Here is a 40,393-nt window from a genome sequence, read left to right as displayed (position 1 = left end):
GTGCGCACGTTCGAGCGCATTCAATTGCTCGCTGTGCCGGTTCTGCATGGCCTGGAGCTGCTCGGTGTGCTGGCGCGCGAGCTCCTGTTGCTGTTCGAGACGCTGCCGTTCAAGCGCTTGAATTTCCTGATTGTGCTGACGTGATAGGCTACGCTGCTCGACCTCGTGTTGCGGGCCCAGCCCAGCCTGCACCTGCGAAAGCCAATCGGGATGCTTCTCCCGGATGAAGTTGGGGTCTTTGGCCGTCCACCAGTTCACGTCGCGCCATTGGTGCTTGTCGTCGTAATCGCCAATCCATTCGGGATGATGTTGGTGGGCCCAAGCAGCATTGTGCTCCATCCACCATGCATCGTTGCGCCAGACGTGGTGATCGTCGAAATCGCCCCACCAGTTCGGATGATTCTCGCGGACCCAGTTCGGATTGTTCTGCCACCACCACGAGGCGGGTCGCCAGTAGTGAGCGTCATCGAAGTCGCCCCACCAATCAGGATGATCGACTCGACAGATATCGGGATGAAACTGCCACCACCATCCGGCTGGATACCATACGCCCTCGTATGGCGCGCCCCACCAGTCTGGGTTCTGACTGCAGACCTCGGGATGGAAAGTGCACCACCAGGACGCGGGATACCACAGGCCCTGATAAGAATTGCCCCACCATTCGGGGTGATGCTCGCGGGCCCATAGAGCCTGCAGCATCTCCCACCATATCGCCGGATACCACGCGCCCTGGAAGGAATCGCCCCACCACTCGGGATGATGCAGGCGCACCCAGCTCGGGTTGTACTGTTCCCACCATTGAGCGGGGTACCAGTTGTCCTGATACACATCGCCCCACCATTCCGGATGGTGTGCACGGAACCATGCTTCCTTCTTTTCTTTCCACCACCACCAGGCGGGCTGCCAATGATGCTGGTCGTCGAAGTCACCCCACCAGTCAGGATGATGAGCGCGGACCCACTCAGGTCGGTTCTCCCACCACCACGCGGCATCGCGCCAAGTGTGGGTGTCATCGTAGTCACCCCACCGGGGGAGTGGTGGCGCGGCAGGCCATTGAGCACGCGCGGGCAATGCGAGCAGGGTTGAAACGAGCAGAAGAGCAAAGAGAACAGAAGAAATTTTGCGCATGACGCCAGCTCCCGTCAGATTGCGAAGGCGGGAACTTCAGTCCGCCAGCCCTGGCTCACCATCTATCGAATTGCCGCGCCATCATTTCACGGGGCGCAACGGAGCGCTGCGCAGCGGTAGTCGTTCCCCCAGCCCGGGACACGGCACTCGGAGATGGGCGTGCTTGTCAGCTCTACTAGTCCTCAGAGCTGGCCAGAGATGTCAAAAGTGCGCCTGTCGTCGAAGTGCGTCGGGCATCCCGTCGTGCGCTCCCAGCGCGCTTTCCGGTACGTCTTCCACCATTCGCTCGGTGGCAGGTCGTTGCGGCGCTGAGGATGGAGTGGATAGTAAATCCGGTTGTCCGGTCTCGAGGCCTCGCCTCCCACCATTAGCAAGGCTTCGCGCGCGCCGTTGTTTATGAAGCAGTGGCAAATGCCGGTCCCGGCGGGAAAGGCCGCAAAGTCTCCGGGCCCTATCGGGTGAACAAAGCCATCTATCCAAGCCTCGACCTCGCCCTCAAGAACGTATACAAACTCCTCCTCTTTCTCCTCGGCATGCGGCCACGAACTCCGATTTCCTGAGGGCAATCGAATCAGGTTTACGCCGATCTTGTGAAGACCAGCAGCTTTGCCGATCGCCCGCTTGTGGCCGGTGTATTCCTCGCTATTCGGGTATTGATGACAGGTCTCGGGAACGGATGCGCTAGCAATTATGAACGGTGGTCTTGGGGGTTGATTACTCATGCCCCCGTCTAACACGGCTAGCGAAACCGAGTACAGCGAGGCCCCCCAGGCGAGCCAGCGTTAGGAAGCAAACACTGATTTCTCCGACATTCGCCCGGCGCTCGACCGGACGCGAAGATCTCCGTTCGTGGCCAGAACCATCCAAGAGCGCGCGTCCTTCCCGCAGCGAATCTCACAAGATGACGGCAGAGGAGACTACCGGTACCGTGGCAACAACTCGCTACCGAAAATCTCGAGCTGCCGCTTGATCTCGTTGACCGGCAGCAAGCCCTGGTCGCCCTGCCACACGAACCATTCCGGATGGACATTCTCGACCAACGCGTCCATCTCCTCGCGTACTTCGGAAACGTTTCCGGCGAACGCAAACTTGACCCGGGCGAGGCGCTCAATCGTAACTTCCGAGGCCGGCAACATCACCTTGCCAGTGGGGTAACGGGCTTCATCAGCGGGCTCACGCCAGGCTTCGGAAAAGCCGAAATGATGGAAGAACCTGGCGAAGCCGGTGCCGCAAACGCCCTGATTGCCAAGTTCCAGAGCGCGACGACGATCGTCGGCAAGGTAGACGCAGTGGACCACGCCAACGTTCTCGCCGAGTTTCAGCTCACGGCCGCTCTTGCGAGACTCCTCTTGATAAGCCTCGACGAATTTTCGCACCACTTCGGGCTGCGGCAGGAGAATCGTCGGGATTATTCCCTCGCGCGCGCACCAGCGCACGGTCTCTTCACTGACCGAAAAAGCTTGAAACAGCTGGGGATGCGGCTTCTGGTACGGCTTCGGTACAACATTGATCTTCTGAATAAGTCCGAGCTCATCGACCTCGCCATACGCCCCATACTCGCGGGTCCATTCGTGTGCCGGCCAGGGAGTCCCTTCTTGCGGAGAGGGGTATTCGTAGTACTTGCCCTTGAAGCGGAACGGCTCGTCGCCCCACGCCAATTTGAGAAAGCGGAAGACTTCTTCGAAGGCCTCGCGATTGATCCGATCGGTCTCGCTCCGGTCGCTGACCGTGGCACTAACGTGAATCTTCTGCGCCATCTGATTGAGCCAACGAGCCTGATAGCCCCGTGCGAATCCGACAAATGTGCGACCTTTGGTCAGCTGATCCAACCAGCTGATCTCGAGGGCCAGGCGCAGTGGATTCCACCCCGGCAGAACATAGCCGATGGGACCAACCTTGATGCGTTTAGTATGGTGGATGACGTGCTGATAGAGAGTTGGTAACCCGCCGATTTCGAGCCCTTCGCTGTGCAGATGATGCTCGGGAAAGCAGACCGCATCGAAGCCCAGATCCTCGGCTTTCTGGGCCAGTTCGACCACTTCGCTGATCATCCGCTGCCAACGCTCAGTATGATTGGCAATCGGCCGCAACTGGCGGCGCTCTTCCAGCGTCGCGGGAAGGGTGGGCAAAAAAAAGTACATGAATTTCATAGCGCCTACCTCGACGGCAGTCCTTTTCTCTGGGTGAATTTCGATTCTACGTTTCAGCGCTCTGGCTGAGCGGGGTGGACTTCTTCCTTGCCCTTTGGAATGCCTCGCGGTCACGGAGGCGCTCAAGGTACGATTTCACGACTGGGCTGTACTCCTCGCAAGCGCCCAAGGCGGAACCCAGCTCAAGGGCGTAACACACCGATATGTCGGCAGCGGTGAAAGCTTTGCCCGCAAGATAAGGAACCTCGTCCAAGCGCCGCGACACGAGCGTCATGCGATTGAGGAACATCTGGATAGCTTGACGGGCGCCCCAGTTATCTCTCTCCGCACCCGGCGCGAAATATCTGCTGGCAACCACAATGTTGAGGCATGCTGACATGCCCGCCTCGCCAAGGTGGAGGAATTGTTGGTAAAGCGGGAACGCTGCATCGCTTCCGATTGGTGCCAAATCCGTCGGTCCGTACCGGGCAACCATATATTCCATGATCGCGATCGACTCGACCATCACTACCCCGCCATCCTGGATGGCAGGCAAGAACCCGGCAGGGTTGATTTTCAGGAATTCGGCATCGTCGCCCCGGTGTCGCAGATCGACCGTCCGCAGCGCGTACGGGAGGCCCATCTCCTCCAGCAGCCAAAGCACGCGAAACGATCGCGTGGTCGATCCACCGTACACAGTGATCATAGCGAAGCTAATCGGCGCTGGATCTCGTTTCTCAAAAAGCCCACCCTCTAGTCAAGGCGGTGAACGTCGTATGCACGAACTCGATTCATCTCCACGATGTCCAAACGGCTTGAGCTTGGATGTGACCTCGGAGTGATCCAAGCCTTATCTCCGCGGCGGTTTGACAGGAGATAAGGCTCAAAGACTCTCGCCAGGGGTTCTCCCTGGGTGTCTTGGTTTTATGGATGCACTTTTAGTTCGATCGCTATCACGCCCTGATGCCCGCGCGACAATGTAAATTGAGTCGCATAATAGAGTGCGAGTTTAGGTTCGGTGTGCTGGGAAGATTATCGCGCTAGTGTTTCTCCCCAGGGGGCTGGGTTCGGGCGGTGTCTCTAATCTCAGTAAACACGATCTCATGTTACGGATTGAGGCAATCGACTGGTATCTCTTCTACTTTTCCCGTCGTCAGGAGCCTCTCGGGATCCAAATCGAATCTTAATTTCCCGCCCTTACATGCACTCTGCAAAATATTCGCCGCCTGGATCGTGTTCTGAGCGATCAACTCAGTGTAGTCATCGTTAAGATAAAACGTGTTCCCTAGATAGTTATACAACGGTCCCTTGGCCTGAAAATCCTTTGACAGGTGAATCAGCTGTCGATAGGTGATGGCTTTCATATGTTCTAGCTTTTCCAACAAGTCAAATTTCTTGGTGAAATTAGTATATCTCCTGCCGCCAGCATCATTATCGTTAATGTGCGTCTTTTGAATCAGGTAAACCTTCGTGCTTCCGTTAAGATCGTCAGGCATCTTGATCGAGCCGATTCCCGCATGACCCATCTTCGAATCGACGCGTTTTGATTTCAACTTCCCCTGCTGGTCAACGTAATATCGGACCCAGCGGTAGTCTATGTTTCCAGGACGATCTTGCTGATTGAAGATGTAGTCCAAGAGGCAGATTTCCGACAATTCGGTCATCCAGAACATCATCTGCTCTCTCGAGACATTCGGACCTAGCGCTCTGGCGACGATCGGGTCCTTGCGGCTCTCATTGAGTCCCGAGCTCATCGCATCAACCAGGTTTTCGGGCGACGCGAGCGCGAGAAATGCGGGCGTCTTTTGCAGGAATTCGTACTGTTGGGAATAACCCTTGCCCGAGATGTTTCCATTAAATTCAGGACCATATCTGGTGCCCTGAGCTTTCAGCATGGTCCCATAGATCAGGTGGTCCTTGGGATCGCCGTAGTAGAACTCGTTCACTGGTGAATAGGCGGTGGGGTTCTGCTCGGCTGAGGTGACGACGTTCCATCCGGCGAGGATCATGCCGCGCGGAGCAATTGCGCGGCCTCTCACCGCCACCCGCGCAAAGTGTCTGTGCGCGTCCGTAGTCCTGACCGTCGCAACCGGAACATCTACGGTCGTGTTGAAATATCGGGCAAAATGGTAGTAAAGAGGCGAGGCCTGAGAGAAGGTGGCACTAGTGTGCTGGCCGAACTGCCCATTTATAGATTGCTTGTAAGCGGCCAATCTATCCACGCCGGCAACCTTATGCCTTAACTGCCTTTGCTTCGCGCAATATTCATTTTCGAAGGTCTCCGGGTGTCCGCTGTACTGAGAGCCAGTGATGTCGTACACGATCGTACCGGGACTAGTGCTCCAGATCTTGGGACACAGCCCGATGGTTTTGCTGTCGAACCCAATCCCGCATAGCTTCGCTTCTTGAGCCGAATCTTTTTCCAGGTACTGTGCACCAGATTCCTTGCTGAAATGGTCTAGTGTAATACACTCCTCGCGGCCATAGTTGGTCGCCGTTCCTTCAAACTGGGCGCCGCTGCCAGTTCCAGGGAGGAGCGCCCAGCATAAAGCAAATCCCAGAAGCGCGATGTTCTTGCCGGTCGGGCGGCTTCGGCATTGTAGACTGGGCATTTCGTGTGCTCGCAGCTCGATATGAACGATCGGCAGCGGCATTGCGCTGCGCGAAAAGCTTACCGGGGTGGGAGAACTCCTATTTTCGAGACTGCATGCCTGGGAACTGAGGACAATACTGCTTTTGTTGCTCAGGGGTCAGTTCAAGCTCTGGGTTCTTCTGAAAGCTCTCGATACTGCGGATCACGGACGGATATTGCACCCGGGGAGCGATCCCCACTTTCCAGTACGCAACAGCCTCCTGCGATGAAGTATTACAAAACTGCATAAGCGCAGTCGCCGCGACGGCTCCGGTTGCATGAATGCCATTCCAGCAATGAATGAAAATCGGCTTGTCTTTGCTCTTGATGACATCGTAAATCTGCTGGTTAACTGCGGCCCGCCCCTTGCCTTCCCATCCTTCCGTGATATAGCGAAGCGACCCCTTTGAGCATTGGACAGTCGAGGGACCGGAAAAACCCGCTCGATAGAGATAAACCGCGGTGCCGAAGCCGGCTTCGCACAGGGCTTTTAGCTGGTCGTCTCTCAGGGGAGCGCGTCCATTGTTCGCTCCGCCCCGATAGAGAACGCCTGGCATTACCTCACGGTAGTCACGGATGCCATGGAAGCTACTTCCGGATTGCATGATGTTGGTTTCCTGCGCATGCAGCCGCGCTGATACCGCAAGAGACGCGAGACTTAGAGTAAATAGTAGCCAACCAAATCTACTTAACATCGGGAGAATCCTTAGGTAGCCTCCACCGTTGTAAAACATCGTCCGGAAGCAGCTAGCGACTCTAGCATCGGGAAATCTCTCAGGTCCCGGACGCTCCGAGGCAGTCAGGACAGCAAAAAAAGAGTCGTAGATCTAAAAATATTGATTGTCTGGTACCCATGCAGGAATAAAAGCATTCCCTTGTTCGGGCGCATCTCAGTTCGTCTCTGCTCGATCTCGCTCTTGCGAACTTAGCACCAGACTCTTTGCACCTTCTTCGCTGCGCTGTTCCAAGTCACTTAGCAATCCCTCGTCGGTGAGATCGAGCGGGTGCGAGTGTTCCCAGTCGTGGTGAGCTGCTTTGTGCAGCCTGTCGACGACCTCGTCGTCGCGCGTCTCAATAGCCAGTTCGCGACGATCGTCGAAACTGCCCGGAGCCAGATTTATTGAGCCGTTGATGGCGCGGATCCCATCCGCCAGAAGCATCATACCGTGAAGTTTGAGGTTCTTCAGTTTGTGAACCTTTATCCCAATGTCGTCCATGATGCGCAATCCCCCCACGCCCTCCATAAGCTTGTCCTTCTTTAATGTGTGCGGAGGACGCGCCAAAACGTGAACTTTGACTCCACGTTCCTTGGCCCTAACCAGACGTTCGATGACAATCGGGTCTTGATAGCGCTGGTTTTGTACAAATAGGGTGTGATTGGCGTCATCGATAAATCGCGCGATTCGTTCGCGTCCATTGATCGGGCACCAGACCAGATGTGTGTGCTTCCCGGGCGCGAAAGGCATGCGATGCCAGTCGGCGTCGAAGCAGCTGATCATCTCACCGACCTCGTGTGGACGAGAGGTGCAAATGACGTAATCACGAGTCTCCGTCAGGTTCTCCGTCTCCCAGTTCAAGGAACCTATAAAAGCCAATTCATCATCGATAGCCAGCGACTTCTCATGGGTCATGCCGAAGGCGGGATTAGTGTCTTTGACTTCAATACCGGCTTCTATGAGCGTTTCCCGGGTGGACCCATTGTCGTCTTCACCATCCCGGCGCGCTGGATTCAGCATTACCTGAACTTTGATGTTCCGATAGCGGGCGGCCGTTACTGCCCTGAGCAGGGCCGGGTCGGTGAAGACGAACATCTTTATCCGTAGCGACTTGGTCGCAGAATCGATCGCGCTGATTAGCGGGCCGGCGGAGTCATCAGGAAAAATGATTGCTGAATGGGAAGACATAGTCCTATTCCCTCCTTTAAAACCTGCTACTTCCCTCCCAAAAAATCCTGCTAGTCCCTTCTCAAAAACCGCCGTCGGCTACCCTGCCGATCGGCAGGTGGCAATGGCCACCCCATCGGGATACCTGTTCGGGCACAAACCCTGGTGCTGACTGGACGCGGCAAAGCTGGGCGTAGATCTCACCACGGTTTAGCAATTCATGGTGAGTGCCTTCCTCTGCCACAACACCAGCGCTGAGCACAATAATTTTGTCCACCAGGCGAATCGTGTTAAGCCGGTGAGTAATAGTGATGACGGTGCGCCCCTTCGTAAGTCGTTCCAGAGCCTCCATCACGAGTGCTTCTGAATCGGCGTCGAGCGCCGCGGTTGGCTCGTCGAGAATAAGAATACGCGAATTTCTGACGACCGCGCGGGCAATACCTATCCGCTGCCTCTGCCCTCCAGAGAGCGTACACCCTCGCTCACCCACCATCGTCTCATAGCCGTGAGGCATCCGCTCGATAAACTCGTCCGCGTTAGCCAGCTTGGCGGCGTCGATGATCTGATTTCGGGTGGCGCCGGCGCGGCCATAGGCGATGTTGTCGCGAATCGTGCCACGGAACAAAACCGTGTCCTGCAGAACGAAGCCGATCTGCTGGCGGAGAGCCTGAAGTGTGAAATCGCGCACGTCCACCCCATCGATTTGCACCTGGCCGGTGGTCGGATCATAGAAACGCGGGATCAGGCTCACCAAGGTCGTCTTGCCTCCCCCGGTCGGGCCTGTGATAGCTACATGTTGCCCGGGTTGAACATGAAGGTTGACCTCGCGGAGTATGGGAGAGTTCGCATCATATGCGAAAGTCACATGATCGAAGACGACTTCACCGCGAAGACTGGCCGGCTCAAGCGCATTCGGACGTTCGGGGATAATACTGTCTGCCTCGAGGATAGTTGCTATCCGCTCTAGGCCCACTCCGGCTTGCGCAACCGTATTTGCCATCTTCGCTAGATCCTGGAGGGGCTTGAAGAACTTATTCAAGTAAGCCAGAAACACCGTCAATGTGCCCAGGGTCATCGTACGAGCGAGGATGAGTGATGTCCCGCGCCACATCAGGAAGGCCGTCCACAAGGAAGCCGTGATTCCCACCATGGGTGAGATGAGCGACTTGACTCGCCGTGCTTTCAGCGCGGCATTGACGGTCGCGCGGCTCACTTCGCTCAGACGGCTCTCCTCGGCCGCCTCGCGACCGAAGGCCTGAACCGCTCGGATCGATTCGAGCCCTTGCTGTATCACACCCATTAGCTCGCTCTGGCGGAGTCGGACTTCGCGAGCCGCCTTCTTCGCTGCGCGCCGAAAGCGAGCGATGAACCACAACAGCAACGGCGTCACCGCGGCCGCCATAATCGCAAAATCCCACTTGAACCAGAACATCATTGCAAGAATCCCAATGATGGTCAGGAGATCGACGAACATTGACAAGGTCGCCGAAGAGGCAAAGTCCTGAACCGTACTCACGTCGTCCGTGATAGTGCTCAGGATCGTCGAGGTTTGATTGCGATCGTAGTAGGTAAGCGAGAGTCGATGGAGATGCGAATAGAGCTTCATGCGCAGATCGTTTGCGACCTGCTGACCGATGCTTTCCGTGTAGTAGTTGTTAATGTAGCTCGCCAACGCCGCTAACGCTGATATTGCCACCGTGCTTAGCGCTGCCAACGCGGCTAGATGCATCTTGTCATGATGGTGAGCAAAGGACGCCATCCACGAGATCCGGCTACGCGAATGATGAACGCCGACAACATCATCAATGATGATCTTCAGTGGCCATGGTGCCGCGAGGCTCATCGAGGCCTCAACCAACATGGCCGCAAAGACGATCACAAGCCGTTTCCAATATGGCTTCAGGAGCTCCACGACCAGACCGGTCGGTCCACGTGCAGGTCGGAGCTGCGTCGCCGTCTGTGAACCCGAGGACTCGCTACCGGCTTTAGCGACGAGCTGGGCACCGACAGCACCAGGAGGGTCGAGGCCCTGCGGCACAACCGGTGCCAACAGGCCTATGCAACGTGGAAACCTCATCTCCCTTCTCTTCGCGATACTGACTGACCTCTGGATCCCCTTTCGTGGCGTTCCGCTCACGAAACGGAACGAGCAATCATGGTGCCGGGGAAGAACGACCGAGCGGAGCTATAAAATTCCGCCTTCGTTAACTGTCATCGTTAACCTCGGGAAACGGTGTAAAGCGAAATTAACTCCTCGAGGGCGTTTCCTCTTCGACACGAGTCGGGTAGTAAGCGGGTCAGACCGCTGACGAGAAAAACAGAAATGGAAACAAGTGGTTTTTCGTAGAAACAAGCGGTTTTTTTTGAAGTCGAACAAACAACTTTCCAGTGAACCTTGCGGTTAGGCCTCCCGGCAGCAACCAGCAACGACTTGGTTAGCTCAAGGGGGACCTAAAATAGACTACGTCACCAAACCCTCCATCGGTTTGACATTCACCGTGTTCGAAGCTATGAGTCTACATTCAGAAACTGAATGCTGATTCAGCGTTAGAGGTTAATGAGCGTTCGAGAGCGACATAAGCGTGAGCGACAGGCTCGTAGCGAGGCGATTCTCGCCGCGGCGTTGCGCGTGTTTGGCGAGCACGGGCTCGAGCACTCGACCATTGAGATGATCGCGCGCGAGGCTGAAGTCGCGGTCGGGACTATCTACCTCTACTTTTGTTCGCGCGACGATCTGTTCCTCAACCTGCTGGTGGAGAGGGTCGAGCAACTGCGCGAGCGCTATGTGGAAATCCAGGCGAGTAAACTTGCCCCTCTTGAGGAATTGCGCGAGGTGGCTGCCGCCTATCTCGATCACATCCGTGAGTCGCGCGAGATGTTTCTCTCCCAGCAATCCGCTGGATGGACCAAACTTACCGAGCGCATCAGGCGTGCGTCTGAAATTCGCAACCATAAACGCGTGCTCGCGCTCAGCCAAGAAGTATTCGGCTTATGGGAACGCACGGTTGCACGTGTGATCAATGCTGGACTGATCGCGAATGCGATGGGGTCGACCAAGACCGCCGCGGTCATGTGGGCGAGTATCAACGGTGCGTTCATGCTGCTGGGCGATGACAACTTCTTCGGCGACATCACCGGCCTCGACCCGGAACATTTCATCCACGAGGCGCTGGAATCGCACTTGGTGAAGGTTGCCGCCCGCAGTACGGCCTTACTCGAGAACACTGCAATTGAAAATGGAGAAGAATCGAAAGCGGTCGCTGCCCGATCTTCCGGCTGACCGGGTGGCACACGCATAAGGAGATGAACGTATGAAATTTACCTGGTTCCATTTGATGCCGTACCGGTTCCTGCCGGACGACTTCAAGGAAAAGTATCGCAGCGTGTGGGTCGATATCCCGCGCCGCCTGTATGACCCCAAGGTCGGACACAAGCTGTACAACGACTATCTCGACCAGCTCGAATTTGCCGATTCGATGGGCTTCGACGGTCTGGGGGTGAATGAGCATCACCAGAACGGCTACGGGATGATGCCCTCGCCCAACCTGATGGCGGCCTCGCTGGCGCGGCGCACCCGCAACGCTAACCTGGTGGTACTGGGCAATTCGATCGCCTTGTACAATCCTCCCGTCCGCGTCGCGGAGGAATTCGCGATGCTCGACGTGATCTCGGGCGGCCGTCTGATTGCCGGCTTTCCGGTCGGCACCTCGATGGACGACAACTTCTGCTACGGCGCCGTTCCGGCGACGCTGCGCGAGAAATACTACGAGGCGCACGACCTGATCGTTAAGGCCTGGAAGGAGATGGATATCTTCTCCTTCAACGGCAAGTACACGCAGCTGCGCTACGTCAACCTGTGGCCACGCCCGATTCAGCAACCGCATCCGCCTATCTGGATTCCGGGCGGTGGCTCGGTCGAGACCTATGACTTCTGCGCGAATCACGACTACCAGTACAGCTTCTTAAGCTACTTCGGATACATCGCCGGCAAGAAAGTCGCCGACGGCTACTGGGAAGTGATGGCCAAGCGGGGCAAGGAGCTAAATCCGTATTCGATGGGCTTTGCACAGGTCGTGATTGTGGCAAACAGCGACGAAGAGGCCGAGCGCCTCTACGCCCCGCACGTCGACTATTTCTTCAATCGCTGCCTACACGTGTACAACGGCTTCGCCGATGCGCCGGGTTATCGGACGGTCAAGACGATCAAGGCCGGGATACTTGGTCAGGTCGGCAAGCAGGCGGACCTGCGGCGCGAGGGACTGACCTGGAAGGATTTCCTCGACCAGGGCTTTATAATCGCCGGGTCGCCCAAGACGGTGCGCGAGCGGCTACGCGAGGCGATGAAATCGTTGAACTGCGGGCACCTAATGATGCTGATGCAGATCGGCTCGATGCCGCCGGATTTGGTCAAGGCGAGCACTGAGCTGTTCGCCAAGGAAGTGATGCCATACATGCGCGACCTGTGGAGCGATTGGGAAGATCGCTGGTCGCCCCAGCGGCTGCCGCAGAACGAAATCCAAACGCCGGCGCCGGTGGATTTTGAGAAGCGCGGCGCCAACGGCCAGACGCGCACGGGCGTGGGAGTTCAAGCGGAGGCTCGGAGCGCAAAATGATTACCACGCAGAAACTGCTCAATGGAAAATTCTCGGTCGAGCTGCATCAGTTCGGCTCCAGCGGCGAGCCGCTGCTGTTCCTGCACGGCGCAGGCGGATTGACCGGAGTCGATCCGTTCCTGGAAGACCTGAGCAAGGACTTCAAGGTCTACGCGCCACATTTCCCGGGCTACGGCGAGTCAACCGGCAACGAGCATATCGATGACGTGATCGACGCGGCCCTGTTTTACCATCAGCTGATGGACGAGCTCGGCATCGCCTCGGCGAATATCGTCGGACACTCGATGGGCGGAATGCTCGCGGCCGAAACTGCGGCACTGTGTAACCATCGCGCGCGCAAGCTGGTGCTGGTAGCGCCGGCGGGGTTCTGGCTTGAATCGAATCCGATTCCGGATTTCTTTGCCGCCGACCTGACGGAGATCGGTGCCCTGCTCTTTCACGATGCGAACTCGCCGGTGGCCAAGATGTTCACCGCGATTCCGGAGGACTTCAAGGCGCTGGAGGCGATGTACGTCGAGCGGGTGAAGCGGTTGGCGACGGCGGGCAAGTTCCTGTGGCCGCTGCCCGACCGTGGACTGAAGAAACGGGCGCATCGGATTTCGTCTCCCACGCTGGTGGTATGGGGCGAGTCGGACCGGCTGATCCCGCCCGTCTATGCCAATGAGTTCACCAGCCGAATCAAAGGCGCCAAGTCGGTCACGATCAGGCAGGCCGGACACATGGTGATGTATGAGCAGCAGGCCGCGTTCGTAAGTGCGGTGCGCGACTTCTTGAAGGGCTAAATTCCCGTCGATACGCCGCAGCAACTTGGAGCAAGGTGTCGGGCCGGGGTCGTCGACCCCGGCCCGTTTTTTTGCCTTGCTCCTGGTGGTCGCGAGTGAAGTGAGCACCGCGAACCACTCGCAGAACCTCGGACGGCTTCAAGTAGACAAAGCCGGAAGCGGTGCGCGTATCGTAAAGTGCGGGCCGCCTGTTCCTGCATTGCCACGACCTTCGCGATGACGCGGCGCGGGGTTGGCGGGAACGCCGTGCCGAGTCAATTGCCGTACGCCGGTAGCTCGGTGCCGAACCATAGGACAGTCTCCCGGATGGCTAGCGCGCGCAGGTCCCGGAGCGCCTCAAGGTCGGGATCGGTTCGGTATCCCTGCAACGACCGCTCGTCGGGAAAACTCAGGACGTGTACTTCGTAGGGCAGATTCTCGCCGCTGCTCGGTGCTATTCCGATGCGGCGCTCGAAGGTGCCACCGTAGCGCTGCATAATCTCGGCGGCTGCCGCTTCGAATTGCCCGAACTCCGCCTCGCGCCCCGGATGAAGATATAGGGCCGCTATGAGTGTGAGCCTTTTCGTCATCCTGCAGGCTTATCCCTGGTGGCAAACCGCCTCGATATTGTTGCCATCGAGATCAAGCACGAAGGCTCCGTAGTAGGTCGGATGATATTCCTTGCGGAGTCCCGGTTTGCCGTTATCTCTGCCACCTGCGCCGGTGGCCGCCTTATGGAAGGAATCGACGACGGAGCGCTCGGTGACTGCGAACGCGACGTGGGTCGGGTTGGATTTGTTGCCCTGGCTGATCCAGAAATCTGGCTTTCCTTCTCGGCCGAATCCTGCGGCGCCAGGAAATTCCATCAGGCATTTGTAGCCTAGGGGCGCCAGCGCTCGCTCAAAGAAGCTCTTGCTCTTGGCGAAATCGGATACTGCTAAACCGACGTGATCCAACATGACGATACCCTCCGTCTGATCGGGTTGTGGCCGGTGCGGCCGGGGTGGGCCCGCGCCAGCGGATTTTTATGACTTAGCGGTTGGGCCGCGTTGAGGCAATTTGTGGCTGCAATGGACACTTTTGTTGAAACCTTTAGAATGCGGCGCAGCTTGGTTGATGGTCCGGGCCAGGAAAAAGATCTCGCCTACGCCGGTTCGGCGTGTGAAGCGGCTTTCGCCGCGGGGGCGGTGGCTTGCGGTCCTGGAGCGCTTTTCGCGCGGTTTGGATGAGCCGCAGAGTGCGCGGATTTGGGCGCCTGCTCTGGAGAGCGCGTCACGCGCGCGAATCGTGGAGATTCAGGAGGAAAAGTTGCGCGCGCTGATGCCCTTTCTGTATGAGGAAAGCGCGTTTTATCGGGCACGTCTTCGGGCCGCGAAGTTGACCCCCTCCGACATCCGATCGATCGACGATCTTCCCAAAATTCCGGTGGTGACCAAGGAATCGATGGCAACCAATGTCGCGGCTTATCCTCCGTGGGGGACTTACACCACCGTCAACGAGAAGACCTGGCACGCCCGTGGCTGGATGGTCTTTTCCACTTCGGGCACCACCACGACACCGCGCTCGTTTCGCTACACCCAGCTCGATGCCAAGCTGTGGGCGCTCACCAGTGCTCGGGCGCTGTATGCGATGGGAGTGCGGCCGGGTGACTCGGCGCTGACCTGCACCAACTACAATCCGCACGTTTTTTTCTGGTCGCTGCACTACGCCCTTAACTTAATGAAAGTCGGGATCGTACCTGGAGGGGTCCCGACGGAGCGGCGGTTGGCGATGATCGAGCTCTATCGCCCCACCATCTTGGTCGCGACGCCCTCGTACGCGTTGCATCTGGCGGTCGCGTTGCGCAAGGCAGGCGGCGACCCGCGTGCAAGTTCGATCCGGATGGTGATTTGCGGCGGCGAGGCCGCCTCGGGGATTCCAGCGACGCGCCGGCGAATCGAGGAGGCGTGGGACGCGGAACTCCACGACGTCTATGGATGCACGGAGGCGGTCCCCGCGGGGTGGGCATTCACGTGTCATCAGGGGTTGTCGGCGACTCCGGTCTCGACCCACGTCCAGGAGGATCTGCAAATCTGGGAGCTGGTCGATCCGCAGACGCTGGAACCGGTCGGGCCGGGGCAGCGCGGCCTCACGGTGGTCACAAACCTGAATTCCGAAGGATCCCCGCAGCTGCGGTTTTTGGTCGGTGATTTCACGAGCTTCAACACCCGGCGCTGCGCGTGCGGGCGGACCTTTGCGCGCGCGGTGGGCGGGTTCATGGGGCGCGCGGACGACCTGCTCAATATCCGAGGATTGAAGCTGTTTCCGAGCGCGATCGAGGAGATCGTGCGCGGGATTGATTTGCTGGATGACGAGTTTCAGATCGTGATCGAAACCGAGGGTGTGCTGGATGCGTTCACCATCGTGACCGAGGCGCGCACATCGATGGATATTGACGCCGTGGCCGAGGTAACGCGGCGTCTTGAGGCGGAGGTTATTCGACGCTGCGAGCTGCGGCCCAGGATTCGGATCGAGGCGCCGGGGACCTTACCCCGCACCGAGTTCAAGGCGCGGCGGGTAATCGATCGGCGCGTCGGGTTGTGAAGTTCTGGTCGCGAAGCGCCGCTTGGCAGGCGCTGTTCCTCTGATTTTGGGCAACCGAGTGTCCTCTTTCCGGATTCTTCGCGTTGCCCGGTCGCTGCGGTGGTTGGGGCCCCTTGCGCGAAGCGCAATCCCTCTTGACCTTCGCGGACCGCAGTTTTAATTTGCAACTGCGATGAAACTCTACGATTTCAGGCTCTTTCCTAATCCTCGGCGCGCCCGCATCTTCATTGCGGAGAAGGCTTTAGAGATTCCGATTGAGCAGGTGGATGCGCTGGCGGGTGCGAATCGGACGCCGGAGTTTTTGAAGAAAAACCCTTCGGGTGGACTACCGGTGCTGGAGCTCGATGACGGCAGCTGCCTTGCGGAGTCGGTCGCGATCTGCCGGTACCTCGAGGGCTTGCATCCCAATCCGAACCTGATGGGACGGGACACCCGCGAGCAGGCATTTATCGAGCAATGGAACCGCAGGATGGAACTGGAGCTTTTCGCAGTGGTCGCGCGCTTCTTCCAAAACACCGGCGCCTTTTTTAAGGGTCGCCTGCCCCAGGTGCCCGAGTATGGCGAAGTGCAACGCGCCAATGCCGTACAGCGCCTCAAGCGGCTGGATGCGGAACTGGCCGAGCGCGAATTCCTCGCCGCGGATCGCTACACGATTGCCGACATCACGGCGCTGGTCGGGGTCGATCTCTTTTGCGGTTATGGCGGGCAGCCGTTCCCTGCCGAGCTGCCGAATCTGAAACGCTGGCATGCAGCGGTCTCATCACGACCGAGCGCGAAAGCTTGACCGATCCGCCAGCGCGGTTTTAAATTGCAACCACTATGAAAATTCACGAATTTACCCAGGCCCCCAATCCCCGGCGCGTGCGCGTCTTCCTTGCGGAAAAAGGAATCCAGGTGCCCCTGGAGCAGGTGAACCTCGGCACCGCGGACAATCGCAAGCCGGAATTCCTGAAGAAGAACCCAATGGGCGGCGTGCCCGTGCTCGAGCTCGACGACGGCACATTTATCGCCGAGTCGGTAGCGATTTGCCGCTACTTCGAGGATCTGCATCCGGAACCCAACCTGATGGGCAAGGACGCGAAGGAAAAGGCGCTAATCGAGATGTGGAACCGGAGGATGGAGTTCGAGGTACTGCAGATGACGGCCGGCTCGTTCCGCAACACCAGTGATTTTTTCAAAGGCCGGATTCCGCAGGTGCCAGAGTATGGCGAGATTTGCAAGAACGCGGCGGTGAAGCGGCTGGATTGGCTGGATGGCGAACTGGCCAATCGCAAGTTTATCGCGGGCAATCGGTATACGATCGCCGATATTACCGCGCTGATCGGGATCGATTTTGGGCGTACCACCGGGATCAAGATCCAAGAAAACCAGAAGAACCTGGCGCGCTGGCACGCCGAGGTGTCATCGCGGCCCAGCGCGAAGGCCTAGTTCATCTGCGCCTGGCTTTGGCGGCGGTCACCCAAGGGGTGGCCGCCGTTTGTTTTGGTCAATTCGCAACCGAGCGAGGACCGCGCATGATCTTTCAGTGCCGCCGCACTTCTTCGTTCCCCGAATGGGGCCTCTGCGCGATTCCGCCATCCATCAGCATTTTATTGTTGCCGGCGCTGGCTGCGACCTTAATCGTGGTCCGCAGGCTATGTTGGCCTCGCACTCCACGTATATAGACCTCCACTCGAGGAGTCCGGGAAAAAACCGGACTACGGCATTATCGGGGTGTAGAGGCGGTACAGCATGAAGTAGATGACTACGCCGGTTATGGAGACATAGATCCATAGGGGCCAGGTCCAGCGGGCCATTTTGCGATGGGTCGTGAAGCGGGTCCGGAGGGCGAAGTATGCGGTGGCCAGTGCGAGCGGCACTATCAGACCGGCGAGCATCACGTGTGGAATGAGGATCAGGAAATACAGCGGGCGGACCCACCCAGTGCCGCTGAAGCGCACTTCGCCCACGTGGTAGTGATAAGTCAGATAGGAAATCAGGAAGACCGCGGACACGGCCAGAGCGGAGAGCATGCAGGCACGGTGGGCGGCGACTTGTTTGCGCTTGATGAAGACGAAGCCCGCGAGCAGGAGTACCGTCGCGGTGGCGTTCAATATCGCGTTGAGTGGTGCGAGTGAGGTGTAGGCCATCGAGCTAACAGTCAACCACCAAGGCAGCAAGACACCAAGGGCGGACGACGCTGGACGCAGCGTAGGCGCCGGGGGTTATCTTGACCCGCCCTCCTTGTGCCGGGTGGCTTCGCCGGTTCGGCCTAAGACTGCGGAGCTGCGGATTCCGCCGGCGGGGCGGGCGCAGAAGTTTCGGATCCTTCGCGTACCCCTACCGCTTGTTCCGGATGGGGCTGACTGGTCCAGGCGCGCGCGCTCAGGTCCGGCCGCAGCATCAGGTAGCAGAAGGCAACCAGGACCAGGGGGATGCCGGCGATGATCCATAGCGGCCTACGTTCGAACGATAGATGCATGAAATACATAGCGACCAGCACCGCCTTGGCGAGGGCGAGCGCGACTAAGAGTCCAACTTTGAGAACCGTCGTGAACCCCATCGCATAAACCAGCAGTTCGACTGCGGTCAGGACCGCCAAATAAATGAAAATTGCTATGTAGTTGGGCTCGCCGTGCGCTTGGTGAGCCTGATGTACTACCGCCTCAGTCGCCATCGTTATTATCGTTCGCCTCCGTGTCGTGGTTCTTGCCAGCCCGGGGACCTGCTGGAAGTCCCGGCAATATGCGAAATCAAACTACCCACCCACATTTGGGCGAGTACCGAATCGAAATTGTCGGATTCAACTTTGAAACATTGCATCGGTCTCGCCCTCCGCGAATGTCGCGGGCGCTTCGCTTTCCTCAAATCAAATACACAAACGTAAAGATCAGGATCCAGACGAGATCGACGAAGTGCCAGTACAGACCTGCGACCTCGACCAATCGCGCATCGCTGACCGTGAAGGTGCGCTGAAAGGAACGCGTCAGCAGGGTGCCGAGATAAATGACCCCGCCGGTCACGTGCATCCCGTGAAACCCCGTTAAAATAAAGAATGTCGCGGCGAACAGGCTAGTCTTTATCGAGAGTTGCTCGCCCCAGATCAGGTGGTGCCATTCAAAAGCCTGGCAGGCGAGGAACGCGATCCCGCCGAGCACCGTCAGGGCGAGGAACCGCTGCATCTTCTGCACGTTGCCGTGATTAATTCCCGACAGCGCCTCGACCATCGTGACGCTGGAACAGATCAGGATGAAGGTCATCACCGCGGTAAGCGAGATGCCGAGCCAATCGGCGGGGTCCGGCCAGTTGACGTTCTGATAACGCAGCGCGCCATAGGCGGCGATGCCCGCGCCGAAAGTCATCGCATCGCCGGCCAGGAATACCCACATTCCGAGCTTCCCGGAATTGCCGGGCGTCAATGACGGTTCAGTCTGATCGACTATCGCTTCGTGTCCGTGGACCTCTGCTGCCGCAGCCTCGCTCATCTTCGTCTCCCTAATTCAAGATAACGCCGCGAAACACCGGGTTTCTTACCTTCGGGTCGCGGCGGTGGCCGCATCCGCGCGCGGCCTGCGGTGCGCGCGCTTCCACATCGCGAACACGACTGCCCCGATTGCCAAGACCGTAAAATATGGACCCGCCAGCATAAACAACACGCTTGCGTTGTACGCGTGTCCGGCGGTATCGCCCGGTGGCAGACCGCACATGGCGCACGCATCCGCAATTCGCGGCACCGCGCCAACTAGCGCACCCGCCATCGCAATTCCCATCGAATTCCTTCGCGAAAGATTCATCGCTTCGACTCCCACCCGGCTACAGCCGGTAGACCAGCTCGAACAACACCGGCCAAATCGCGCAAACAAAAAACCAGAACGCCGCGATACGCTCGACACCGCCGGCGTTGTGCGCATTGTATCGACCGCGCATCGCAACCCACGTCACGGCAACCAGCCAGATTACCGCCGCGGTCACATGCAGACCGTGGCATCCGATCAGCAAATAGAAGGTCCCCCCGTAGCTGCCGCTCTTAAGGGTGAGGCCGTGCGCGACGAGACGAATCCATTCGGACCCCTGCACGGTCAGAAAAGTGGTGCCCAGGACCGCGGTCACGACCAGCCATCGGCGGAGCAGCCGCTGACGGCTCTTGTGCACCGCTCGGACCGCCAGGTACATCGTGACCGCGCTGAACAGCAGCACGAAGGTGTTTGCCCAGGTGACGTCGAGCGGGAGCCGCGGCAACGTGGGCGGCGGCCAAAACGGAGCCGACAAGCGGAAGATCAGGAACGAACCGATCAGCCCGCTGAACAGCATCATCTCCGATGCGATTAGCATCAGCACCGCTAGCATCCCGCTGGAAATGACCGGACGCTCGCGCTCTTCGTCGCCGGAGTCCCGATACCCTGCCCTGCGCGGCGCGAGGAGCGGGCGAATCTTGGCGGTGGTCGTGGTCACGGAAGATTTATTCCTCCATGCTTGGCCATAATCGTGAGGACCGAGAACACGACCAGGAAGAGCATCACCCCGAGGAGCACTTTCAGAGTCCTGCGGTTCCCTTCTTTGACGTCGTGACGGCTTACCAGCGAGCTCATCGAAGTGTCCTCAAATCCGGTCGACCACCATTATCAGCAGGACCACCGGCAGATAGATCAGCGAGGCGAACAGCAGGCGGCGCGCCCGCTGCGGCTGCTTGGGAGCACGCACCATCGCGATGCCGCACGCTAGCAGCACGAGCCCCAGCAAGGCGGCGACCGCCAGATAGAGTAGTCCGGCACTGCCCATCAGCGTCGGGGCGATTCCCACGGCGATCAACGCGCAGCTCGCGGCGATGACTACGATATCGGACGGGTTTCCCCACCGGCCGTCTTCGGGCAGCAGCTTGATGGCGGCGCGACGGTAGTCTTCGTGGTAGAGCCTCGCCACTGCGAAAGTGTGCGGCAGCTGCCATAGAAACATCATGGCAAACATCACCAGCGGCTGCGCGCTGACAGTCCCGCGCGCGGCAACCCAGCCGGCGACTGGAGGCAGGGCTCCGGGAATGGCGCCGACGATATCACACGCCCACGTCACGCGTTTGAGAGGTGTGTATGCGAGCAAATAAATCAAGGCGATGGAGGCAGTGATCCCGGTGCAGGCCCAATTGGTCGAGAGCGCAAGATAGCTCAGGCCTGCCCCGGTCGTGATCAGGCCGAAGACCAGCGCTTCACCGGGGCGCAATCGCCCGTCGGGCAGCGGGCGATGTTGGGTACGCAGCATCATCGCGTCGGTGGCGCGCTCGGAGTACTGGTTTAGCGCCAGCGTTCCGGCGGCAGCGAGCGCGGTCCCCACGAGCAGATTAAATACCAGGCTCAGGTCGAGGCCGCCGGGTGCGGCCAGATAGTAGCCAGCCAGGGTGGTGACCAGGACCATCGCGACTACACGAGGTTTGGTCAGCTCGAAGTAGGCGAAAAGCCGCCCGCGCGACGAGATCGAAGGTGAACCTACGGCTGCGGTCCTAGCCGTCATGCGGACACCCGCTGGGTGACGATGCGCATATTCGAGGCACCCGACAACTCGCTGCGCCGCGCCCATCCGAAGAGATGATAGGCGCGTATGGTCAGGGTCAGGCTGGTCGCCAGTAGAGCGGCACCAATCGCCACGTGACTAGTGGTCGGGAGCACCGCACGTTGACTCCAGATGGTAAGCGCGCCGAGCGACGCCTGCAGCACTAGCAGTAGGATGAGCGCGAGCGCCGGGCGCCGCAGTTCCCGAAACTCGCGCCACGAGCGCAACACGCGCGCGACCGTCCAGATGATCATCGCGGATACCGCCAGCGCGCCGATGCGATGCGCGAAATTGACCACGATGAATTCGTTCCAATACGGCGGCACCAGTTGCCCGAACGCAAGTGGGAAATCAGGGATGGCCAGCCCCGCGCCCAGGTGCCGCATCAGGGCGCCGACCAGAATCTGCGCATAGATAGTGGCAGTGGTAACTGCGGCCAGGGCAGCGAGCTGCGGGCGTGCAGGGGATTCGTCCGCAGGGGCGGTTTGCTCCCAGCGCGGATTGGTGAAGATCGCAATCGCGACCATCACGCAGAAAAACGCCTGCGCGGTGGCCGCGTGCGTCACCGCAATTGCGAGCGGCAATTCAAAGAGCACAGTGATGCCGCCCAGCACGGCCTGCACGACTATCAAGCCGAAAGCGGCCAGCGTCGTGTTGCGGACCCATCGGCGGCGTTCGACCCGTAGCACCCAGACCATCAGCCCGAGCGTGAGGAATATGACGAAGCCCGCCACCACTCGATGAGCGAATTCGAAACGGATTCCGCCCTGCCAGGCCGGGATGAGCTTGCCGAACGCGAGCGGCCAATCGGGCACCGCAAGCGCGGAGCCGGTTGACGTGACCAGGCCACCCACAAAGATGAGGCAGAAGGTGGCGCCTACCGCGAGCATCGCGAACCGATGCAGGGCGGGTGTCGCGCCTCCGGAAGTCCGCTCTTCAATCATCGCCTTACCGGCGCCCGTCTAGTCGGCCGCGGCCGTCGCCGGTTCGGCCGGCTGCCACTGCGGCAGATAGTCTTCCGCCGACTCGGGCGAGCTGTATTCGTAGGGCCCGCGATACACGACCGGCACCGGGCCCGGCCAGTTGCCGTGCCGCGGAGGCGACGGCGCGCTCCACTCAAGTGTGTTCGCATGCCACGGATTTTCGCTGGCCTTCTCGCCCCTGACGAGGCTCCAGATGATGTTCGCGAGCAGCAGCAACTGAGCGGCGCCGAGGACGAAGGCGCTGATCGAGATGAACATATTGATTGGCTCGAGCGGCTTGAGGAAGTCGTACTGGGTCGGGTTGTAGATGCGCCGCATGTGCCCACCCATGCCCAAGATGTGCATCGGGAAGAAGGTGCAGTTGAACGCGACGAAAGTGATCCAGAAGTGAACCTTGCCGAGCGTCTCGTTCATCATCCGTCCGAACATCTTCGGGAACCAGTAGGCGATGGCGCCGAAGACTGCGAAGAGGCTGCCGCCGAACAGCACGTAGTGGATGTGCGCCACGATGAAGTAGGTATCGTGGATGTACATGTCGACCGGGGTACAGGCCATGAAGATGCCCGACAGGCCGCCGATCACGAACATGGCGACGAACGAAAGCGCGTTCAACATCGCGGCGGTGTAGTGAATGTCACCCTTGTACAGGGTGCCCAGCCAGTTAAAGGTCTTGATAGCGGAGGGCACGCCGATGACCATCGTGGTCAGCATAAAGCCGGTGCCGAGCGCCGGGTCCATGCCGGACTGGAACATATGATGTCCCCACACGACCCACGACAGGAACGCGATCGACGCCATCGCGTAGGCCATCGCGCGGTAGCCGAAGATCGGTTTGCGCGAGAAGGTCGCGATCAGCTCGGAGGCGATGCCCATCCCCGGCAGGATCATGATGTAGACCTCGGGATGGCCGAAGAACCAGAACAGATGTTGCCAGAGCAGCGGCTCGCCACCGCCCGGGGGCAGGAAGAAGTGGGTCCCGCCCATGCGATCGAACAGCAGTAGCGCCAGCGCCGTGGTCAGCACGGGGAGCGCGAGCAGCAGCAGAATTGCGGTGATGAACAGCGACCAGATGACCAGCGGCATGCGGAAGAAGGTCATGCCTTTGGTCCGCATATTGATGACGGTGGTGATGTAGTTGATGGCACCCATCAGCGAGCCGACCCCGAGCACGATGAGGCTCATGCACCAGAGGTTCTGGCCCCAGTCGACACCGGTGTAGATCGGGACGGCGCTCAGCGGCGCGTAGGAAGTCCACCCGGCTGCCGCAGGTCCGCCTGGCACCCAGAATGACGCCATCATCAGCACACCGGCACCGGCACTCACCCAGAATGACAGCATGTTAAGTTTGGGAAACGCCATGTCACGCGCGCCGAGCATCAGCGGAATCAGGAAGTTGCCGAAGCACCCGACCAGGATCGGCATGATCACGAAGAAGATCATGATGGTGGCGTGCATCGTGAATTCGGCGTTGTAGGTGTTGGCGGTGATCGCGCTGTCGTTCTGAAGCGACTGGGGCAGGATGCTCAGAAAGCTGAACTGGGTGTCCGGCCATGCCAGGTCGAGCCGCATCAGCATCGCCATCAGGCCGCCTATGGACATCATGAACAGCGCCACGAACAGAAACTGGCGCCCGATCATCTTGTGGTCCTCGGAAAAAATGTATGTGCGCCAGAAGCTGAGCTCGTGTTGCTCGCCATGGGCGCCGTGAACCGCAACCGCTGCCGTGCTGCTCATCTGAAGCTGTCTCCCCGCGCCGTGAGGTCCGGCGTGTTCACCCTATTGTTGATTGGCGTACTGGTCCTTGAGCCACTTCTGGAAATCGGCCTCGGACTCGACCGTGAGCGTGCCTTGCATTCCCGAATGGCCGAAGCCGCACAGCTCGGCGCACGGAATTGCGTAGCTCCCCGGTTCCCTGGCCTGAAACCAGACGTGAATGGTGCGTCCCGGAACCGCGTCCTGCTTAAGGCGCAAGTTAGGTACGAAGAAGCTGTGGATTACGTCCTTCGAGGTGAGCTCGATCCGGACGACCTGATTTATCGGCACGTGCATCTCGTTCTCGACGGTGACGGCTTTGGGGCCGAACTTGCCGTCGGGACCAGGGTAGGTGATCTCCCAGTTAAATTGCTTGCCTGCGACCTGATAGAAAACCTGGCCCGGCGGACCATGTTCCTTGATTTCCGCCCAGGTCGACTTGCTCATCAGGGCCAGCGCTATCAGGATCACGGCAGTCGCCGTGGTCCAGAAGATCTCCAGGCGCGGGTTGCCTTCGATGTATTCGGCCTTGCGCCCGGGACGATGGCGGTAGCGGACCATGAAGGTCACCATCGCGATCATGACCAGCGCCCAGACGACAACCGTGATCCAGAAGATGAGGATGAATAACCAGTCGATTTGCGGCCCAAAAGTTGAGATATCGTGCGGGAACCACAAGTGTTCGAGCATCTGCTAAATCTGACCCCCTGCGCGCGAGTTGCGCGCGGTACCCTGCCCCGAAACCGCTCCGTGTTACTCCAGTGCGTACCTACGGTTCACGACGCATGAATCCGGCGCGATTATGGACATCGGACCGAAGATTAGTGAAATGAAAAATTCTCGCTCCACTAATCGTCTCAAACTAAAGCAAAATAGCAATGACCCTAAAGGTTTTCCAGCGTTTACAGACGCTTGCCGCGTGGAGGCGACATCGGGGTCTGGGCGAGCGATGACCGCCAGATCGGTGTGCAGACCGTTGCCCCATGCCAGCGCTCGCCATTCCTCGAACTTTACTAGCAATCTCCCTGTCCCGTGTTGCGCCGGCACATCGCGCCCCCCTACCTCCATAGCGCCCTCTCTGCAGCTGCCAGGACGCCGGGATTGGGGAAGGCCGACCAAGGAATTGGCGATTGCGCCGCCTTTCGGTTAGAAATTTCGTTCGCTGGGGAGCACCTATGGCTGAAAATTTCGCTACGCTGGCGCAAGCATTCGAGAGTCGGGCGCAGAAGTACGGTGTCCGCACTTTCCTCAAGGACAAGTCCCACAAGACCTGGCAGGACCACTCCTGGGCAGCGATAGCGGACGCGGCCGCCCGTTTGCGCGCCGGGCTCCAGAAGATTGGTATCCGGCCGGGGGACCGCGTTGGAATCCTGTCCGACAACTCTCCCCAATGGGTTATCGTCGACCAGGCGGTGCTGGGCCTCGGCGGTATCGTGGTGCCGCTGTACACCACCAGCGGCGCAGAGGAGACCCGCCACGTCATTTCCGATTCGGGGGCGAAGGTGGTGGCGGCCAATGGCGCCGAACACGTGAAGAAGCTTTGCGCACTGGCCCCTTCCTTGCCGGAGCTGAGAACCATTCTCGCCATGCATAGCGGTGCGGCGCTGGAAGCCGCGCACGACGGTGGGCCCGCGGTGACCACGATGGCAGCGAGCAGCGAATCCAGCCCGGCAGGAATCGTGGAAGGGTCCCGCGAAGACATCGCGACGCTCATCTACACCTCCGGCACCACCGGGCCGCCCAAGGGCGTCGTCCTCACGCACGGCAACCTGCTCGCAAATTGCGCAGACTCGCAGAAGGCGCTGACGCTCGGCGAAACCGACATGACGCTGTCGTTCCTGCCAGTGGCACATTCGTTCGAGCGCACCGCCGGCTACTACACGGTGATGATTGCAGGCGGGACCATCGCGTATGCGGAAGGTCTCGCGTCGATCGCATCGAACCTGCTCGAAATTCAGCCGACCATCGTGCTCACGGTCCCGCGCCTGCTTGAAGTTATCTACGGCCGTGTGATGGCAACGGTTAAGTCGGGGTCTCCACTGCGTCAAAGGCTATTTCGGGCGGCGATGGCGACCGGAACGAGTGCGGCCCAGTATCGGCATCGCCGCGAACCGCTGCCCCCGCATCTGGCGATTGCGATGGCGCTGTTTCGCCCGCTGGTTTTTCAGAAGATCCGCGGACTGTTCGGGTCGAGGCTGAGGGTCCTGATCTCGGGTGGCGCGCCGCTGCCTAAGGATATCTTTCGGTTTCTTGCGGCGGCTGAGGTTCCGTTAGTCGAGGGTTACGGGCTGACCGAAGCGTCGCCGGTGGTCTCTGTCAATCCGATAGACGGAAGGATCAAAATCGGCACGGTGGGACCGCCGCTTGAGCATGTCGAGGCACGCACCGCGGCCGACGGGGAGCTCCTGCTACACGGGCCTAGTATCATGAAGGGCTACTTCAATCGTGATGCGGAAACGCGTGAAGCGCTCGATAGCGAAGGGTGGCTGCACACCGGCGACGTCGCTTCGATCGACGCGGACGGCTACATCACGATCACGGATCGCAAGAAGGAAATCATCGTGCTCTCGGGCGGCAAGAATATCTCGCCGGCCAACCTGGAGACGCGACTGGCGTCAGATCCACATATCGCGCAAGCGTGCGTCATCGGCGATCGCCGCAAACATCTTGCGGCCCTGCTGGTTCCGAGTCTCGAGAACCTGCGTGAGTACCTGGCGCAGAATGGGCTCCAGGAGAGGCCGGCGCATGAAGTTGTGCAGTCGCCGGCGCTTCGCCAGCTGTTTCAGGCGAAGTTGCGCGAATTCAATAAACAGTTATCGGATGTGGAGGCGATCGGCTCGTTTACGCTGGTGGCAAATCCGTTCTCGCAGGAAAACGGCGAGCTCACGCCGACGCTAAAACTGCGGCGCAAGGTCGTGCAGGAGCACTATCGGGACGCGATCGAGGCGATGTATGGCGCGTAGGGCGCACGCGCAACCCGTCAGGTGCCGGCCGCACACCGTAATCACGGGACAGAGGAGCCGCCGCCCAAGGCTCTCTCCACAAGTAAGAGCTCAGTCTCGGGAACCGCCGTTTTCCTGAGCTAGCAGGACGTGGATGGTCACCAGTCGCTTGACCAGGTAGGAGCGCTTGCCCTTGGGGGTTACCACTTCGATGTCGTCTTCTTCGGCTTTGCCGATCAGAGCGTGGCCGAGGGGCGACGACAGTGAGATGCGGTTTTGAGCGCCATCGACTTCCTCGGGCACGACAATCTCGTACTCAACCACCGCGCCTTCGTCGAGGTCTTCGAGCTGTACACGGCTGCCGAGGCCAACCGTGTCGCGCGGAATAGACTCCAGGTTGATGGTGGTTAGCTCAGCGATACGTGCTTCCATGTTGGAAACGCGGGCGCGCAGAAATTCCTGGCGTTGCTTGGCCATCGCCCATTCCGCGTTCTCGGACAGATCGCCGTGCGCCCGCGCGCGCTCGAGTTCCTTCGGCAAGTCGACCGTGAGCTCGCGCTTGAGGGTCTCAAGTTCCTTCTTGAGCCGTTTGATCACCGGTAGTTCAGCCATGCGACAAAGACTTCCTGAAAAAAGACGTTACCTTTTGATTTTACTTATGATCGGGGGTTCCGGCATCAGATCTTTGCTTGACTCGCTGCGGGCACTCCTCGGTTGCTCGGCAACCGAGACGGAGAGCTCCTGCCTGCGAGCCTGCGAGCCAACTCATTCGCGGCGTCGTCATAAGGCCGGCCTCTGACCATGACTTCCGCCTGCGAGGGTCCCGAATTGAAGAGGCTTCACGTAAATCAGCCGTCCGGACCGGCGTTTGTTGGCCACCCTGCTAGTCGGCAACTATCGAGGTAAGACTGCGGTTTACGCCGCCGACGCTTTGGATTTTTTGCACTACCAGTTCACCCAGCGCGGTCACGTCGGCGGCTTCGGCGATCGCGATTATGTCGTGCGGACCCGTGACCGCGTGCGCGACCGAGACTCCCGGGACCTGCCTGATTCGCCCGGCGACTTCACGAGCTTTACCGGGTGACGTGTCGATGAGGATGAAAGCTTTGACTGCCATACTCACACCTCCCGCGGCGCACACGCGCCATTGCGGCTAGCCCTAGGGCGCGATGGGGTTGCCCTGCGCATCGTATTTGTAGAAGCCACGGCCTGACTTTCGGCCGAGATATCCCGCATCGACGTATTTCTTGAGCAGCGGACACGGGCGGTATTTGTCGTCGCCGAGCACGCGATGCATTACCTCCATGATCGCGAGGCAGGTGTCGAGTCCGATCAGATCGGCCAGTTCCAGCGGGCCCATCGGCTGGTTGGTGCCCAGCTTCATCGCCGTGTCGATGTCGGTTACCCCGCCGACGCCCTCATAGAGGGTGTAAATCGCTTCGTTGATCATCGGGAGCAGCACGCGGTTGACGATGAAGCCCGGGAAGTCCTCAGCGGTCATGGTGGTCTTGCCTACGCGCTCAGCCAGCGCGCGGGTCGCCTGGTAGGTCTCGTCGGAGGTGGCGAGACCACGGATTATCTCGACCAGCCGCATGGCGGGAACCGGGTTCATGAAATGCATCCCGATAACGCGATCGGCACGTCTGGTGCGCGCACCCATCCGGGTGATGGAAATGGACGATGTGTTGGAGGCGAAAATCACCTCGGGCGGGCATAGCTGGTCGAGCTTTTGGAACAATCCGATCTTGGCGTCTTCATTCTCGACCACGGCTTCGATCACGAAGTCGGCGCAGGCGAGGTCTTCGAGGTTGGTGGTGGTATCGATGCGGGCGATCACGCGGTCGCGCTCTTCGGGTTTGAAGCGGCCGCGTTGCACCATGCGGTCGAGGTTACGTCCAATACCATCAAGCCCGTGACTGCACACCTCCTGCGAGACATCATTCATCACGACGCGCACGCCGGCCTGCGCCGTAACTTGCGCGATGCCGGAGCCCATCTGCCCCGCGCCCACTACTCCAACCGTACTTACGGCCATTCGTCCTCTCCAATCCGCCCCTAAATGTAAGGGATGTAGTTCTTGAGTGAGCTCAGCAAGGCGGCAACGTCAGCCTCGTCCGCCAGTTCGCGGCACAGGATTTCATAATAGCCCTTGATGCGACCGCGCTCCTGATGTTCCGGCGGGTCGGCGAGGAGGGACTGGAAGTCCCTAAGAATTGCCTGTGTTTCAAGTTTCTTCTTGACCGGGATCGCTTCGTCGTCGACGGCGATGAGCAGCCGGATATGATCGATCATCCGGTTCATTACCGCGAAATCACTGCGGTCTTTTTCCATGCTCTGCTGCCGTGGATCCCCGCTGAGCGTTAGTGGGACCAGCGCGGAGGCGCTTCGCCCTTGACCCAGGTTCCAGCCCCACCGGTTTTTATCGCTTCGCGGATGCGCTTTACGTCCTCGGGCGATTGTCGCCCCGGCATGCCGAGGCCGCGCATCAAGGCATTGGCCATATTCGAGGTGAGGCGGTCACGAAGAGTTGGCGCGCCGCTGAGCTGGGCGTCAAGGACCACATCAACCTGTTCGCGGGTGAGCCCCTCCGCCATGAACAGGTCGACCAGACCCGCCATGCCGACCTCGCCTCCGGCGCGCTCCACCACCGCGACTACTCTGCCACAGGGATCGCAGACCCTGCGCATCAAACCAGCACGCTTTCGGCAATAAACGCAGCGCATCGGCATCTCATCGAACCATTCGGCGCCGAGTGACAGCCCCAAAAAAACGGATGAAGCGAACGCTCGCTTCAGGGCGGCCTCGCTTCAAAACAGAAATTACACTCGCCTGCTGGAAGCCGCAAGGCGCTGCTGCGAAGAACGCGGCCCGCGCGCGCCTAACGATTGATTGACAGCGGAGCGGCTCCTTACTATTCTCGGAATTGAGAATCATTATCAATATGTTCGCCCACCCTTCGGTGCCGTACTTCTTCTACTCGTTCGGCATTCTCCTGCGCGAAGGACTGGAGGCGATGCTGGTCATCATCGCGCTTGCGGCGGGTGCCCGCAACGCGGGCGGTCGGGACCGTTCACGCGACGTTTATGCGGGAGCGTTGCTGGCAGTGGCTGCCAGCGTGTTGCTCGCGTGGGCGGTGAATCATGTAATCGGCGATGACGCGAGCGATAGACTTGAGGGGGTATTCCAATTTCTCGCCGCCGCGACCCTCTTTTACGTGAGCTCCTGGCTTACCGCGAAGGGCCAGTCGGATCGCTGGAACCGGTTTATCTCCGACAAAGTCCAGGTCGCCGAACGGAGCGCGTTGCCGGCACTCGCGCTTGGAGCGACCGCGTTTCTCGCAGTGATCCGCGAGGGCGCGGAGACCATAGTTTTCTTCCAAGGCCTAACGGCCGGGGCGACACAAGGGCTGGAACGTCACGCGATTTTCGCGGGGATCATTGCCGCGACATTGGCGCTCGGGTTGGGGTTCTGGATCCTGACCCGCGCGGCCTATCGAGTTCCGCTTAAGCCACTCTTCTCAGTCACCTCGATTCTGCTTTATGCACTAGCGGTCGTGTTCGTTGGCCAAGGCGTCGGGAGCTGGCAGGAAGCGAATCTTCTCCCCGCAACATTTGTCGAGCATGTGCCGCAGATTCCCGCCGTCGGGCTTTTCCCCACCCTCGAGTCGCTGGGCGCCCAGCTCGCACTGATACTGCTGGCGTTGACCGCGCTTATCGCGCCGTGGATGGGGTCGCGCCGGATAAAGGTTGCGAGCCAGGCGCCGCAGGCGCCGCGGCCGCATCTGACCTGAGCCCTCTCGGAGTCGAAGCCTCGCCGATCTCATGGCTGTGGAGGAATTCCTCCACGCTGGTGGTAAGCCGTTCCGCCTCGACCAGCGCACGAAATCCCATCTTGGTGCATTGCTCGATGCGCGGGTCGTGAGGAACGGAATTGTGCCGGACTTCGCGCAGGTTCTGGCGCAGTCGATTGGTGCGATCGAGCATTACCGCCAGCCGGCCCTCGATCATCGCGGTGGAGCTTCCCGGCGCCGCGCCGAGATTAAGGGCGAAGGCCTGATCGCGTTCGGCTTCAGCCAGGCGGCTTAAGTCATGACGGATGAGCCCACACGCTCCTTCCGCGGTGTAAAGATTGGGGGGCGGCTCCTTTTCCGGAGTCTCGGCGCAGACAGAGGCGGCTCCCAGCATTGCGACCGCAGCCGCCGCGGCTAAAAGCCGGAGCAATTGAAAGAGCAGAGCCGGCGTCTGAGCCGGCTCCGTTTCATCAAACCAAGAGTCGGACGGGTCCGATGCTAAGCGGCATCTTCTGCCGAGCTGGAATAGCCGAGCGAGTTGAGGAATTCCTCTTTCTGGCCGGATGGCATGATGTAAATTCCGTCCCATCCGCAAACCTCTTCGCAAAGCAGACATCCTACGCAGGTCTTCTCGTTGACGTGCACCCGTCCCAGATACACCGCGCTATTCTCGGGCGAAGGCGAGATGCATTCGAAGGGGCACACATCAATGCAGACTCCGCATCCATTGCAATTGTCGGGATGAACCACCGCGACGGGACGCTCGGCGCGCTTGAGCACGTGGGTGAGCACGCCCTTGTTGTTGAGAATTGCCTCGTCGGGACAAATTACTCCACACGCCCCGCAATCTATGCAGAGACTGGGTTCGATGAAATAAACCTTCTTGGAAATTCCGGAAATGGCGCCGGTCGGGCAGCGCTTTTCGCAGGCGCTGCATCCGGTGCAATTCTCGGCGATGATTTCGTAGGGCATTTCCAGATACCTTTGGACTGGCCGCGGGACAGGCCCGCGAGAATCAACTATTTGCGCATCTCGTCGATAATTTTATCACGCTCGCCGTGTTCTATCAGCTGATCGTTGCGGCGGGCCTGCTTCAGCGCGACGTAGGTGAAGAACAACACCAAGAGCATCATCCCCATGATCGGGATGTTGTCGGCTTGCACGAGAATTAGCAGGAATTGCTGAAGACCGGAGATGTGTCCTTCCATCGCGTCCCCTAAAGACCGCCGACCCGGCGCGCGGCGCGCATCACGCACGCACAGCGACCTATCGGCCTACCTGATTTTCAAGTATCAGTGACATTAGCCCAAGTCAACGTAAAGGCTCCTATGTGCAGGATTTTGTAGGGGAAATGCGCTCCGTCCGCGGTTCCTAACGAGCTCAAGGTGACTTGCGGTGTCGCTGCTCGGCCAACCCCCAACCCGCAACAAGCGGATTTTTGCCCAACGGCCGCGTGGGTGCCGAGGCCGGTCGCTCTAAGTCGTATAGGTTGCTCTCGGGTCCGCGCGAATGACGTCGGCCTTGGGTCATCCTTTGACCGCCCAGTTGCCAGACGAAATCCTGTTCGATTCTTATGCGGCAGGTATAATGCTGCCGCGATGGCGAATCAGGCCGAAACCGTTTCGTTGGCGTCCAGCTCGCCGGCGCGGCTCTTCCGGAGCCTATGGGGCGCGCTCGCTACTGCTGCCTGTGCGTTGGTGACCGCGTTATGTGCGGTCCCGGCTGTAATTCTCGCAAGGTTCGGACAACTGCGCGCGCTCACAACCCTGACGACCGTCTGGGCACGTTCCCTCATAAACATCTGTGGCATTCGGGTTGAGATCGAGGGGCTGGAAAGGGTTCGAGACTTAGGCCCCTACGTTCTGGTCTGCAACCATCAGAGCTTCTTCGACATCTTTGCCATCGCCGCCTACATGCCGGGACGGATCAGGTTCGTTGGCAAGAAAGAGCTGATGAAGATCCCGTTGGTCGGCTACGCGCTCAAGCATGGCGGTCATGTGATCATCGATCGCCAGGGCGGCGGAAAAGAAATTCGTCGGGCCGTCGAGATCGTCCGCAAGGGCTTCAGTCTTTGCGTGTTCGCGGAAGGCCATCGGTACAGCGACAACCGGGTCCATGAGTTTGAGGACGGCGCAGCTTGGCTTGCCGCCCTGACCAAACTACCGGCAGTGCCGATGGCGGTAAGCGGCTCAGGCGCGTTCTTTCCGCGGCTGGCGAAGGTGGTGGTCCCTGGCGGCAAGATGCGGATGACGATCGGCGCGCCGATTCCCACCGCGAACCTCAAAAGCAGCGACCGTGGAGAATTGACCCGCAGGCTGGAAGAGGCGGTCCGCGCGCTGTTCGTCGAAGGAGTATGACCGCGATGAATGCGCGAGTTCCGCATATCGGAACTTATCGCCGTGAGCTCCCGGTCAGTCTTGAACGGCTCTACGAAAACGCGATCGATTGGGAACATCTGCCCTACCTGCATCGCTCGAACTTCTCTCGCATCGAACGAATCGAATCGGGCGATTGGGGCTTTCGCGCGCGGGTGTGGACTCATCCATATGAAGAGCAGCGCGGGTTGGTAATCGAACTGAAGCTTGATCGCGATTGCCGGCGCTGGATCACAAGCACCCTGGAAGGCTCCGGTACCGGCACCGAAATTTGGACGCACGCGTTTTCGCTTGCCGAGCGAACCACCCTGGTGGTGGTCGATTTCTTTGTGCCGGGTGCGCGAGAATCCGCCGTCGGTCGGTTGCGGGACTACTACCACAGGCTGTACGCGCGGCTCTATGACGAAGACGTTGCGATGATGACGGTGCGTCAGACCGAGCTCGATCGCATCCGTGCGGGCCACCCTTCGGGAAAAGCGACGCGGCAGGTTATCGGCCAGATCGCGGATTTGCACGCGCGGCTCCCTTTGGAAACCGATTTCGCTGGGACACGGTTCAAAGTCGTGGAGCTCGATGCGAAGCTGGTCGCTTTTTCCGCGCTGTGTGCGCATATGATGGGCCCGCTTGGAGACGGGCGTATCGAGGGCGGAGTCGTGGAGTGCCCGTGGCACGGTTATCGATTCGATATCCGTAGCGGAGAATGCGTCAGCGGCGCGGCTTGCCGGCTCACGCAGGCGCCAGCGGTGAAGATCGATTCTGACGGCAAAGTAGTTCTCGAGACGAGCTAACCCTGCGCCGGTCCGGCCACCGAATAATCCTTCCAGAAGGTTCTCTCGCTCCGCGCAATTAAGACACAGGAAGGGATAGGGGAGATACTTCGGGGCCCGGAGATCTATAAGACAACCGATAAATTGGCCTTGGGTTCTTATCTGCCTAGCCGAGACCGACGATATTGCGGTAGACCTCCAGCAGGCCCTGAAGGCGTCTCGTGAGACGCTCTCGCCGGTGACAGAAACCGGCGAGTGGCGGGACCAAGCGGAGGGTCATCGCCTCATGGGCGCATTGGCACGACGGCGGAAGGCTGGTGCCTCCAGAATTCAAACCAAGTCCCAAGCTCAACAATGTTTCAGGCAGGCTATCGAAGTGACACGTGGTAGATCTCGGTGAGCGCGGCGCGAGCTTCATCATACCGTCCAGTATCACGGCGCTGTCGCGCGAGTGAGGTCGTGGCACGCAGCTCGTACGACTTCGGACTCTGATTGCGGGTTTACCGAGGGCTTTGAGACCTCCGATATGAACGATGCAAGGGTCTTGCTCCACGAATTGAGCAATCCGCCGTCGCATCGACCATAAATTCCCGGCTAGGATTTGCCAGGAACTGGCAAATCCATTGTTAAAAGTGTGCCGCCGCCACGGCGCCGAGTGCCAACGTGTATTTTACTGGAAGAGGAACGGAGTCGGATGCGAACCAATGGGATGAGATGGTGGGTGGGCTTGGTGGTCATCGCGATATTCACGGTGGGCGTCTCCACGGTGCATGCCGAGGATACGCCTTTGGCAACCGCCGTCCTGCTGCCGAGTGTTATCTCAAGCATCGCCCAGCAGCTGGTACCCCTAACCGTCGATCTACCGGGTAGGTCGGCAACCTCGTCGGTGCAAGTCAAGATCGCGACCCTGGTCTATTGCGGGACTGACGGTCATGGAGGTGGTTACGCCGTCGGAATCGCGATTCCGGCAGAAAGCATCTTTTCGCCGAAACCGTTGTCTGCCACCGATTGTCACGACGCTTTGTCGGCGGTGGCGAAACGGGCGATCGAGAGTCCCGGGGCTCCCAACTGGATTGACGCGGTCAGGGCAGAGCTTGTATGGGCGCCGTGGCAACTCAAACTCGCGCTCTCCGACGCTGCGCCAGCAACCAGGCAGGCGGCAACGAGCGCGCCCTCCTTCGCCGGCATACGGACCCTCGCCAGCTACCCCACGTCCAATCTCGCCGTCCTGCCGCCGCCTGGAGAAGATCGCCGGTTTGATGTGGCGTTTGGTTTTCCCGGCACCGCCATCGTCGCCGCGCTGTTCGCGAGCGGAAGAGCCGGCGATCCTCTCGCGGCGTTAGCGCGAGAGGAATCATTGGCAACCCAGACTGCCGGGGTTCCGAAGCAAGCGAATATGGTGGTTGGGGCACAATATTCCTTCATCAATGATTTGCTGAAGCTTTATGCGCCCGAATATGAAGTGCCGATCCCGATTGAGGGCATGACCCAGAAAATGGTCGCCAGGGATGTCCAGGTCGCCGGAGCCGATAATTCGATGACTGCAACCGGACGACTGGTGATGGGCAATCTAGGTTACCACTGCGCGGTGCATACCGCGGGCGCAGATTTGGTGATCACACGAATTGAGCTCAATCCCATCGCACAGGACTGCACCTCCGCCGATCTGATGGAACGATTGCAGTGCCAGGGAGAGCAACTTGCGACCAGCGGCTCAAGTCAGTCTGTGGCCAACGCGCTGACGAACTACTATCAGGGCACGCCCTTCCACTACTCGACGGGGGAGCACCCGCTTCGGTTCGATCTGCTCGATCGACAATTTACCGCGACCTTCGAAGCGCTTAGATCGAGTTCGAAAGGCACGACCATTAGCGAGGCCGCACGCGCCTCCATTCAGTCGGTGGCGCAGTCCGCAGAGGGGATGCGTTGACCGCGACGCAGGCCTTTTCTCGCCAGACGGCGGGAAGCAGCTCCGCGTGGCGATTCGGATTCCTGCGGCGAGTCTCTCCGCCAGCGTGCGCTCGCGCAGGAAAGCCGCCGAATGAAGCGAAAGAGGGAGCCGACCAGACGGGAGACTCACGCTTTGCGGTCGAAAATGAACAGCGGAACCTGGTTGGCGTGTCGGGGGTCGATGGTGAGGATCCGGCGGCCCTGCTCTTTTTGGATGGTGCCGGGATCGATTCCGGATTTGCGAAGCGCCGCCGCAACCGACTCCACGTCGGCGGCTTCGAGCCACAGGGCGAACATCCCCTCGCCAGAGTTAGCGATAATTTCAGCTGCCGGGTTGCCGGACACCAAGAGGATCTCGGAATCACCAATTCGGACTGAGGCGCCGTTGCCGTCGACGGACCGGATCACCTTGAAATCAAAGTTTCTTTCGTAGATCGAGACGGCGTCAGTCAGGTCTGCCGTCACAACCTCGAGGTGATCAAGCCGTTTGATCATCGCCCCGATTCTGCTCCATCACAAATCCACAAATTGCGCAGATCGCGCGGACCTGGCGCACCGAGACTCGCCGCGAGTGGTGCGCGGCGAGTCTCTCCGAACAACCTACTAGGCTGCCGACGTCGACATCCGTCACGCCTTGGGTTTCAATGTGAAGTTCGCGGTTGCAGCTGCGCCCGCCTTGACATCGACTTTCTGGTCTTGGGTTCCGAGCTTTTCCTGCCACACTTCGATCGTGTAGCTACCCGGCGGCACGTCTTTAATCTCGAAGTTACCATTGTCATCGGTCACCGCGTAGTAAGGCGTATCAGTCACGTACCACCATCCCTGCATCCATCCGTGCGCATCGCAGTTGACCTTGATGATTTCTGGCTTCTCAACCGTTTGCTTGATCACCTTTTTGAACTTGGGCTGCGCCATGTTGAAGGGCGGGTTCACCTTTGAGTAGGTGTGGATGTTATGCAGGATGCCGTCGCTGTTGATGATGTTGACGGTCGAACCGGCCGGGAACGCGAGGACGTGCGGCACGTAGTCACAGCCCTTCTGATCGAACTTCACGTCGCCAGGCTTCACCGTGCCCTTGGCATCCTTGAGCACCACCACGGCGTTTGCGATTCCCCCACCGCTTCCTACGATCAGTGCCTCTTCGAAGTGGGGTTTGAGCCCGCAAACTTCCTTGTCCTTGGTAACTTCGACCTTCTTGGGCGCCGGCGCCGTCCCGTCAAACTTGACGGTGCCGCTGATAGTGCCTGTGTTGTCGGCCGCGGCCTGATAGCCCGCGACGCAAATGCCTATCGCGATGGCGGCACAGCCCGCCGCCAAAACCGCAAACTTCTTCATACCTTTACCTCCAGAAGTCTCCTCAGGTTCCAGTGTGTGTGAACGATACTTCCTTTATTTGCTGGTCACCTTGACCGGCGTGCCCGAAGGCAATGCCTGACCCGGGTGCGTCCCAAACCAGAATATGTAGTCACGAATCGCCTTAATCTGCTCGGCTTCGTTGCCCCCCAAAATGTCGTCGGGGCCGCCCGGATAAAACGACGGCATCTTGGTACCCGGCTGAACCGCTTGTGGATTCTTGAGCCACAGCAAAATCCATTCGGGATTGAGCCGACTGTGGGCCAACCCGAGGTCGGGGGCCCATCCGGTGGGCGGGCCTTCGGGCTTCTTATCGCCCTGCTGATGGCAACTGAAGCAGTTGAAATAGTCCTTGGACATCAGCTTGGCACCCGCCTCCAGGGTCGGAGTGGCGATCAGGTTGGTATTCAGGAATTCGTACGGCACCTGCACGCCTGACAACGAGGTGAAGTAATTCACCAGGGTGTCGCCCTCGTGATTGTCGAAATGGAAGGTGGGCATCCGAATCTTCAGCCACGGTCGAATCGGGGTCGGGCCCTGCAAGAAGGTGAACAGCCAATCGGGTTGGACCTTCAAGCCTTCGCCATTCAGGATCGGCGGCGCCAAATTAATCTGGTCCTCGGGATAGAAGCGGCGGATGTAACCGCCACGATTTTCCACAATGTGGCATCCAACGCAGTTGTAGTAATTGACCATCCGCCGACCGGCAACGATCGCATCCTGCTCCGCGCTCCCGGGCATCCGGTATTTTTCCAGTACGGTACCCTCGGTGAGGCTTGCCAGGAACACGCGGAGGTTCTTGATGTCGGCGTCCTGGAATTCGAAGTTGGGCATCAACTGCTCGACATCCTTGGTCGCGTAGATGCGTGGATCCTGGAGTTTGTGAAACGTCCAGTCGTTCCAGGTCTCCGGAACGTCGGTCCGATCACCGAAGAACAACTCGTCGAGATGCTTGGAGCCGAAGGTGGTCAGCTCGACGCCGATTCGCGACTCCTTGTCCATGCCTTCGACTTCGTGACATCCGAAACAGCCGAATTTGCGGACCAGGGATTCGCCGGCGCTAATATTTGTCGGATCTTTGAGCGCGGTCTCGACGCCGGGATCTTCCTTCTTCTGCCCATGCGTCATCAGAAACGCGGTCAGGGCCTCGGTTTCGTGATCGGAAAGCCGCAGCGACGGCATGGCGGTGTGGGGTGAGAAATCGCGCGGATTCTTCAGCCAGGCATAGACCCATCCGGCACCGGTCTTCTCGGCGATGTGGCTCAGGTTCGGAGCGAAATCTTTGGCGGTGCGAGTGGCGGCCGGGATGAAGTGCGCATCGTCGCCGACCGGCGCGCCGATCTGATCTGCATCGATCGCGTGGCAGCCCTTGCATCCGACCGATTCAAACAGGCCCTTGCCTTCTTCGATCAGGCCGGGGTTCTTGATGTCCTGTTCCAGCGACGCCGGCTCCGGGTGCGCTTTCAGCCAATCCACCGACTGCTTGTCCGAACTTGCCAGGACATATGCGGCGAGCTTGGTCGCTTCGTCGCGGGAGAACATGAAGTTGGGCATCCGCGTATGCGGCCGGAACACGTGCGGATTGGTAATCCAGCGCACGGTCCATGATGGATCGAGCTTGGCGCTGGCGAGCTTCAGATAGGGGCCAATCTTGGGCGTGTCTTCGTAGCCCTTCAGCAGGTGGCATCCGGCACAATCCATCTGCTGGAACAGTCGCTCGCCGTTGACCCAGTTCACCGCGATCTGTTCGCCGTCCTTGTTGCGCAGCGAACCGACATCGACGTGACACTTGATGCAGCGGGATTGCATCTCTTCGCCGCGCAGGAGCGGGTGCTCCCAGTGCTCGATGTCTCCGTGCGCCATCGCAACCGAATTGACCGCGGGAGGTTGCCCTTCATGGCAAGGAGTGCAGCCGAGCTTATCGGTAGGATGTTTGCCGATGATCTGATCGAAGTTGGAATGGGTGCGGAACGGTTGCGGCGCATCTTCGAAGCCGCGCTTGTCGATACCCATGTGGCAGGACTGACAGCGGTCGACGCGCGCTACGGCTTCGTCGAAGGCGTTGCGATCGAAATCTTCGATTGAGGTCTGCTGGATCTTGGGGATCTTGGGATAACGGAAGAGCACGTGGTTGCCGAATTTTATCGGGATCAGATAGGTGTCGGCCTTATCGATAGCGTCGTCGCGCTTCTTGGTCATTTCGACCAGCTTCTGGGTCAGGTCGAACTCTTTTGAGTTGATGGAATCGATCTGATCCTTGAGGCCCTGGACCTGGGCTGTGTAGGCATCGGAGATTTTTTGCTCGACCGCGAGTTCCGCGTTGAGCTGGTTTATCTCCGCCATGTAGTGCGAGGGGTCCTGCTTCTCCTGGATTGCGTGGTTGTAATCGTACCATCGCTCGGTGAGGAACGACTTGGTGAAGCGCGCCGCCTGTTCCTTGTCGTCGGCAACTTCCCTGGTGGTCTTAAGCTGGGCGCGCAGGTCGTCGAGTTTCTTGGCGGTGGCGCCGGAGGCAAGTTCGGCCTTCGCCTGGGCAAGTCCTTTGGTGTCCTTCTGGTATTGGGGATCCGCGTCGAGCACTTTCTGCTCCGCGGCCGCGTCCTTCATGTACTTGTTGTAGGCGAGCCGGTCGAACTCGACCTGGTATTCTTTCCACGGGCGGCGCGAAATGTTGTCGTCCCAGATGGACCACACCGCCGCTCCCAGCAACAGTGCGACCATCAGCACGAACATCGCGCTGTAGGATTTTGCTTCTTCGCTGGGATCAAGCCCCGGTCTGCCCGCCATCTGTTCTCACCCTGCTCTCAATAACCGTCTGTCAATGCGCGCACCCCCGCCCCTGGCCGGAGTCAGGAGCGCTCGCCGGATAAATTCTCGACAATGTAGCCGACCAGGAACACTAGGATTCCGATGCCGGTCAGCTTGAACTCGTTGCCCATCCCGTGCGGCTGAGTGACACCGATGTAAAGCGCGAATCCTACGTCGGCGCATCCCAACGCCTCCAGCACTTTGCCCAGGACGTACACACTTGCGCTGCGCCACGCGTCAGATGTTAATCCAGGGAGTTACCAAGATGTACTTGATGTTCAGCGCGTGCCGCATGACCATCTTGATGAAGACGCCAGCCATCGCGAGCAGCAGAAATCCGGATATGCCAAACCGCACGGGGCCCCACTTCTCCAACAAATCGGGACCTCCGCCCGGGAACGCGGACCATGGATCATTAGCGGGG

At 59.4% G+C, this 40,393-nt stretch carries 44 protein-coding genes; 11 read left to right on the top strand and 33 right to left on the bottom strand.

What is annotated here, in order from left to right; translation table 11 throughout:
• From VGI36_01120 to VGI36_01085, 8 genes are all read right to left on the bottom strand, one after another.
• On the bottom strand, window positions 1-1,128 hold a 1,128-nt coding region (locus VGI36_01120), incomplete at its 3' end, for a hypothetical protein (GenBank protein ID HEY2483714.1).
• Between the two features lie 182 nt (window positions 1,129-1,310).
• A complete protein-coding gene (locus VGI36_01115) occupies window positions 1,311-1,850 on the bottom strand; it encodes a cupin domain-containing protein (GenBank protein HEY2483713.1) in 540 nt (179 codons plus the stop codon).
• Window positions 1,851-2,045: 195 nt separating this feature from the next.
• Window positions 2,046-3,278, bottom strand: coding sequence for an LLM class flavin-dependent oxidoreductase (locus tag VGI36_01110; GenBank protein HEY2483712.1), 1,233 nt, complete (start codon window positions 3,276-3,278; stop codon window positions 2,046-2,048).
• A 46-nt stretch (window positions 3,279-3,324) separates the two neighbouring features.
• On the bottom strand, window positions 3,325-3,963 hold the full coding sequence (locus tag VGI36_01105; protein HEY2483711.1) for a glutathione S-transferase family protein: 639 nt from the start codon (window positions 3,961-3,963) through the stop codon (window positions 3,325-3,327).
• Between the two features lie 400 nt (window positions 3,964-4,363).
• Window positions 4,364-5,911: a hypothetical protein gene (locus VGI36_01100; GenBank protein HEY2483710.1), complete on the bottom strand. Its 1,548-nt coding sequence runs from the start codon at window positions 5,909-5,911 to the stop codon at window positions 4,364-4,366.
• Between the two features lie 37 nt (window positions 5,912-5,948).
• On the bottom strand, window positions 5,949-6,584 hold the full coding sequence (locus VGI36_01095; protein HEY2483709.1) for a hypothetical protein: 636 nt from the start codon (window positions 6,582-6,584) through the stop codon (window positions 5,949-5,951).
• A gap of 195 nt (window positions 6,585-6,779) precedes the next feature.
• Window positions 6,780-7,793, bottom strand: coding sequence for a phospholipase D-like domain-containing protein (locus tag VGI36_01090; protein ID HEY2483708.1), 1,014 nt, complete (start codon window positions 7,791-7,793; stop codon window positions 6,780-6,782).
• Between the two features lie 61 nt (window positions 7,794-7,854).
• Window positions 7,855-9,849, bottom strand: a complete 1,995-nt coding sequence (locus VGI36_01085) for an ABC transporter ATP-binding protein (GenBank protein ID HEY2483707.1) — start codon at window positions 9,847-9,849, stop codon at window positions 7,855-7,857.
• Window positions 9,850-10,329: 480 nt separating this feature from the next.
• Between VGI36_01085 and VGI36_01080 the strand changes: the two genes are divergently transcribed.
• Genes VGI36_01080 through VGI36_01070 form a run of 3 tightly spaced genes read left to right on the top strand, consistent with a single transcriptional unit; the run spans window position 10,330 to window position 13,167 of the window.
• Complete coding sequence (locus tag VGI36_01080) at window positions 10,330-11,052, top strand: TetR/AcrR family transcriptional regulator (GenBank protein HEY2483706.1); 723 nt, start codon at window positions 10,330-10,332, stop codon at window positions 11,050-11,052.
• A 31-nt stretch (window positions 11,053-11,083) separates the two neighbouring features.
• On the top strand, window positions 11,084-12,385 hold the full coding sequence (locus VGI36_01075) for an LLM class flavin-dependent oxidoreductase (protein HEY2483705.1): 1,302 nt from the start codon (window positions 11,084-11,086) through the stop codon (window positions 12,383-12,385).
• On the top strand, window positions 12,382-13,167 hold the full coding sequence (locus VGI36_01070) for an alpha/beta hydrolase (GenBank protein HEY2483704.1): 786 nt from the start codon (window positions 12,382-12,384) through the stop codon (window positions 13,165-13,167). The genes VGI36_01075 and VGI36_01070 overlap by 4 nt, the downstream gene beginning before the upstream one ends.
• Window positions 13,168-13,421: 254 nt before the next feature.
• Here VGI36_01070 and VGI36_01065 read toward each other — a convergent pair whose 3' ends face one another.
• Together VGI36_01065 and VGI36_01060 are read right to left on the bottom strand one after the other, a co-directional pair.
• A complete protein-coding gene (locus tag VGI36_01065; GenBank protein ID HEY2483703.1) occupies window positions 13,422-13,736 on the bottom strand; it encodes a hypothetical protein in 315 nt (104 codons plus the stop codon).
• 9 nt (window positions 13,737-13,745) lie between these two features.
• Window positions 13,746-14,105 carry a VOC family protein gene (locus VGI36_01060; GenBank protein HEY2483702.1) on the bottom strand — a complete coding sequence of 120 codons (360 nt, stop codon included), beginning with the start codon at window positions 14,103-14,105 and terminating at the stop codon, window positions 13,746-13,748.
• Between the two features lie 157 nt (window positions 14,106-14,262).
• On the opposite strand from VGI36_01060, the gene VGI36_01055 reads away from it, so the two are divergent.
• The 3 genes from VGI36_01055 to VGI36_01045 all read left to right on the top strand — a co-directional run bounded on the left by VGI36_01055 (window position 14,263) and on the right by VGI36_01045 (window position 17,157).
• A complete protein-coding gene (locus tag VGI36_01055) occupies window positions 14,263-15,729 on the top strand; it encodes an AMP-binding protein (protein HEY2483701.1) in 1,467 nt (488 codons plus the stop codon).
• Window positions 15,730-15,901: 172 nt separating this feature from the next.
• Entirely contained in the window at window positions 15,902-16,513 is a 612-nt protein-coding gene (locus VGI36_01050) for a glutathione S-transferase family protein (protein HEY2483700.1), read from the top strand.
• A 35-nt stretch (window positions 16,514-16,548) separates the two neighbouring features.
• Entirely contained in the window at window positions 16,549-17,157 is a 609-nt protein-coding gene (locus VGI36_01045; protein HEY2483699.1) for a glutathione S-transferase family protein, read from the top strand.
• Window positions 17,158-17,426: 269 nt separating this feature from the next.
• Here VGI36_01045 and VGI36_01040 read toward each other — a convergent pair whose 3' ends face one another.
• The 10 genes from VGI36_01040 to coxB all read right to left on the bottom strand — a co-directional run bounded on the left by VGI36_01040 (window position 17,427) and on the right by coxB (window position 24,674).
• The gene (locus VGI36_01040; protein ID HEY2483698.1) at window positions 17,427-17,858 is read right to left on the bottom strand and encodes a DUF420 domain-containing protein; all 432 of its coding nucleotides are present in this window, start codon (window positions 17,856-17,858) and stop codon (window positions 17,427-17,429) included.
• 122 nt (window positions 17,859-17,980) lie between these two features.
• Window positions 17,981-18,385 carry a cytochrome C oxidase subunit IV family protein gene (locus VGI36_01035; GenBank protein ID HEY2483697.1) on the bottom strand — a complete coding sequence of 135 codons (405 nt, stop codon included), beginning with the start codon at window positions 18,383-18,385 and terminating at the stop codon, window positions 17,981-17,983.
• Window positions 18,386-18,572: 187 nt separating this feature from the next.
• Window positions 18,573-19,193 carry a heme-copper oxidase subunit III gene (locus tag VGI36_01030; protein HEY2483696.1) on the bottom strand — a complete coding sequence of 207 codons (621 nt, stop codon included), beginning with the start codon at window positions 19,191-19,193 and terminating at the stop codon, window positions 18,573-18,575.
• A gap of 45 nt (window positions 19,194-19,238) precedes the next feature.
• Window positions 19,239-19,502 (bottom strand): hypothetical protein, encoded by a 264-nt coding sequence (locus VGI36_01025; protein ID HEY2483695.1) that lies wholly within the window; start codon window positions 19,500-19,502, stop codon window positions 19,239-19,241.
• A 19-nt stretch (window positions 19,503-19,521) separates the two neighbouring features.
• Complete coding sequence (locus VGI36_01020; GenBank protein ID HEY2483694.1) at window positions 19,522-20,160, bottom strand: cytochrome c oxidase subunit 3; 639 nt, start codon at window positions 20,158-20,160, stop codon at window positions 19,522-19,524.
• Window positions 20,157-20,297: a hypothetical protein gene (locus tag VGI36_01015; protein ID HEY2483693.1), complete on the bottom strand. Its 141-nt coding sequence runs from the start codon at window positions 20,295-20,297 to the stop codon at window positions 20,157-20,159. The genes VGI36_01020 and VGI36_01015 overlap by 4 nt, the downstream gene beginning before the upstream one ends.
• Before the next feature lie 10 nt (window positions 20,298-20,307).
• Window positions 20,308-21,210 (bottom strand): heme o synthase, encoded by a 903-nt coding sequence (cyoE, locus tag VGI36_01010; GenBank protein HEY2483692.1) that lies wholly within the window; start codon window positions 21,208-21,210, stop codon window positions 20,308-20,310.
• On the bottom strand, window positions 21,207-22,193 hold the full coding sequence (locus tag VGI36_01005; protein ID HEY2483691.1) for a COX15/CtaA family protein: 987 nt from the start codon (window positions 22,191-22,193) through the stop codon (window positions 21,207-21,209). The genes cyoE and VGI36_01005 overlap by 4 nt, the downstream gene beginning before the upstream one ends.
• Before the next feature lie 18 nt (window positions 22,194-22,211).
• Window positions 22,212-23,870, bottom strand: a complete 1,659-nt coding sequence (locus VGI36_01000) for a cbb3-type cytochrome c oxidase subunit I (protein ID HEY2483690.1) — start codon at window positions 23,868-23,870, stop codon at window positions 22,212-22,214.
• Between the two features lie 138 nt (window positions 23,871-24,008).
• A complete protein-coding gene (gene coxB, locus VGI36_00995) occupies window positions 24,009-24,674 on the bottom strand; it encodes a cytochrome c oxidase subunit II (GenBank protein HEY2483689.1) in 666 nt (221 codons plus the stop codon).
• Between the two features lie 485 nt (window positions 24,675-25,159).
• Here coxB and VGI36_00990 point away from each other — a divergent pair, with 485 nt between their 5' ends.
• Complete coding sequence (locus tag VGI36_00990; protein HEY2483688.1) at window positions 25,160-26,947, top strand: long-chain fatty acid--CoA ligase; 1,788 nt, start codon at window positions 25,160-25,162, stop codon at window positions 26,945-26,947.
• Window positions 26,948-27,037: 90 nt separating this feature from the next.
• On the opposite strand, the gene VGI36_00985 is transcribed toward VGI36_00990, so the two are convergent.
• The 5 genes from VGI36_00985 to VGI36_00965 form a co-directional block, all read right to left on the bottom strand.
• Window positions 27,038-27,538: a GreA/GreB family elongation factor gene (locus VGI36_00985; GenBank protein ID HEY2483687.1), complete on the bottom strand. Its 501-nt coding sequence runs from the start codon at window positions 27,536-27,538 to the stop codon at window positions 27,038-27,040.
• 271 nt (window positions 27,539-27,809) lie between these two features.
• On the bottom strand, window positions 27,810-28,043 hold the full coding sequence (locus tag VGI36_00980) for an Lrp/AsnC ligand binding domain-containing protein (GenBank protein ID HEY2483686.1): 234 nt from the start codon (window positions 28,041-28,043) through the stop codon (window positions 27,810-27,812).
• 42 nt (window positions 28,044-28,085) lie between these two features.
• Entirely contained in the window at window positions 28,086-28,961 is an 876-nt protein-coding gene (locus VGI36_00975) for a 3-hydroxybutyryl-CoA dehydrogenase (GenBank protein HEY2483685.1), read from the bottom strand.
• Between the two features lie 20 nt (window positions 28,962-28,981).
• Window positions 28,982-29,257, bottom strand: a complete 276-nt coding sequence (locus VGI36_00970) for a hypothetical protein (GenBank protein HEY2483684.1) — start codon at window positions 29,255-29,257, stop codon at window positions 28,982-28,984.
• A gap of 29 nt (window positions 29,258-29,286) precedes the next feature.
• A complete protein-coding gene (locus VGI36_00965; protein HEY2483683.1) occupies window positions 29,287-29,649 on the bottom strand; it encodes a hypothetical protein in 363 nt (120 codons plus the stop codon).
• Between the two features lie 218 nt (window positions 29,650-29,867).
• On the opposite strand from VGI36_00965, the gene VGI36_00960 reads away from it, so the two are divergent.
• A complete protein-coding gene (locus tag VGI36_00960; protein ID HEY2483682.1) occupies window positions 29,868-30,716 on the top strand; it encodes an FTR1 family protein in 849 nt (282 codons plus the stop codon).
• Here the strand turns inward: VGI36_00960 and VGI36_00955 are convergent.
• The 3 genes from VGI36_00955 to VGI36_00945 all read right to left on the bottom strand — a co-directional run bounded on the left by VGI36_00955 (window position 30,637) and on the right by VGI36_00945 (window position 31,924).
• Window positions 30,637-31,146 carry a hypothetical protein gene (locus VGI36_00955; GenBank protein ID HEY2483681.1) on the bottom strand — a complete coding sequence of 170 codons (510 nt, stop codon included), beginning with the start codon at window positions 31,144-31,146 and terminating at the stop codon, window positions 30,637-30,639. The two genes, VGI36_00960 and VGI36_00955, sit on opposite strands and share 80 nt — an antisense overlap.
• 68 nt (window positions 31,147-31,214) lie before the next feature.
• On the bottom strand, window positions 31,215-31,688 hold the full coding sequence (locus VGI36_00950) for a 4Fe-4S binding protein (protein ID HEY2483680.1): 474 nt from the start codon (window positions 31,686-31,688) through the stop codon (window positions 31,215-31,217).
• Window positions 31,689-31,735: 47 nt separating this feature from the next.
• A complete protein-coding gene (locus VGI36_00945) occupies window positions 31,736-31,924 on the bottom strand; it encodes a hypothetical protein (GenBank protein ID HEY2483679.1) in 189 nt (62 codons plus the stop codon).
• A gap of 390 nt (window positions 31,925-32,314) precedes the next feature.
• On the opposite strand from VGI36_00945, the gene VGI36_00940 reads away from it, so the two are divergent.
• From VGI36_00940 to VGI36_00930, 3 genes are all read left to right on the top strand, one after another.
• Window positions 32,315-33,073: a lysophospholipid acyltransferase family protein gene (locus VGI36_00940; GenBank protein ID HEY2483678.1), complete on the top strand. Its 759-nt coding sequence runs from the start codon at window positions 32,315-32,317 to the stop codon at window positions 33,071-33,073.
• A 5-nt stretch (window positions 33,074-33,078) separates the two neighbouring features.
• Window positions 33,079-33,879 (top strand): Rieske 2Fe-2S domain-containing protein, encoded by an 801-nt coding sequence (locus VGI36_00935; GenBank protein HEY2483677.1) that lies wholly within the window; start codon window positions 33,079-33,081, stop codon window positions 33,877-33,879.
• 673 nt (window positions 33,880-34,552) lie between these two features.
• Window positions 34,553-35,788, top strand: coding sequence for a hypothetical protein (locus VGI36_00930; GenBank protein HEY2483676.1), 1,236 nt, complete (start codon window positions 34,553-34,555; stop codon window positions 35,786-35,788).
• 146 nt (window positions 35,789-35,934) lie between these two features.
• Here VGI36_00930 and VGI36_00925 read toward each other — a convergent pair whose 3' ends face one another.
• The 5 genes from VGI36_00925 to VGI36_00905 all read right to left on the bottom strand — a co-directional run.
• A complete protein-coding gene (locus VGI36_00925) occupies window positions 35,935-36,303 on the bottom strand; it encodes a VOC family protein (protein ID HEY2483675.1) in 369 nt (122 codons plus the stop codon).
• A 132-nt stretch (window positions 36,304-36,435) separates the two neighbouring features.
• Complete coding sequence (locus tag VGI36_00920) at window positions 36,436-37,143, bottom strand: carboxypeptidase regulatory-like domain-containing protein (protein HEY2483674.1); 708 nt, start codon at window positions 37,141-37,143, stop codon at window positions 36,436-36,438.
• Between the two features lie 54 nt (window positions 37,144-37,197).
• Window positions 37,198-39,948: a c-type cytochrome gene (locus VGI36_00915; GenBank protein ID HEY2483673.1), complete on the bottom strand. Its 2,751-nt coding sequence runs from the start codon at window positions 39,946-39,948 to the stop codon at window positions 37,198-37,200.
• Window positions 39,949-40,010: 62 nt separating this feature from the next.
• Complete coding sequence (locus tag VGI36_00910; GenBank protein HEY2483672.1) at window positions 40,011-40,187, bottom strand: hypothetical protein; 177 nt, start codon at window positions 40,185-40,187, stop codon at window positions 40,011-40,013.
• 19 nt (window positions 40,188-40,206) lie between these two features.
• A partial coding sequence (locus VGI36_00905; GenBank protein ID HEY2483671.1) for a hypothetical protein occupies window positions 40,207-40,393 on the bottom strand: 187 nt, incomplete at its 5' end.

The organism is Candidatus Binataceae bacterium, from assembly GCA_036495685.1.
GTDB lineage: Bacteria > Desulfobacterota > Binatia > Binatales > Binataceae > JAFAHS01.
This window is presented reverse-complemented; position numbering and strand designations above follow the sequence as displayed.

Bases quoted from the DNA above. Each gene is read 5' to 3' on its own strand.
- VGI36_01115 (HEY2483713.1), bottom strand. From the start codon at position 1,850: ATGAGTAATCAACCCCCAAGACCACCGTTCATAATTGCTAGCGCATCC.
- VGI36_01110 (HEY2483712.1), bottom strand. From the start codon at position 3,278: ATGAAATTCATGTACTTTTTTTTGCCCACCCTTCCCGCGACGCTGGAA.
- VGI36_01105 (HEY2483711.1), bottom strand. From the start codon at position 3,963: ATGATCACTGTGTACGGTGGATCGACCACGCGATCGTTTCGCGTGCTT.
- VGI36_01100 (HEY2483710.1), bottom strand. From the start codon at position 5,911: ATGCCGCTGCCGATCGTTCATATCGAGCTGCGAGCACACGAAATGCCC.
- VGI36_01095 (HEY2483709.1), bottom strand. From the start codon at position 6,584: ATGTTAAGTAGATTTGGTTGGCTACTATTTACTCTAAGTCTCGCGTCT.
- VGI36_01090 (HEY2483708.1), bottom strand. From the start codon at position 7,793: ATGTCTTCCCATTCAGCAATCATTTTTCCTGATGACTCCGCCGGCCCG.
- VGI36_01085 (HEY2483707.1), bottom strand. From the start codon at position 9,849: ATGAGGTTTCCACGTTGCATAGGCCTGTTGGCACCGGTTGTGCCGCAG.
- VGI36_01080 (HEY2483706.1), top strand. From the start codon at position 10,330: ATGAGCGTTCGAGAGCGACATAAGCGTGAGCGACAGGCTCGTAGCGAG.
- VGI36_01075 (HEY2483705.1), top strand. From the start codon at position 11,084: ATGAAATTTACCTGGTTCCATTTGATGCCGTACCGGTTCCTGCCGGAC.
- VGI36_01070 (HEY2483704.1), top strand. From the start codon at position 12,382: ATGATTACCACGCAGAAACTGCTCAATGGAAAATTCTCGGTCGAGCTG.
- VGI36_01065 (HEY2483703.1), bottom strand. From the start codon at position 13,736: ATGACGAAAAGGCTCACACTCATAGCGGCCCTATATCTTCATCCGGGG.
- VGI36_01060 (HEY2483702.1), bottom strand. From the start codon at position 14,105: ATGTTGGATCACGTCGGTTTAGCAGTATCCGATTTCGCCAAGAGCAAG.
- VGI36_01055 (HEY2483701.1), top strand. From the start codon at position 14,263: ATGGTCCGGGCCAGGAAAAAGATCTCGCCTACGCCGGTTCGGCGTGTG.
- VGI36_01050 (HEY2483700.1), top strand. From the start codon at position 15,902: ATGAAACTCTACGATTTCAGGCTCTTTCCTAATCCTCGGCGCGCCCGC.
- VGI36_01045 (HEY2483699.1), top strand. From the start codon at position 16,549: ATGAAAATTCACGAATTTACCCAGGCCCCCAATCCCCGGCGCGTGCGC.
- VGI36_01040 (HEY2483698.1), bottom strand. From the start codon at position 17,858: ATGGCCTACACCTCACTCGCACCACTCAACGCGATATTGAACGCCACC.
- VGI36_01035 (HEY2483697.1), bottom strand. From the start codon at position 18,385: ATGGCGACTGAGGCGGTAGTACATCAGGCTCACCAAGCGCACGGCGAG.
- VGI36_01030 (HEY2483696.1), bottom strand. From the start codon at position 19,193: ATGAGCGAGGCTGCGGCAGCAGAGGTCCACGGACACGAAGCGATAGTC.
- VGI36_01025 (HEY2483695.1), bottom strand. From the start codon at position 19,502: ATGAATCTTTCGCGAAGGAATTCGATGGGAATTGCGATGGCGGGTGCG.
- VGI36_01015 (HEY2483693.1), bottom strand. From the start codon at position 20,297: ATGAGCTCGCTGGTAAGCCGTCACGACGTCAAAGAAGGGAACCGCAGG.
- cyoE (HEY2483692.1), bottom strand. From the start codon at position 21,210: ATGACGGCTAGGACCGCAGCCGTAGGTTCACCTTCGATCTCGTCGCGC.
- VGI36_01005 (HEY2483691.1), bottom strand. From the start codon at position 22,193: ATGATTGAAGAGCGGACTTCCGGAGGCGCGACACCCGCCCTGCATCGG.
- VGI36_01000 (HEY2483690.1), bottom strand. From the start codon at position 23,870: ATGATCGGGCGCCAGTTTCTGTTCGTGGCGCTGTTCATGATGTCCATA.
- coxB (HEY2483689.1), bottom strand. From the start codon at position 24,674: ATGCTCGAACACTTGTGGTTCCCGCACGATATCTCAACTTTTGGGCCG.
- VGI36_00990 (HEY2483688.1), top strand. From the start codon at position 25,160: ATGGCTGAAAATTTCGCTACGCTGGCGCAAGCATTCGAGAGTCGGGCG.
- VGI36_00985 (HEY2483687.1), bottom strand. From the start codon at position 27,538: ATGGCTGAACTACCGGTGATCAAACGGCTCAAGAAGGAACTTGAGACC.
- VGI36_00980 (HEY2483686.1), bottom strand. From the start codon at position 28,043: ATGGCAGTCAAAGCTTTCATCCTCATCGACACGTCACCCGGTAAAGCT.
- VGI36_00975 (HEY2483685.1), bottom strand. From the start codon at position 28,961: ATGGCCGTAAGTACGGTTGGAGTAGTGGGCGCGGGGCAGATGGGCTCC.
- VGI36_00970 (HEY2483684.1), bottom strand. From the start codon at position 29,257: ATGGAAAAAGACCGCAGTGATTTCGCGGTAATGAACCGGATGATCGAT.
- VGI36_00965 (HEY2483683.1), bottom strand. From the start codon at position 29,649: ATGCGCTGCGTTTATTGCCGAAAGCGTGCTGGTTTGATGCGCAGGGTC.
- VGI36_00960 (HEY2483682.1), top strand. From the start codon at position 29,868: ATGTTCGCCCACCCTTCGGTGCCGTACTTCTTCTACTCGTTCGGCATT.
- VGI36_00950 (HEY2483680.1), bottom strand. From the start codon at position 31,688: ATGCCCTACGAAATCATCGCCGAGAATTGCACCGGATGCAGCGCCTGC.
- VGI36_00945 (HEY2483679.1), bottom strand. From the start codon at position 31,924: ATGGAAGGACACATCTCCGGTCTTCAGCAATTCCTGCTAATTCTCGTG.
- VGI36_00940 (HEY2483678.1), top strand. From the start codon at position 32,315: ATGGCGAATCAGGCCGAAACCGTTTCGTTGGCGTCCAGCTCGCCGGCG.
- VGI36_00935 (HEY2483677.1), top strand. From the start codon at position 33,079: ATGAATGCGCGAGTTCCGCATATCGGAACTTATCGCCGTGAGCTCCCG.
- VGI36_00930 (HEY2483676.1), top strand. From the start codon at position 34,553: ATGCGAACCAATGGGATGAGATGGTGGGTGGGCTTGGTGGTCATCGCG.
- VGI36_00925 (HEY2483675.1), bottom strand. From the start codon at position 36,303: ATGATCAAACGGCTTGATCACCTCGAGGTTGTGACGGCAGACCTGACT.
- VGI36_00920 (HEY2483674.1), bottom strand. From the start codon at position 37,143: ATGAAGAAGTTTGCGGTTTTGGCGGCGGGCTGTGCCGCCATCGCGATA.
- VGI36_00915 (HEY2483673.1), bottom strand. From the start codon at position 39,948: ATGGCGGGCAGACCGGGGCTTGATCCCAGCGAAGAAGCAAAATCCTAC.